This is a genomic window from Sulfobacillus thermosulfidooxidans DSM 9293, from assembly GCF_900176145.1.
Lineage (GTDB): Bacteria > Bacillota > Sulfobacillia > Sulfobacillales > Sulfobacillaceae > Sulfobacillus > Sulfobacillus thermosulfidooxidans.
Genome location: NZ_FWWY01000001.1, coordinates 1,372,736 through 1,430,406, shown reverse-complemented (window position 1 = coordinate 1,430,406; position 57,671 = coordinate 1,372,736). Strand labels below are relative to the sequence as shown.

Sequence of the window (57,671 nt, the reverse complement as noted above, 5' to 3'; positions counted from 1 at the left end):
TATCGCGTGACGTCCTGCTAACAAGTTAAACCAAAAATCATCGACGTTTAGTCCTAACGAGGAAATGATTCCCATTCCGGTAATAGCACATACTGACATCAACTTATCCTTCCATCCCGCCATGTGGCATGAATTGTCAGTAATTCACATCAGCTCACGACCCACGATCATTAGATGAACTGTTAGGGCTTTGGCTATCCTCAGAAGGAACACCAGCTGACAGAGTGTTTGAACCGTGCAATTCCTGTTGAAAGGCTTTAATCCCTTTGGCTAAATCCGATCCTAAATGGGGAAGCCTTTTCGGGCCGAAGACTAAAAGAGCCACAATCAATAATACGATAATGTGCATGGGAGCCAGTAAATCGTCCATAATGGGTCGCTTCCTTCCGGTTCTGATCAATGTCCCCGCGCTAATCTAACCCATTTCTTACCATCACAATTCCAAAACGTTTCCCCTAAACCATACATCTTGTTTTCTAAACTTATTATACCGCCGGTAGTTCCCCAGGGTTGCCCCCAACTTGATCCCTTATTGTCACCTTCGAGAAATGTCTTTCAAATATTGCTGGTGAGAGCAACCTCTGCCAACATCCAAGGACTGAATCTGCTCAGCAAATCCTTTACCAGCCTTGATTTTGTGTAATTTATGTCATTTCTGTTTTATCCGTTTTTTCCATTTATTTTCAATAGCATTTGTGTTGCCTGGAGGTTACAATCGTCATCGTTCGACAAATGTTGCGGATAAAAAATGTTTTCCGGTTACAACCTGGCCAGGCATCTAGTACCGATCATTTCCTTTCGCACCATCATTTCTTCATAGGAGGCCATGATATTTCAATGCATATTTCTTGGTCAGATTTTGCCTTGCGCGACTTAAAACAATTTGATGTGTTTGAAGCACAAGCATTACGCGTGCAATTAGAAGAAGTCCTTCAAACCTATCCATGTAATGAGGGAGAAAGCATCCGGATTCGTTATGACGATGAGTATGTGGTCATTTGTCACCGCTACGCATCGCCTAAGACCACGTCCATCTTGCGTATTCTCTACGAGCCGGTAGACGTAGACACCTTGTGATGGCGTTTTCTTGCCTGTATATCTTGTTATACGGGAACCACCGTGGCTCATCGTCTGGTGATGACACAACGCCAGATGCGTCATCTGGCGTTGTGAATTCATCCAGTATAATTTTGATGGCCTTATTGACGGTGACGCATCACCTCAAAACGGAAACGGTCCGTGACAAAATGATCCTGCGACCATAAAATGGGCAGCGATTTCTGATTGAAATGGGCTTGGCGCAAGCGCAAAAGGGGTGTGTCTTGAGCCACTTGTAAATGATGTGCCATGGTGCGTGAGGCTTGACTCACATCAATCTCGGTTTGCGCAAAAATGACCACTTGTCCCCATTTTCGCTCCAAATATTGAAAGAGCGATTCATCAAGCTGGCCAGGATTTTCAGGGGCAAAGACTTTCGGCATCACATCAACACAATAGAGTACAGGAACGCCATTCGCGGTCCGCACCCGGTGAATTTCCATGACCTCTTCCAGATCCCACGCCTGAAATAATGTGCGTTCGTTTGACGTCGGTACCCGCGCTTTCATGTCGATATAGCTTGTGCCAGCCTGATATCCATGCCGTTCAATCCACTCCGTAATACTGATTAACGATTCAAGACCACCCGATATCGCTTGTGCCTGGGCAACAAAAGTTCCAATTCCCCGTTTTTTAATTAAATAGCCTTGCACACTCAAAAGGGACACCGCTTCTCGAACGGTCGCGCGGCTCACCGCAAACAGCTTGGCCAATTCATCTTCTGAAGGAATTTGATCTCCCGGTTCCCATTCACGACTAATAATCCGGGAACGAATGGCTGAGGCCACTTGCCGGGGTAAGGGAAGCCGAGTGGGTAAGGCCTTGGCGCTATTCTCGCCCAAAGTATCAGGCGCCATGGATTTCTTGCTCCTCGCACTGCTGTGTAATCCTTGATTAGGGATTTTGTCCCCGGCACAAGACATCCGGTACCCTCCTCAACACTAAAGTAATGCTGTAGCAACCTGCCCTGAAAAAGCCCCAGGAAGATTCCACAAAGCAGTTAATGTGGCACCGATATCCCCAAGACCTACCCGGGCTTGACCCACAAAAGGCGTTAAGCGAGGGCCATAGGCCAACCATGGCACCATTTCCCGGGTATGATCGGTGCCAGTAAATGTCGGGTCACACCCATGATCCGCCGTAATCCATAACTGATCGTCACCCCTCAAGATCTCCCAAAAACGTGGAATAAACGCATCGAATTCTTGTAACAGGTTTTCCGCACCTAAATTTTTCCATTTAGTATTAATTATAGACGGAATGTTCTCGCAAAGGATTTGGCGGTCGCGTGTCGAATATTCTCTTTATGAAACTTGTCGAGTTGCCCAGTCGGGTTGTCGGCGCCGCGCCCGTAATTCGCGGGATCGCGGATGCTATCGGATTCGTGGATCTCTTAAATACCTTATTGGTTTGGGATGCGCAGCAATGTCGGACATCGCCGGGTGAACGCATTTTGGCGATGGTGCTCGACATTTTGACGGGCAAATCCCCTCTGTATCGCGTCCCGGATCGTCTCGCAGAAACGGATGTGCCCTTGTTGCTCGGGCGCGGCCGTACGGCCGCGGATTTTACCGATGATGCGCTGGGGCGGGCGTTGGATAAACTGTTTCAGGCCGGGCCCGCCGCGGTGTTTACGGCGGTAGCCGCGCAGGCTTATGCTCGAGAAGCGATTGAACTGCGTTCGGGGCATTGGGACAGTACCTCCCGATCGTTGCAGGGGGCCTATCGGTCCGCCGAAGACGACACAGAGCCCTGCGACCCCACGGCGGTCGACGATGCCGCCGTCCCTCCCCGTGCGATGCCCCGGCGCGGCCATTCGAAAGATCGGCGCCCCGATCTCAAACAAGTGCTCTTAACGGTGTTTGTGAATGGGGAAGGGGTCTTGCGCTTTGGGTCGGTGGCCTCGGGCAATACCTCGGACAAAACCCTCAATCGCCGGATGATTGAGGAGTTAGTGGCCGCCTTTTCGCCCCAAGAGCTTCACGATGTGATCTATGTCGCCGACTCGTCCTTAGTCACGAAGCCCAATCTCGCCGGCCTGCGTCAGGCCAACCTCCGCTTCATCTCGCGGTGTCCTTCGACATTTGCCGTGGCGCAGACCGCGAAAGAGACGGCGTGGGCTCAAGATGCCTGGACCTTCCTCGGGTCGGTCGCCGCCCGCCGCGACGCGGCGGAGTATTGGGCCTCCGAGCAACAGGCTATGATCGATGACGTGCCCTATCGGCTGGTCGTCTACCGATCTTCCCGGCTGGAGACCCACAAAGAAAAAACCCTGGATCAGCAAATCGCCAACGCCCGCAAAGCCTTGGCCGACGCCGCCCACGTCCTGTCCCAGACGCTCTATGACTGTCGCGAGGACGCCGCTCAGGCGGCCCGCCAGTGGCAAGCCCGCCGCGAAACTGCGTGGTTTGCGGTGGAGACGACCCTCCATGAAGAAGTGCAGCGCCTCCCCCGGTAGCCGCCGGGGCCGACCGCCGAAAACGGAGGAACCCCAGACCAAAATCGGGTGGCGCGTCACGGCCACCATCGGCGCGGTGAACGCCGCCCAACGGCAACGCGAATGGGAACGCCAGGCCACCTTCGTGTTGATCACCCCGTTAGATCGCCGCGACTGGGACGCGCGTGCCCTCTTGCAGGAATATAAAGGGCAAGTGCACTGTGAACGCCATTTCCACTTTTTGAAAGATCCGTTGTTTGTGGATGCCTTGTTTGTGAAAAAGCCCGAACGGGTGGAAGCGTTAGGCTATGTGCTCCTGATGGCGTGCTTGTTATATAGTGTGATGGAGCGGCGCGCGCGCCGCAGTGCCGTGTCCATTCCCTCGCCGGCGCGGCGGGTGCTCACGCACCCGACGGGCCACGAAATCATCCGACACCTCCATTCCGTCCAGGTGATTCCGTTGCCGTCAGGGGCGCGGCAAGTCGCCGTACCGCAACGCTTTCAGGCGACATTTTTGGCCATTTTGGAGGCCTTAGCGTTACCCGAGACCGTGTATACGGAGCCCCCCAACCCTCCGAAACGGGAATAAAAAAAATGCCCAAACCACGTACCAAAGGGTGCGAAATACGTGTTGTAATGCCTGAGCATATCCCAACACGTCGCGTCGGTGCCCAAAATGGGAGTCAAACTCCACCAAATTTGTGAAAATGAATTCATTGCCATCTGGGTCCCGGTCTAAAGCGCTTAACGTCTTTTCCAACCCATCGCGGTTCGAGTTCGTCACAATATGCCGGCGAAATCCCTGGCCTGAAAAAATATCGCCAATTTTCCCGATGGCTGTCGTCTCAATGCCGTGTTGGGCCAGATGGTCAATAACCGTAGGTCCTGGCGGCCTCACAGTAAAATCGTGACGCCTGGGTGTCCGGACAAAGTGTTCCGGTGTTCCGGTAAACGGGCGGGCAATAACCCGTCCGATGCGGTAATGCTCCTCATCGAGGACCTGTCGCAAGGTGTTACACCAATGATATAACAATTGTGGCGGAATAATCTCTTCATGCGTCGCAATTTGCAATACGCTGTCGGCTGAGGTATAGACAATCGGGTATCCTGTCTGTAAATGTTTCTCGCCAAGCCGAGCAATAATTTCCGTACCCGAGGCGACTTCATTCCCTAAAATGGGACGGCCGATGACCCGTTCTAAGAGGCTCAGAATAGGATCAGGAAATCCTTGGGGAAATGTCTGAAAAGGTTCACCAATGGTAATACCCATCATTTCCCAATGCCCCGCGAGCGTATCTTTACCATTGGCTAGGGGGATCATAGGAAAGGCCACACCTTGTAATGGCACACTGTCATCGCCGGGTAAGGCGACCAATCTATTTAATCCCATGGCAGCCATATGCGGCAAGGAAAATTGTGGCGTGTTTTGCGCGACATGGCCTATGGTATTGGCGCCCTGATCCCCAAAGCGGTCAGCATCTGGCGCGGCGCCAATGCCTCCTGAATCAATGACAAGCAGTACAATGCGCAAAAGCTGTCTCCCCTTATCCTCATGATGATCGTCTCATTCCCGAGCCCCAAGAGATGAACCCTCTCTAATGAATGCGGTCTAAAACTAAGGGTTGGGGCACTAAAGGACCATCTCCCCATGTCATGGCCTTTTGCAAATCTCTAAGAGCTCTATCCCCTTCAGTCTCATTGTCAGCAAACACGGTGGCAACGATCTCCCCGGGTTCAAAATGGCGCCCAATTTTGGCATAACAGAGAAGGCCGACATGAGGATTGACCGCATCATCCAATCTCTTTCGCCCTGCCCCCAAATTTAGCGCCACTTCACCAATAGCCCGGGTATCGATAGCGCTTATCGTTCCGGCTTTCTCTGCCCGCCACTCTTTTTTGATGGGCGCTAAGGGCAAGCCCTCTTCGACGGCGTTAAACTGGCCCCCTTGCGCCCGAATCCAACGTCCGAAATGTTCCCAAGCCTGCCCGCTATCGATCACTTGCCTGATGCGTTCTTCCGCTTGGGTTAACGGCTCGTGTGTCACAAGATGCACAAGCTCCCTGGCTAAGAGAATGACTTCTTCCCGGAGGTCTAATGGTCCTTGCCCTTTGAGACATAAAGCCGCCTCATTCACTTCAATGGCATTGCCCACGGCAAAGCCAAGTGGCTGATTCATCGTCGTTAACAAGGCGCTGACGCGACGATCATGGTGATGGCCAATTTTCACCATCAGGCGGGCTAATAGCCGGGCATCATCAATCTGGGCCATAAAGGCCCCGTTTCCCACCTTAACATCCAACACCAAGTGTTTGGTGCCTCCCGCCAATTTTTTTGACATCACTGAGGCTGCAATCAAAGGAATCGAATCGACGGTTGCCGTCACGTCCCGTAAGGCATAAAGCCGTTTATCGGCCGGTGCCAACTCTTTGGATTGGGCTATTACCGCCACGCCAATGGTATCCATTTGTTGGCGCAGTTCTTGGGTGGTGAGTTCTGTACGAAATCCCGGGATACTTTCGAGTTTATCGAGTGTCCCGCCCGTATGCCCGAGTCCCCGTCCCGACATTTTGGCCATAGGCAGGCCTAAAGCGGCCATAACCGGGGCTAACACTAACGTCGTCTTATCTCCCACTCCGCCGGTTGAGTGCTTATCCACAATTCCTAAGGGTTCTAAAGGAGGCGCCCCGGTAAAGGCCATAGCCCCTGTCAATGCAAACACTTCGTCTTCACTTAAACCCCGGCAATATACCGCCATGAGCCATGCCGCAAGCTGATAATCGGGCCAAAGGCCCGTGACAGTGCCTTGGACCAGTTCATCAATTTCTTCATGCGACAACGGCTTTCCATCCCGTGTTTTGGCGATCAATGAAATCATGATGACCCTCCTGGCTTACTGATTGTGTGACTGTAAGATTTCTTGCGTATGACTCGCCCCAATACGGCTTGCTCCCGCCATAATCATGGCCATGGCGTCTTCCCTCCGGTGAATCCCGCCGGCCGCTTTCACGCCAATATCTCGTCCCACGACCTCCCGAAGCAAGCGCACATCCTCCCGAGTCGCCCCACCCCGGTCAAATCCGGTAGAAGTTTTGACAAAATCCGCTCCCGCCGCCACACTGCATAATGCACCGATAATCTTTTCCTCTGAGGTTAAGACCGCTGTTTCTAAAATGACTTTGAGAATAACAGGTGGCGGTGCTTGTTCTCTAACGGCCCGGATATCATCGATGACAAGCCGCCAAGCGCCTGCTTTTAACGCGCCGCGGTTGATCACCATATCAATTTCATCTGCGCCCTGATCGGTAACCCAACCACTTTCATAGGCTTTCACTGAAGACGCATTAGCGCCCAGCGGAAAACCGACTACGGCAGCAATTTTTACGGGACTTCCCTGTAAAATATTCTGAGCCGTGGGTACAAGCCAGGAATTGATACAAACAGCATACGTTTGCCAATTCACGGCTTCTTCACAGAGCTGAATAATATCGCGAGGGGTTGCAGCCGGATTTAACAAGGTATGATCAATAAATGCCGCCAAATTCCCTTGGGCAGGTAAAGATGTCAAGGGCTCGCGATGAATATGGGCCAGCCGTTCTTTTTCATCCTCTTTTAAGATGGGCTCTAATCTCATCGTTGCTTCTGTAATCTGAGACTTCATGAATGGATATCCTCACTTTCTTGTTGCCCCATTGCCAAAGGGTGGTGGATGACGGCTATGAACACCGGGATTAAATTCTTGGGACACGCGATAGCATTCGACCATCCGTGTCAGAGCAGAAAGTCCAGATTCGCTCTCCTATCGGCACGGATTTAACACTACTCATTTCACTGGCTACCCAAAAAACAAAAAATATCAAGGACACCACGTTGTTCGTATTCTATTGTTACGTTTGTTGCCGTCCGTCTTTCTCTTTCTTTAAAGGTTCCGACCGTTCACGTCTTATTCTCCCGAAGCCGACTCGATACTGGCCCCTTTACCGGTTTCATTGCCCTTAAACGCCCAGAGCAAAGCGCCACTGAGGCCAATGGCCCAAATAATGAGATTGAACAACATATATTGATGCAAACTATAAGATTAGCTCATGTAAATCGTGACAATATAGAGGCCGATACTGATAAAACGGACAATGGCGGTATAGGTCCCACGCCTTTTCGTGGGCCACACTTCAGCTTTTAACGTATCTTCGGTCAGATAACTGATATTGACAAACAGGTTCAATACGACCAGTAAAAACCAAAACAAGGCAATGGTTTTGGTCCACTGATTAACCGTCAAATAAATGATGACGGTAATCACAAAGGTTCCCCCGTAACCCCAAAGCAGCATGCTTTTACGACTCCACTTGTCGGCCAAAAGGCCCAAGAATCCGGAAAAGAATCCGACCCCGGTAGCAACCAATAGAATCATCGCCGTATAATGCTTAAAGTAACTAGGTCCTAACACATAAGTCATTAATCCAAATCCCGCCGTTCCCGCAAATGCAATAGCAATCGTCGCATATAAGCGCACCGCTAAAGAGACTTGAGCCACTGGCTTACCCTCATTTTGTTGGCGGATAGCTTGACGCACTTGGTACTCGTCTTCCCCATAATACTTGGCGGCTTCTTGTTGCGCGCGTTCCATTAAACCCCGTTGTTCCAGCCACCGAATTGATTCGGGGGTGTGATTTCGAGCCAGAAATAACACAAATAAAACGACTAAAATGGTGATAGCAATCATACCGCGTTGAAAGGCTACCGAGTTGTAGGCACTCACCAAAGAAACCAGGGCCAATAAAAAGCCGCCTAAATTGATAAAATTGAGTTCCATCATCATGGTTTTGCCGCGGTGCTTACTCGGCATCATTTCATGGGATGCCGCCATAATCGTATTCATTTCACCGCCCGCAGCAAACAATAACACCGCCAAAAACAAGAGAATCAATTCATATGAATAGCTGAAGACAATACCCACCGCACCTAATCCATATAATGCCATGGTCAAATAAAAGGTGTTTTTGCGGCCCACTTTATCCGATAAGGGTCCTGCCACAGCAATACCAATAATCAACCACAACGGCGCCCATGACAGTAGTAACGATCGCAAATTGGGCGGCATGTGAACCCATCCTGTGGCGATCGTCGCCATGCCAAAAATATAAGCTTCCAGCAACATCCCGAGCCCGAAGGCCCAAAACGACCAGGTATCGGTGGCAGTCCACCGTTCTTCGCGCAATGCCGTTCGTGTTTCTGACATTATGTTTCCTCCCCATCTGAAATCAATGGAAGTCTGCCCATGTACAGGAGAAAATGCTCTTATTCGATTGAATGTTCCGACACTTGACAGTATCGTCAGACATCTGATGTCTGAATTTATCATACTGCGAAGTGTAGGTTGACACAACTCACAGGGTTTTAAATCGTTCAGACACATATGATGGACCTTAGCATAGCCTGCCCACGTGCTCACAAATCATCCCAGTGACCACTAAGTGAGTTTAAAAGTACTGCGATATCGAAACATCAATCAGTAGGCACAAAGGATGAAGGGTCAACATGGTCTGTGGGAAAGCACGCGGAACAAATTGAAACCTCATCTTAAAACCTTCATCGATTGTGATTAGGCTTAAGTAATTTCGCCTAAAGAATCGAACAATGGCGAGAGGACGTACCGTCAAGGAACACCATTGCCAGGTGTCATAGGTGATGTTCGTCGGAACGACCTGACTGCACAATTAGGATGATGGAAATCCCCCACTTTTCCGTTTCAATATTTCTTGTTGCAAGGTTCCCACCAAATCTGTCCCATGACCCGCAAGCAACGTTGTCACTTCAGCAGGGACAACATGATCAAATACACGGAAAGCGGCTTCAACTTTTTGACTGTCTGCAGGATGATTAAAGCCTTCAGGGCAGACCCATAAATGCCGCTCCAAAGAGCCCATGGCAATATCTCCACAAACAACCGCCTGGCATGGCAAGATCAAAGCCATTTCATCCAAATATGGTGCATCGTCTGCTTGCCACATGGGTTGCGGTACTTGACACCGTAGCGCGTGAATACCCCCAGGCAATCTAGTTCCTTCCGCATAAAAGTGCACATGCTCGAGCCCAGCTCGACGCAGTGTTTCCGCTCTGGCCTGCTCAGGAACATAAACAGGACACTGAAAATATTCCGCTAAATACCTGGCTCCCCGAGTGTGATCGTGCGTGGTGAGAATAATCGCCTCGATCCCTCCCAAAACCCGCAGATCGGTGGGCAAGTTCGGTGTCATGGGCGGATCGATGATGATTACCCGGTGCTCTTCCTGGATTAAGTGCCCAACCATAATCCAATCATCTTTCGGATCCGGTGTTTCCCAGCGCCAAATTTTTGGCAATACGGGTCGAAACATGGTATTTTATTCTCCCTTTTTGTCCTTGGACGGGTCCGTTGTTATACGAGTCAAAGGTCTCCTGCTTCACGTCTTGGTTTATAGCCCTATTTTCTCAAACATTCAGTCCATTTGATAGGGTGAATTTCGCGTCCTGGCGGGTTAAAAACGAGCCACCGTTTCCATCCCGAATACAAGGCAGATCCTGGCTTGGTGTTAATCGTGATGATTCCTCTCGCCACAGAATAGCTCCCATCGCAAGATGTCACAGCATAGAGCAATACCGGGATTAAGCCTCAATGGCTGCACACCGTAAACAGCACGGATCATTGCTTAAGCAGCCTTTCTCAGTTTATACGGGAAAGTAATAACATCATCGCGAATGGCAAAATTAGATCATGAATGCTGGGTGAAGCCAAGTTAGGTAACGCCATGCATCGTGAGTGACACCAACTTTACCGTCATCGGTAAACCACCAGGCATACAGACGGCGTTTATGGGCAAAATCCGCTATGCCTGTAGCGCCCTGTAAAAACAATGCCTTGCTCCAAACTTCTGCCCAGGTCGGCCTGTGGTGCGCAACAGTTACGCTAAGAATCCCCTCCCCACCGGGTTCATGGGTCAAGGGATTAATGAGATGGTGAACTCTTTTTCCGTGGTGTGACCACTGATGAATGCGAATGGATGAAGTACAAACCGCCATGGAAACGGGAAAGGTTAAGACCATCCCTATCTGATTGGGGACCACCGGATGCTCAACCCCTACCTGCCATCCCATAGGTTCTGGAACAGAGGCTCCTAGCATTTGCATGTCGCCTCCCGCATTGAGGAGCATAGGAGGAACAGGCTGGTGGATTGCCATAAAATAGCGGGTAATGAGTCGGGCTCCCCAATATACGGCTAAACTTTTGCCAATGCCGCCAAAATCCACTGGGGCATTTAACCGGACTTGGCGTGACCGAGGTCTGCGTTCAAGCCACTGGGCTTTTGCATAGGCTCCCTGGGGAATCTCGACCCCCACATATCCTAAGCGTTCGAGATCGGTAATGATCCGGGGATCAAACAGTCCCCCGGTGAGGCGCCATGCACGATGACTCAGTGCTAAAGCCGCATACAGCACGTCCGACACGCTCATCCATTGCCCCAAATTCCGGTTGAGCCAAACGGCTTCACTGTCCTCCTGAAATCGCGACAGTCGGCGTTCAACTGTCTCAAACAATGCCCGCAAGTCCTTTTCCAGTCGTTCGATGCCCTCGAAGGTGTCCGCATCAATAAGCCACTGAACCGGAGAAGCCATTTGTCGCCAGCATCTTTCAATCAGAACAGACTCCTTCTCTCTGCTTGGATTATCCGGGTCGTCTTAAGGATTTACGGTTTGCCGGAAGCTCCGGTTACCGTATGGATGACCGGTGGTGTAGTGGGCATTGCTGGCAGGGTCATGGGAGTCAGAGCGCTAGAAGACAACGCCGGGGAAAGCGGCAGTAAATTGGTGACGGGAGTGCCTGTCAAATGATCCATTTGTGCCACAGTGTGATTAATAGCTTTTTCGGTGGCAATAATTTGATCAGTGGTCTGGGTTAAAGCCTTCGCGGTCGCGTCATGTTGAGCCTTCTCAGCGCGACCTTTCGCCAATAACTGCGTCAATTGCTGGCGCAATTGCTCAGTCTGGTGGGCATCGACCTCCCACGCCGCACGAATATTTCGCACGTGGCGGTCTTGTAGAGCAATTTGGGCAGACACTTTCTGTCCCACCCAAATAAGGGGAACGGCTACACTGGTCATGGTAATGACCGTCATAGCCATGACCGTTTTCCATGTTGTTTTATGACCCGAATACGGGCCGGATAGTTTAGTCGTCGGTTCCACCATTGCTGTCATCGCCCCCGCCATTATCATCACTGGGCTTCCCCGATGCCCCGGTTACAGTATGCACAACAGGAGGTTGGGACACGGTCTGTGCTGCCTGAATGGCCGCTTTCACAGCACTTAACCGGGTTCGATCCGTGCTTTCAAGGGCTTGCAATTGGGCTAAAGTCTTCTGCGCCTGGTTTAATTCGGCTTGCAAAGATGCGGTGCTGGCCGTTATCTCCGCATCACTTTGAGATGCCTGGCGCACCGCTGATTGTAACGCCGTGTCTTCTTGCCGGGTTGTGACTTCGGCATTGGCATACACCCTGGCAGACGGTAAGGCAGGAGAAAGAGGTGGCGGCGCCGCACTTGCTGCCCAGTGAATTCCGAGCAGTGAAGCGACCGTACCAAGACCCGTTAATCCTCTTTTGCTCCAGATATTCATACTGATCTCTCCTTAAGCGTAAACTTAAAACGTAAAATTTCTTTAAATGTCCTTCTTTTTCTCCTGGATTTGCCGGTCCCCAGGGTACTCGATCACAGTCTTAGCCCGGGTAACCCGTTCCATGCCATAACGCAATATCACGGCCATTCCCACAAGCCCTGCCGATGCTTCATAAAATAATGCGAGTGCCCTGGTGTCCGAACCGCTCCATAACCCATGGATAAGCACTAACACCCACATCAATAAGGCTCCCCGGTGAACCGTCATCCATTTGAGACGCCCAAAATTTTGAGCGAGATAGGCTGAGAGGGAAACTAAGACAAGCCCTTCCGCTGCAATCACGCCAAAGGCTACTCCATAGGGACGGTAATGGGAAAAACCCGGCACCAAAAGACCCGTCCAACCCACGTGGGCATACCTATCTAATGCCAAGGACAAACCATGTAAGGCAATTAAAGCGAGAACACTTAAGGCCAGTCCCCGGTGCCAAACAAAAAACCGACGGTTAAGGTGGCGTTTCCATACCGGATGGCTCATCCCTATACCCATGATCACAACGATAGTTAACAGGCTATACGCCCCAATCCCTGTGGCCCGTGCGAGCAACCACGTCCATAAGGGACGTAAAGTGGGATGCAGCACAATCCAGCGATAGGCCAAAAATCCCAAAAACCCCGCTAGCAGTTCCAACCAAAGAATGGGGCCCCACAATTTCGTTACTGATTTCATGTCTTCTCCTCGCTACCGCCTTTGATGTGCTGGTCCATTTCTTGTTCGTCAAAACAACAGTTTCCCGGGGAATAGAAGAAAGCATTACACAGTTATGTTACGGGTTCATTACCAAGAAGGCATCATATTGGCTTTTAGTATAATGAGGAAACCCAAACAAAGCCAATATTAATTGGCTTATTCTCTATCATGGATTTATTCCTGGCATGTCAAAAGAGTACAAGGTTCTAAAGGAGGAAAATCATTTGAACAAAGGGGGGGTTAATCCATTCCATAAGGCTTTGTGGATTCATCGTCATCACGATTCCGTCTTAAAAAAACTCGAAATAGGATGGTGACGATGATCAAGAACTTCTTTTTAAAATCCGGTAACCGCTAGACACAGTTGAGGTCCTATTACACAATATGGCGAGCTGCAAGAGCCTTATTGATTTCACTCTTACACCTCGCCCGCTACTCGTTATTGATCCGTTTCTTGCCCAGGGACTGCCGCCTGATTGTCAGGCCCGCCCCCTACACTTTGAACATTCGACTGCACATTAAGGCCTGACTCTACATCGGGACCAGACTGGACATCCGCACCGCTTTGGTCATTCACTCCGTGATCGATGCCGTTGGTCTGATTCGTACTCGCTGTCACCAGCACCTTATGCACTGGCACGACTTGAGACGGCAAGGAGTGAGCACTCGCGATAGCGGTTGCAGCCCCAACCAGTCCTGCAGTGGCGATAAGCCCTATCATAGGCTTGACATACCATATAGCCATGAGTTGCCCTCCTAATGATGATGGCGGGAAACCTTTCGGATCCCACATCCCCAGCTTATCTTTCCTGGTTAACACGGAAGTGAAGGGAACATGACAATGACATGACAAAGTTAGAACAAGTGCCTGAACAAACAGAAGATTAACTTCCCATCCGCCTTATGACGCCAATTGGGGCAAGACAATAGTAATCTGAGCTCCACCATAGGGACTATTGGTGGCAAAAATGCGACCGCCATGACGCTCCACGATGGTCCGAGCCAATGCCAAACCCAAACCCGACCCTGGGCTTTCGGTATGCTTCACAAAGGGGTGAAAAAGATGTGGCAATAGATCGACAGGAAATCCCGGGCCATTGTCTGTCAGCGTCAATATAACCCTAGACATCTTGATATCTAACTCCCACTGAATTCGCAGTTGCGGGCTCAATCCGCCATATCGCCGGGCATTTTCGCAAAAGATATTCAACAGTTCGGCAAACATGTCCGGGTGAAAATTGACCGTCACGTGAGGCTCTCCATCCAACTCCACAGGGATCGTCTGCGAGATAACCCACGTCGCCAGGTAAGGCCCGAGAACAATCGCCTCCCTCTTCAGGTCCTTGGCATCTTCGGCCTCCGCCAATTTGAGAACGGCCTCAATCGTCCTGTGAAGCCGTTCGAGTTGTTCATGAATGACTTCGAGCCCTTCTGCGACTAAGTCCGGTTCCGTTTGTCCCCAATTTCTTAACATATTGGCATAGCCAATGGCTGTCGCAATAGGAGTGCGCAATTGGTGAGAGGCGTGGGCGACGACAAGTCGCTGGCGCTGAAAACTCTCGTCTAATTGATTCACCATATGATTAAAGGCTTTAGCCAGGTCATATACTTCATCATGGGGTCCCACAACGATAAGACGTTGGGCCAAATCATTGCCAGACCGAATTTGAGCCACCGCGTTTTTGAGCCACCGCACCCGAGCATAGGACCGGTAGACCAACAACGCACTCACCAAAGAAGCCAAAACTAATGCCGTGATGCCGACCCCCAACAAGCCTTGTCCCACGGTTTGAATCGCATTTAATGTCCCTTGGAGTGAGACCGCCGCCTCGATTTCCCCAATTTTTTGACCTTGTTGCCATATCGGAGCCCAAGCAAGGACAGCCGGCCCCTGGGGGAGCGTGATAAGAGGAGCGGACGATCCCCAAAGCGGTATCTGTCCCCAGTGCAATAGCCGGGGCGAGAGGGGCTGAAGGGGAAGTGTCGCGGTGCTCAAATTGCTGGAACGTTGAACGATGTTTTTACCCTGGGATACTTGCAAATAGAGCGTGGACCGGCCTTCGGCAGCGGCAACCATCCCCGGATCATTAAGGGAAAGATGTTGGCCCTTAACCCCACTGTCTGACGCTAAGCGGGCGGATTGACGGGCTGTGGTTTGTGCTTCATCTAAGGCCTGAAGCACCAAATGATGGCTGAGATTTAACACGAGGCTGCCGCCCAACAAAACAAAAACAACTAATAGGGCGGCAATAAGGGAGACGGTTAGACGGCCAGCTAATCCCATATCTTTTTACTCGTCTCGCAAGACATAGCCCACACCTCGAATGGTTTCAATGTCCACATCACTGCCAGCTTGGCGTAATTTTCGGCGCAAGCGGCCGACACTCACATCAACCATGTTGCTTTCTCCCCGGAAATCGATACCCCAAACATGTTCCAGTAGGGCCTCTCGACTCTGAACCAACTTTTGATTCCGGACAAAATGTTCCAGTAGCCGAAATTCGAGTGCGCTTAGAGACAAGGGCTTGCCCGCCACCTCAGCCCGGAATTCATCAATAATCAGGCACAGGTTCTGAATTGCCAGTTTCCCGGCATCATGCTCCCTGGTCTGGTTTCGGCGAGTCACGGCGCGAATTCGGGCTGTCAATTCTTCGAAATTCACGGGCTTGACGATATAGTCGTCGCCACCGAGTTCGAGTCCTGCCACAATATCAGGCGTCTGTCCCCGCGCTGTCACCATAAGAATGGGAACGGATGCCTGAAGTCGGATCCGTCGGCAAATCTCAAAACCACTCAAATCGGGCAGCATGACATCCAACAAAATACAGTCATAATGATGTTCCGCAAAATAACGCAGGGCATCATGACCACTATGCACAACATCGACCGAAAATCCCGCGTGCTCTAGTTCCAGATGCATTAAACGCGCAAGCGAGTGTTCATCTTCGACCACCAAAAGTTTCACCACTGTCCCCCTATGACGCGTCACTTGGACTTCTTCATCCATCATACCGGAACACGTCAAGCCGTCATGAAATCTCAGGTGTCTTAAGTCCCTTTCTTTGCAGACGCTATAAATACTTTGCCAGTCCACCGTCGACATCGACAATGGTCCCGGTCACATACGACGCCCGTTGTGAGAGGAGAAAGGCAACGACGGCGGCCACTTCCCTAGGCTCGCCAAACCGTCTTAAGGGCACATCAAACGCCTCGCATAATTCTGCAAAGAATTCCGGGGTTTTCCCCTCCCATTGCCCGGAATAGGCAAAGCCAATATTGACCGCATTCACCCGGATAAGGCGGGGCGCCAATTCTTTGGCTAAGGTTTTTGTGAACGACAAACACGAAGCTCGGTTGACGCTGGAGGCAAAAAACCTCGGATCGGGTTGCTTGCCAAACACTGCTGACATATTGATAATGCGTCCACCATCTGGCATGACTGGCAAGACCCGGCGTGCCATCCGCACCTGTGCCATCAGTTTCACATTGATATCGCGCTGCCAATCGTCATCACTTAAGGTGGCAAAGGATCCTGGATAGGCCTTGCCCGCGTTGTTGACAAGCATATCGACTTTCCCAAATCGCTCTGTGACTTCGGTAACAAAAGCATCAATGCTGGCGGGATCGGTGACATCCAGGTCACGGATCATCACGTTTGTGGAATCCACGAGGTCGCGCTCAAAATCCTCAGGATGGCGGCTTCCCGTTGCAACCTTAACCCCTTCATCCAACAGTTCTTGCACAATGGCTTGACCGACGCCGCGTGATCCGCCACTTACAATCGCCACTTGACCATGAAGTCCTAAATCCACGTCATCTCGCTCCTTAAAAATAATGTCCACACTGAGTGGTCAATCTTCTCGCCTTCGCCTAGATACAATATCGTGGGCTTAATCAAAGGTCATCACTTTATGCGTGGCTTCAAGCATTTCTCGGTATCCCGAGCGGGGCGGTGCAAAGATATCTAAAGCCAGGCACGCTTTATCATGAGTCCTGGCGCCATGGGGTACCCCAGGAGGCACGATGTACACATCCCCTTTGCCAATCAATTTCCTCACGCCATTTAACTCAAATTCGTATTCTCCCTCTAACACGAGCCCAATTTGCTCTTCTGGGTGACTATGTAATGCCGCCACCGAATGAGGCTTCATGTAGACAAAAGACAACATCAGATTGTGCCCAAATACCCCTTTAAGGCCAACGCCCTCTGATACTAAGGAAATCGGTAATTGATCGATGTTGATATATTGGGGCAGAAAATCTTCAGAAACCTCGACCACACGGTTTTCTGGTTGGACAAAATATCCCTGTTCTTGTGGGGACGTGTCATTGGCCATGTTACGTTTCTCCTCCTTCATGGGTTTGCAGTAATTGGGAAATCCGTTCTCCCGCCGCTTTTAACAGCGGCGCATATTGAAAGGCTTGTTCACGGGAAAAGCGCACCGTGGGACCTGAAATGGATACACCCCCAATGGCTTCCCCACGTTGATCAAAAACCGGCACAGCCACACAAAACACCCCATCAAAATATTCCTCGTTATCAAGCGTAAAGCCCCGGTGTCTGGCCACTTCGAGTTCGGCCTTGAGCTCAACCAGATCCGTAATGGAATGAGAAGTTCTCTGTTTTAGGCTTATATGGGCAAGAAGATCGGGCTGATAAGCCAGGACCGCCTTTCCCAGCGCGCTACAATTTAGGGGAACGCGCTGGCCGACAGATACCACAAAAGACAAGGCATGATCAGATACCGCTCGCTCGACATACTCCATTTCATCTTGCACGAGCATGGCCAGGTTGACGGTTTCCCCGGTTTTCTTCTGCAAATCTTCTAGGACATGACGAAGGCTTTCACGCACTCCCGTTAACCAAAAGCCTTTCAGCCCTAGCTTATAGAATCCATGCTGGGTCCCTGTCACGTAGCCATGGCGTTCTAAAGCCTGTAATAAGCGGTGCGTGGTTGATGGTGGCAAAGAGGTTTCTTCCGCAATTTTATGCAAGCGAGCTTCTTTCACCCGGATGAGGTAGTCTAATAATTGAAGACCTCGTTCTAGGGCCCGGAGTGATGGTATGTGAGATTCTTCTTGCTGAGGTTCCATGACATCTCCCTTCTTCATTCCCCCTGACAATTTAAGACCAATTCGGTAAAATGAAAAGTATATTCCATTTCTTAAAATAACTTCGTCATCTCAACAAAAATTCCTTCTTGACCTGGATAGATTGCCAAAAATTCTTTGAAATTCCCAAACAGGCAGGAAACCTGAAGAAACTCAACGAATTCACTGTGTCAAAATTGAACGTATAGGAGGACCATCATGTGTGAAATGTTAGCCGTTTCATCCCCCGATTTTGTCAATATGTCAGAACTCTTGGCGTGGGCCAGGAATCTTGAGGAACTGGGCGTTGCTGGCTATGGCTGGGGCTTAGCCTGGATCGATGAAACGGGCCTTCACCGTTACCGCTCCCTTTATGGCTTACGCAAGGATCCCTATGCGAATGATGCCTTAAGGGACGTGCGGACCCGTCGTGCGTTTATTCACCTTAGACGGCCAAGCCTCATGACGACACAAAGTCCCCGCAATGCCCAGCCCTATTGCGATCCTCTGAGAACCTATGCATTTGCCCATAATGGATTCTTAAGTCGCCACAAGGCCTACCGAAGCGAATTTGCCGAGCAGTTGGAAGGAACGTCCGACAGTGAAGTCGGCTATTATTACTGGCTTGAACAATTGAAACGCGGGCGCACCATCACAGAAGCCCTGGTCGACACGCATCAGCATTTAGAAGGACGGGCGAATTTCATGGCATTATCATCACACGGTACATTAGCCGTTTATGCTGGCAATGACGAGAATCCCTGTTATCTTTTCCGCATTGGCTCTATGCAACTAGTGACAACGAGCTTACATAGTCTTGACGATTACGTCTTCGAGGTGATTTTCCCGCAAGCGACATCCATCGAACAACTCGCCTACGCTCAGGCCATTGAAATCTCATAAGTCCTATATCTAGGGCCATCCGAATACGATGACAGAAGGGGCCACACTGGTGCTTTGCCCCTTCCGTGATCGAGTTTCATCGACTTAGTGCAATAGCTTCTGGCCATGAATGGAATATCCACGCATCATACAACATTGTGGGCTTTACCAAATTATCGTTCCCCGGAACTTAGGCTAGACGTTCAATGCGTCTTTGAGAAGAATCACGATTACCGAGTTACTGCCCCAGCTGAGGGAGACTCAGTAAATGTATCATGTTCTTGCCATTTTAATCCTGACGATAATCCCCAGTAATAAAATACTAACGCAACAATCCCTACCACTACCGTGTCCCATGGTGAAGGAATGAGGTTGTGACCGCCAAAATTCTTGCTTCCGATATAAGATAGTCCCATCAAGATAATCTGAAAAATAGGAAGCCATAAACCCCTTCGCCAGTCATCTTGAGTAATGCGGCTATGTTTGCGATAAAAGAACAGGAGCAATAAGCCAATAAACACAGACGGAATCAAAATGTGCACCGAGGCCCACCCTGACCAATAAATCATCAGCGTACTGATCACAAAAGCAAAAGGTGCGAGGATCTTATACGCTGGCAATACATAAGGTCTTGGTTCATGAGGATATTTTGTGCGAAAAATCGCCAAGCTCAAAGGGCCCGGGGCATATGACAACAATAAGGCACTCGCCACTAAGGGAAAAAGAGAAGAGAAAGATGGCAATAAGATGATGTATAACGACGACACCACCAACACTAATAGGACGGATGGCAACGGAATCCCATTTTTGGTCATGTTTGTAAAGACCTTGGGTAAATACCCGTCATAGTAACTCAGCGAATATCCCACCCGGCTCGCGCCCCCAAAATAGATATAACCATCTTTGAACGAAGCAATGAGCATGGTAATCATGGCTATGAGCCCGATAATTGGTAGACCGATACCATGACCAATAGAAACAAAGGGATAGGCCAAGCTAGACAATCCCGACCAATTTCCCGCTTGAACACCAATGCCTTTCCAGTTGATGGCGCCAAGATAAGAAAGGCTTTCGAGAAAATAGATTATTAGCGTAATGATCATGGTCAGAAAGACCGCTTTAGGAATGGTTTTTCCCGGGTCTTTCACTTCTTCGGCATAATCGATCGGCTGCCGAAATCCGCCATATCCATAAATCGTAGCCGAGATGGCAAGAAATAAACCCGAAGTCCCAAAAGGAACAAACCCGTGAAATTGGTGAAAGTTACTTGGATGCATATGAGTTAACAGCACCACACTGACCACAACAAGACCGACAATGGTTAATACCGTAAAAATGTTATTCAATTGGCCCATATACCGGATACGCAAAGTATTAATCCAAAAAATAACGACGGTCACAGCAATTGCGGAAACGATACCTGTAGTGGTTAAGGTCCCGCCTTTATATAAACCAGGAAACCAGTAACTCAAGTATTCCACGAAGGCCACGACAATCGACGGCACCGCTAAGGCATAGCCGACAAAGGAACCCCATGCATTCATCACCCCAACAATGGGCCCACTACTTTTTGCGGGGTAATAGGCCACTCCTCCTGCTTTGGGCCACATGGTTCCCAGTTCCACGTAAGCCATGGCAACTGCCATGATTAATAGAAAGGCAATAATCCATGATAAGATGCCCGATGGACCCGCCAAAGCCAGCACAGACACGGGAGTGAACCCGACAGCAGGTCCCAATATGCCTCCCGTGGCTAAAAACACGACTGTCCAAAACCCTAGTTCTTTTTTATACCCGCTTTGTTTAGAATCAGCAGCTTGATTGGCATAATCCAAATCAGACTTCACGGTGGGTAAGGCTCCTCTCTTGCATCATTATTCAAGAATCTTGATTAAAGCCGCCACAATTTTGTGCGGACCAAATAACCACGTGTCCAAATCAACGGGCTGGATCCTCTGAAGGTGATGAGAGTGATGGCCATTCAAAGGCAATCTTTAAAGCCGTCGACATGGCATTCGTCCCCGCAAAGAAGTCAATGACAGAAACCAGTTCAACCAATTCCTCATCAGTCATTCCCATCTTTCGCAACGCGAAAGAATGGCTGTCAATTCAGTAGCTGCACCCATTCACCATGCTGACCGCCAAAGCCAACATTTCCTTGGTCTTGGCGTCGATCTGGCCTTGCATCATGATTTTCTGGTAGCGCTGCCAGTTGACCTTAAGGTATTCGGGTTTTAGGGCCATCACTCGCCAAATGGCAGGAATGCGGTCCCATCCCCGAACCCGCTTCATTTCCTCATAAATCTCTTTAACCATCCCGACTGCCTGATCTTCAGCGACACCTTCGACTAAACTCATTCGTCTCTCCTCCTAAAAGAGTTCACGGTATTCTTTGACTTCCCAGTCGGACACATGATCGGTAAAGCGGTTGATTTCATGAGTTTTTAGTGCCGTAAAGGCTTGGACAAATTCAGGGCCTAACAGATTAACCAACACCTCATCCTGATTTAAGGCCTCAAGAGCTTCGCCAAGACTCTTCGGAAGGGACGATGCATCCGCTTTGGCGTAGGCATCTTCATTCTCCACTGGTGGAGGTACAGGTAATTGCCGTCTTATGCCGTCTAATCCCGCCGCATATATGGCAGCCATCATCAAATAGGGATTATTGTCCGCTCCCGGTAACCGGTTCTCGATGTGCGTCCCTTGTCCCCTGGCACCAGGAATGCGAATCATACACATCCGGTTTTCTAATCCCCACGTCACATTACTGGGCGCGAATGTATAAGGACGCAAGCGGTGATAGGAATTAATCGTCGGATTAGCCAAAGCAGAAATAGCCTTGGCATGATGCAATTGCCCAGCGATAAAATGTTTCGCCAAATCGCTCAGTCCGTAAGCATCTTCTGGGTCAAACAAGGCATTTTGGCCTGTGGCTTTGTGATAAAGCGAATGATGGAAGTGACTGCCGCTGCCACTTAACCCCGTTAACGGCTTGGTCATAAAGGTCGCCAAGAGTCCTTGTTGCGCCATCATTTCTTTAATCGCCGTCTTAAGGGTAAAGGCCACATCCGCTTGGGCAATACCCCATGCCGGATTAATTGACACTTCGAATTGTCCCGGACCGTATTCCGTATTAGCAGCCTCGACGTGAATATCCACAGCAGCTAGGCCGCTGACGATTTGATACAGGATTTCGTCAATTTCTCCCTGTTTGATTTCGGAGTAGCACTGAAGGCCTGTCCACGTCGGATCAAAACCATGTTCGTCATATTGCTTGAAAATGTAAAATTCGAGTTCAGCGGCGCCATAGGCCGCTAACCCTTCTTTATCTAATTCCTGAAGGACGCGCTGAAAGACCGATCGTGGTGCCACCGGAACGGGCACTTCTTCCAGGGTGTAGAGATCAGCAATGACCCGCGCGCTTTTTTTCGCCCACGGGATAATGCGAAAGGTTTCCGGATCGATTTTTAAGAGCCAGCTACCATATCCGCCAGCGAATCCTGCTCCTGCCGCTAAGACAAAGTTGGCGGATGTGTCGACCGATAACATGGCCGAAGGATATTGCACGCCTTTTTGCATGACGGTGTCCTGAAAATGTTTCACCGGAATGTTGCGTGCCCGTGAAACATTGGTGATGTCATTAAACACGACCCGAATCACTTCGATATCGTTGTCCGCAATCAACTGGTTAATGTCTTCATATGTCACGTATCATGCCTCCTGATCGTTTCTCGAACAAATACTTCTCAAGCCTGTGGTATGGAAAAATACGGTGAGATAAAATGATAAGAGAAATGGAATGTAGATTTCATTGTCAATTCGTGATAATCCGGCATTTTTCCTGCTAGATGTGCCACAATTCCCGAAATTTTTTGTCTATCCGGAGAATTTTTGGGCAGAATCCCAAATTTTCTTCTCCAAAAAGATCGTCATAATGAAATGAGCCAACCACAACTTTGCGGTTAGAAGGAGTGTTTTATGGAACTCGAAGACGTGCTGCAGAAAGTTCAAGAGCAAGATATTCGGTTTGTCCGTTTCTTATATTGTGATAATGGCGGCATTATTCGCGGCAAATCGGCTTATGCCCCCACGCTCCCAGCCAGACTATCAAGCGGCATTGGGCTCACCGTTGCCATGCAAGCCATGAACAGCCTGGATCAATTACAGGCAGTGGACGGCATGGGTCCCGTCGGGGAAGTGCGGCTCGTTCCCGATTTATCGACCTTTCAGGTCCTTCCCTATGCCCCTAACACCGCTGCGGTCTTAACCGTCATGACAACGCTTGATGGTCATCCCTGGGACGCCTGCCCCCGCAGTTTTCTTGCGCGTATGGATCAAAAAGCCAAGGCGATGGGAATCACCATTCAGGCCAGTATCGAAAATGAGTTTAGCCTCGTTCAAGACGACAAGCCGTGGGATGAGACCTTATGTTTTTCGTCACAAGGAATGCTAATCTCTCAAGACTTTATTGATGATCTCGCAAAGAGCCTCGAACAACAAGGCATCATTTTGGAGCAATATTATCCGGAGCTGGCCCATGGTCAACACGAAATCTCCGTCCGCCACCGCCCCGTTATGGAGGCCGCCAGTCAACAACTGTATATCAGAGAAACCATCCGCGCCGTAGCCAAACGTCACGGACTTCAGGTGTCCTTTGCCCCTAAGCCCTGGCTCGATCAGGCGGGAAACGGAGGGCACATCCACTTCAGCGCACGGGATGATGAAGGGAACAACCTGTTTTATGATCCGCGTGATCCCTACCGCTTAAGCATAATGGGTTACCAGTTCATGGCCGGCATCCTCTTTCATCTTCCCGCTTTACTGGCCCTCACGACACCGACTGTTAATTCATACCAGCGTTTGGTCCCCAATGCCTGGAGTTCCAGCTACGCCTGTTGGGGACCGGATAACCGGGAAGCGCCCTTACGCATCGCGTCTCCGATCAAAACGCAAGAACAACAAAGTGTGAATGTGGAGTTTAAGCCCGCAGACTTAACGAGTAACCCCTACTTAGCCTTAGGCGCGCTTATCGCCGCCGGGCTTGATGGCATAGCTCACAAGCTTGATCCTAAAGAACCTGTGCTCAGTAATCCTGATGATATTCCCGCTTCCGAAAGGGAAGCGCGAGGCATTATCCGCTTACCGGGATCCTTAGATCAAGCGCTGGATCACTTGGCGCAAGATGCCGTATTGCAAGAGGCCATGGGCGAGATGCTGGTGCAAAGCTATTTAGCCGTCAAACGCTCTGAAGTTGCGTTCTACCAGAACAAGTCGCCCGAAGAGATTGCAGCATGGCACAGATTTCGGTATTAAAGTTGATAAACGCGGCGACAATTTTCCCAAGCAATCAGATTCACCCAGCGTTCGGCCACCTGCGGCAAAATATAATGGTCTTGGGTGATATGATCGCAATAGGCTTCTAAGCCTTGTTTCCATAGGGTTGCCGCTAAATAGAAACTTTCCGGACGGGTGTGGGAATCGGAAGCAAATAACAGACGACTGGCCGGAGCCAATTCCAAGGCTTCGGCCACAATGCGCTTAGCCCCGCTTGCTGCCAATGGCAGGGCTAAAGATACATCAAAATAGACACGAGGATAAACAGACGCCAAATACCCCGCTTCCCGGTGATATGGGTAGGTATGAAGCAGTGTCACCTGAAGTCCTTGGGGAATAAAAGTCTCAAGAAACTCCCGCAGTAATAAAGGATTTCCCTTATACAGGTTGGTATCGGGATCGCCATGGCCCGTATGAAACTGAAGGGGTAACGCTTCGGAGATGAAAACCGGGGTCACTTCCCACAAGAGGTAGTTCAAAAGTCTAGGATCCGTCAAGCGGGTTTGGCCTTGCTTTTGCATCTCGGCAAACGCCGCCTGCGCATCGATTGTCTTCACCGGATAAACTTCTAATCCGGAGCGGTAGGCCACAATCGATTTCATCCCCACATAACCCTGGCTGCGAGCATTTTTGACACGGTCCTTCACCGCTAAAATCCAGTCTCTCACATCGGCAAATTGATACAAAAGCTCTTGGGCCGTGGTTTCTAACCGTAAAATCTTTAGAATCGGCACTCCCAAAACGGTTTCTAACTCGGGTAAGGCCCAGCCTCCTTGGGGGGTAAAGCCGGTATCAATCAACAGGCGCTTGTATCCCGCTTGTTGAAATAAAGAACGGGAATAGGCTCCAAAATCCCTTTGCCGCAAGGCTTCTGCTACCCCCTGATCGTCAATCTCACAACCGAGTTCCTTGGCCGCAACGGCTAAGGCTTGCCAATAGGTCACCGTCTCTTGAATATCGCTCAGGGGATAAGAACGTGGGGCCTCTGTGAGCGCATAAGCAAAAACCTCCATATCCCCAGCCAAACTCGGGCCAATTAAGGCGTGACAATGGTGATCCCATAAGGGGACCCCGTCCATCCAGCTCATGAAAAAATTCCTCCTTAAACTTTAGATAAAATTGCGATGGACTTGCCAAGGTACGAAAGTCGTAATGGTTATATGGCCTTGTCCGGTATGATGAGATTATTGCTTCTAATTTCGCAGGGAAAGTAATGCTTGTATGGTAGCATTATTTCTGAAAAATGTGGGAGCAAATTGGCATGAAAGAATGGTTAGTCCATGAACTTTAATGAATTGCCGCCTGAGACGCAGCAAAGACTGCAATACTGGCAAGAGCAGATTGAACCCATCCAAGGATGGTGCTCTCCTGTTGCTGGCATAACCTTATATCATTTAGTCCAGAACAAAATTCCCGTACCTGTCGTCGTGGAATTAGGATCATGGAAAGGTCGATCCACCGCCTGGATGGCAGCCGCTTTAGCTGATCAAAACTCGGCTGGGAAAATCATTTGTGTAGATACTTGGCGTGGTACCCCGAGCGAAAAAGAGCATGCACAGCTGCTCGCCAATTACCATCCTGATCAACTTTTTGAAGAATTTTTGCACAACATGGGCCATTTAGGACTTCGAGACTGGATTGTCCCACTACGGATGACAACAACTGAAGGGGCCAAAGCATGGCCATCTGAGCAACCTATCGGACTATTATTTATCGATGCGGATCATGACTATTATGCCGTGCGCCGAGATTTTGAATTGTGGAGTGGTTATGTGAAAGAAGGCGGCTTAATTGTCTTTGATGACGTTCCAAACTGGCCCGGACCGACTCGATTGATTTCTGAGTTACCCTCATGGTGGAAACATATTGGGTATTCAGATAATCAATGGATTGTCATTAAAACCGCCTAGACCCTAAATTCATATTTATAACGGGAACAGCGTTTTTCCTCTTACGCGGCGGTTCTGACGCGTGGAAAAGGCCTACCCTGGTTCGCCTCACCATTTCCACGGAAGAGGCGTGGTAGGCTCTATTAGTAGCATTTTAACTAAATAACAGTGTTCGGCCTATAGGGATATGAAACAAATATTATGACCATTAGGTGCCCGCCATAATGGGCTTCTACCGTTCCCGTGATCGCTTTCACCAAAGAATTCTCATATTGGAATGCTCATCGAGACCATCATTCATCCGCAATAATACTACCAACCCGTTTTGACAGGTCCGGTATTTGTCGCCGCCGGATTACCGCGTAAATGGCCCCAACAACTAAAACCGCTAGCACAATGCCGGGAAAAAGATTAAACGGGGCGGGTTGTCCTGGTTGAATAAGTCCCCATAAGGGTAACAACAGAGCTAAAGTTCCTAAAACCGGCACCACTAAATGCTTCCACCACGAAAACAAATCTCGGTGATGAGTCAGGTAATAAACTGGTAAAGCAAGATTCAGCACCAGATAAACGAGGGCAATGGGAATGGTTCCTAATGTGCCGATAACCCCGGCTTCCGTAAGAGCAGACCCTTGACTGCCCCAAATCAGGGTAATCATTAAGGCAAGGCCACTATAGAGCAGTAACGCTACCCAAGGAGTGCCATAACGGCTCACTTTGCCTAAGCCATAGGGTAATAAACCTTCCCGTCCGGCACTAAATATCATCCGAATTTGGGCATTGGTAGCACCAATTAACGACGCAAACGTGCTGGTTAACCCGGCAAGATACACTAAAATTGCCAAGGGTCCCAAAGACTTACTCGCTCCCGTGACAAAGGGAACCGCTAAATGGGCAATAATCCCGGCATGATCATGAAATGCGATAGACGTTGACCATGCCATCATGACATACAAAATACTCACAAAGATGGTCGCCGCATAAATGGCGATAGGAACGGTCTGCCTGGCATTACGTGTTTCTTCGACCATGGCACCCGGATTTCCCACCCCAATAAACATAAATAAAGCCAGGGGAAAAGCCATGCCGATGCCTTGTAGCCCATGTTTAACGATCTTGCGCCAGAAGTCTCCCGCCTCTTAGGCGGCGAGATGAATGGCGTGTTTTTCCTTCTCGTGTTATCCTATCAGTAGTAATAGCAAAGAAGGTTATTTGTCAATGGAACTTGATGGCAATAATCATTCAGTGTTCTTGATGCACTATCACCTGATTCTGGTGATCAAGTACCGACGCAAGGTGATAGATGATGTCATTTCCGCCCGTTTGCGCGAGATTTTTGAGTCCATCCAGCCAAAGTACCACATCACCCTTCAGGAATGGAACCCTGATGGCGATCATGTCCATATTTTGTTCAAGGCGCATCCCAATTCCGCACTCTCTCGGTTTATCAACGCATACAAAAGCGCATCGTCAAGGCTCATCAAAAAAGAATTTCCGCTCATACGACAATCGCTTTGGAAAGAGTATTTCTGGTCACGCAGTTTCTGCTTGCTCACGACAGGAGGAGCCTCGATTGAGACCATTAAAACGTACATCGAAAACCAAGGAGAATGAAATCGTTGGCGTGTTGCGCTTTCGCTTAAAACCCACCAAAGAACAGGAACAAAAGCTCTTTTACACCTTCTATTTGTGTCGAAAACTCTACAACCAGGCGCTGGAGGAACGCATCACCTATTACCGAGAAAAGGGCATCTCCATTCGCTACACCGATCAACAAAACCAACTCCCCACATGGAAACAGGAACATCCCGAGTACAAGGAAGTCCATTCGCAAGTGCTGCAAAACGTCTTGCAACGGTTGGATCAGGCTTTTGTGAACTTCTTTGAGAAACGGGCACGGTTCCCGAAATTCAAAAACAAATTCATGTTTCGTTCGATCACCTACCCCCAAGCCAGAGCCCGTTATTTTCATGAAAACCAGGTGTATCTGCCGAAAATTGGATGGGTTAGAATGATGGCCCATCAGCCCTTCGATGCGGCGTCCGTCAAAATAATCAATGTCAAGTTCCATGATGGCAGATGGGACGTAAACCTGACCTATGGGACAGAAGCCGTGGTGTCACGTACAGAGATTCAAAACGCGGTGGGCATTGATCTGGGGGTCCTTTCGCTGATTGCCACCTCAGAAGGAGAATTCTTCGAAAATCCGCAGTGGCTACAGAAGAGTGAAGGGCGCTTGAAGCGCAAGCAACGGCAGCTTTCTCGCAAAAAGAAAGGGAGCAAGAACCGCGAGAAAGCGAAACAAAAATTACAATGTCTACACGATCATGTGGCGAACCAGCGCAAGGACCATCTGCACAAGATCAGCCGATCATTGGTAGACCGTTACGATCTCATCTGCATGGAGGATTTGCCCGTGACAGGGATGATGAAAAATGATCGACTGGCAAAATCCATTGCGAATGCTAGCTGGGGTAAACTCGCTACCTACCTGGAATACAAAGCGAAAAACGCTGGAAAGCACCTGATCACAGTGCCCCCGCATTATACGTCACAACGTTGCAGTGGCGGGTGTGGAACCATCGTCAAGAAAAACTTGTCTGTGCGTCTCCATCAATGCCCGACGTGTGGGTTAGAAATTGATCGTGACGTCAACGCCGCGATCAACATTCTCCATCGAGGGCTAGAAATCCGACATCAAGCGAGCTAACGTGTCTGCTCAACTAGGCATGGAATGGGCCGAAGTCACGCTTGTGGAGATCATGTAAGACCTGCTATAGCAGGCGATGGCCGATGAAGCAAGAAGCTCTCCGCCTCTAAGCGAAGTGAAGGCGGGAGCAGTTCACTATTGTGAGGATTTAAACTCGCCAAGTTGAGATGGGCTCTACTAGTCACAATCATCGCAATCATACTGACGAGAATCAGAAGCAGTTCAAAACCAAACGTGATAACAGCCCATTTGGTAGAAATCCTGACACCCCGGTAGACGAGATATGTGACGAAAAGGACAAACAGCACGGTTATCGGTTGCCAAGGCACCTGAAGATGAATAAATTTAGCCAGCATGAGCGAGGACCACGCGCCCATAACCGTCATCACATAGCCGACAGCCACGATATATCCAAAGCCTAGTGCCCATGCGGTCATCACCCCAGGCACTGCACCAAACGTTTTCCCGATATACGAAATGTACGATCCCGTGCTGGGTGTTACCCGGGTAAACTCAACCAAACTATTAATTTTGAGCAAGACAGCGATGGCAGCCACAACAATGGCGAGAGGACTGGCAAGACCAGCAGCCGCGGCGATAACTGCAAAGGAGAAGAAGAAACTCATGGCTGGAGCGGTATTCGCTAAAGATACCCCTAAAATATCGCCTGTGCTCAAAGAATTTCTGGTTAGTCGATTCGTTGATGATACGGGTCGTTCTGTCCCTAGCACAACCATTCACCTCACTTTCGTTTTGTCACAATTCCCCATCAAAAATGGCTCCTTGTTTCGTCCAAATTTATCTTGCTGCCTTTAGTCCTGCTAAGGTTTCATGAAGGGCAAAGATGATCTCATCAATCTCCTGCCGCGTAATAATAAGTGGCGGCGATAAGGTCAGTACATCGCCCACAGGTCGAACAATGACGCCCTGAGCTTTCATGTGTTCACTCACTTTCTCTCCCTGGATACCGGCTGCTTGCCCTTCGTGCGGGTGAAGTTCCACCCGTCCCAGTAAGCCCTCGCACTGGGCATCAACAATGTCCTCAGAGAATTCCCGCACCAACTTTTGTAACTGTTCATTCAAATAGCGACCTTGTTCCTGTGCCCGCGACAACAGATCTTCCTTTTCAATAAGGTCGATATTGGCCAAAGCCGCCGCACAGGCCAAAGGATGGCCACTGTAGGTATTGCCATGACGAAATTCGGGACCCCTATCCTGTGAATTTTGAAGAAACACTTCGAAGATCGGCGCAGAAACGGCTGTGGCTCCAAGCGGTAAGTATCCCGAAGTAATTCCCTTAGCAAAAGTCATCATATCCGGTTGGATATGATAGTACCTAGAACCACTCCATTCCCCTAAGCGGCCAAATCCAGTAACCACTTCGTCCGCAATGAAAAGCACATCATACTGCTGGCAAATTGAGCGGACTTGTGCTAAATAATCGGCCGGGGGAAAAATCACTCCACCCGCGGCTTGTACCGGTTCCGCAATAAAGGCCGCGACGGTATCAGGGCCTTCAAATTGGATAATCCGTTCTAATTCCCTCGCACACGCCATCGTGCACTGAGAATCCCCAGGATGAAACGTACAATGATTGCGGTAAGGAGCCGGGGCATGACGTGCGTCGGCTAAAAGCGGCTCAAATAACCGGCGGTTCGGTGTAATCCCAGCCACTGACAAGGCTCCCATAGTGACCCCATGATAGGCATATTGCCGTCCGATCAGCTTGGTTTTACCCGGTTTTCCCATGAGTTTCCAGTATTCCCGGCTTAACTTCAATGCCGTTTCAACCGCTTCTGAGCCGTCATTGCTAAAAAATACGGTAGCCATATTCTCTGGCGCAAATAACGCCTGCAAGCGCTCCGCCAAATCCAATGAAGGTCGATTGGCAAACCCACCAAAAGAGGAAAACCAGCTCAATTTCTCCGCTTGTTTGCCAATGGCTTCATGAATCTCGGCTCTCCCGTAGCCCACATTAGCCAGCCAAAGTCCGGCATGCGCATCAAGATACTTTTTGCCGCTTTCATCCCATACATAAACACCCTGGGCATGATCTATCACAATCGGCCCAGAACTGGTCATCATCCGCATATTGGTATAAGGTCCCCACCGCGAAAGCATCCTGTTCGTCTCCCTCTCTAAACGAAATTCTTATCCTATTCGCACAAATATTTCGGCATATCGGGAGGGAATCCCTTGACACATTTGACTAATCTGAAAATAATTTGTTGTGCAGATTGCACGGGTAGGAGGATTTTATGCTCACCGTTGAACAGTGTCTTCACTTCGACGTGCTACAAAAAGCTCAGGTTATCGCAGGTTCTCATGGACTCGGTCGGCCGGTGCAATTTGCTCATGTGATCGAGGAACCCGATATCGAATCATGGATTCGGCCCGGGCTCGCCATTTTAACCACTGGACATCCCTTCCGCGATGACAGCATCCATGAAACATGGTTTCGTGAGTTAAATACCCACGGTGCGGCTTGTGTCATGGTCGCCTGTGGGCGTTATTTGGCAACGATTCCCCCGCCAATGATAGCTCTAGCAGATGATTATGCAATTCCCGTCATCCAATTACCTTGGGACGTGCCCTTTGTGAACATTACCGCCGCCATCCACCAATATCTTGTGAATGAACATGTTAAAGACTGGACGCGGCTAACCCAGTGGCAGACGCAATTAACTCACGCCGCGTTAACAGCGCGTTCATTGGACGAATTAATGCATAAATTTAGCCTAATCACACGAGGCCTGGTACGAATTGTGCCCCGTTCTGTAAAAACCACGGGGCGATCTTTCATCATTCCTCAAGACGACTTGAGCGATATGAAGCTGTCATTCCAAATGGATACGAAAACTCTCGCCTATTCCGACCAGTTTACGGACCAATTAGGAAGGCATATGGCTACAGTCACCGGATTATTTCTGCTCCGAGACCAAGTGCACCGTCAAAGACAACGGGATGCACGTTCGCGCTTTATTGCCCAATTTTTACGTGGTCAATCCTCATGGCCCAGTATCATTGGTGACGATATTGACCCGGGGTCATTTGACTTAGAACATCAATATTTTGTGATTGTCCTGTCATTAGATGACAAACTAACTGATTCCAAAATATCTCATGTTAACGAGCGTATTTGGACGGCGTTTGAGAAAATTCACGGGTTCCTTACCCCTGTCCCCATGCATAACACCGTGGTCGCGGTATTTGATTCCCATCACACTTCTGAAACAGCTATTCACACCCAATTCGAAACGGTCACGACAAAAATCCCCCAACTTATAGGCATCATGTCTGAACCAGTGGATGTCACTGACATCGCAACCACCTACCAGCACTTACTGCGACTCCTGACTCACGCCACCCCCGGATCATTAATCCCTTCCCGATCTCTTATCTACCCCGACATTGTTGCAAAACTGCCTGCGGATAGTATGAAACGGCTCCTTGAGATGACGTGGAACCAAATCACAGACGCCGACCTCCGTCAAACTCTCGTAGTTTGGCTGGAAGAAGCGGGTAATACCGCAGCAATTCTTCAGCGACTACAAATCCACCGCAACACGTTAAGAAACCGACTAAACCGGATTCAACGCCTGCTGGGAACCCCATTAACTTCTGAAGTGGCGTATCACCTCCGCTTAGCTTGGGACTGGCAGCAGGTACAGGGTCCTCTTCTGGCTAAACACCCTGCTCAATAACGCCAGATGTGATGACATTTTCATAGGGCTTATAAACTCTCTCGCATGTTTAGCAGATATCTTACTCTTTGCTTTTAGTTGGTGTTTCTGGTTCCTTTAATGGTTTGCGGCGAATTCCAAATTCAATCAGTCCAAAAAGTGCGGCTGATAGCATAATGAGTACGGGATAACAGCAAATAGCGTCAAGCTAAAAGCCGATGCGGCGATCCCTATAGTGATTAGTTTATGCGGGACATCTTTCCACAAGGTCCACACCACATCCACCAACAGTCCGACCACAGCAACTTCCATCCCCGAAAGCGCCCCCGTCACCCAAGGGTTATGGATTACTGCCGTAAGTTTTGCTAAGACCAGCATTAAGACAAAGGATGGCCATAAGACCGCAATACTCCCTACGATCACTCCCCGCCACCCCAAAATTCGGTAGGCAATGGCCGCCAGCACGTTCGTCGTCGTCGGTCCGGGAGCAAAGGCCGACATTTCGACGACATGGTCGAATTGGGCATGAGTCAGCCAATGCTCACGGTCCACGATTTCCGTACGGATAAATGCTAAAACGGCAAATCCTCCTCCAAACCCTAATAGTCCAATTTTGGTATACGTTATGATTAAAGCTTTCAGGGTTGCTGAAGCCAGTGGGCTTTTCTCATTCATTACAAACCGCAATCCTTTCATGAGCCCTGTATCTCTACGGTCTAAAAAAGATAGCGCCTAACGTACCGGCGCCTAAAATCAAAGCCCAATAGGGAATTTTTTTGACACGCAAGGCTAAAAACGCGATGATACCAGCTAAGATTCCAGCCTCCCAATCATGAATCAAGGAGAGACCTAATGTCACTGAAACTCCTGCAATGAGACCGACGACAGCAGCGAGACTAATATAGAGCAGGTTTTGTACCACCATGAGCTTCTTAAAACGCTCATACCAGTGGCTCAGAATCACGATCACCACTTGTGATGGCGTAAACACCGAAATGGTGGCGACAACAGCGCCCAAGGGTCCTAAGACGCGCTCACCAATAAAGGTCGCGCTAATAGCCACAGGGCCAGGGGTCACTTGACCCATGGCAATGGCCTGATCAAAAACAGCCAAAGACACCCAGTGATTATCTAAAGTCATCGTTTTCATGAGCGGGATCATGCCAAAACCGCCGCCAAATCCCAAGGCCCCGACCCACAGAAAATTGATAAACAAGCTGAAGATTGTACCCATTTACCGTTTCCATCCTCCAAATATTTTCTCATGACCTTGATTGGATATAGAAGCCTAACCGGCGAATAGGTCTCGGTACTTGGGATGGTAACCGGTTCTCCTCATTGTAATCGAAAAGCGTTATGCACAAGATCGCCACCCTGTACGATTTATTGGCAGACAATCTTCATCTCGTAGGAAAAATCCCGTACCCGACTAGAGTAAGACCTGTTCTTGGCAAGTATTCGCTGCTTAGAATTAATGGGTCTTGTAGGGAGAAGAGGGGCGGCTGACAATAATTCCGGCGACATAAATCACGGCCAATAATCCCCATGCTGGCCGGTAGGAATGCGTAAAACGAATGAGAAAGCCAAAGACCGGCAAAAAGAGTACAATTCCAATAAAGCCCGTCAAGCCAATTAACCCAAGTCCTATTCCCCGTTCATCATCGGAAGTCACATTGGCAATCCAAGCGGTTAATAAGGCATTCCACCCATCTAAACCTGCCCCCAGGGCTAAAAAAAGGAATAATAGGGCAACAAGTGGTGTACTTCTGGGAATGAACGCCCAAAGTCCCAGCGATACGGCCCCAGTGCCAGCCGTGAGACGAATCAGTTTGGGAACCGGAACTCCCCTATCTGATAAATGGCCCATCCAGATGCGGGCAATAAATCCTCCTAACAAAGCGAGGGCAATCACCGGACCCGCATAGGTCAGGTGGATATGCCAGCGATCATGCAAGTCTAAGATCGCATAGGTTAACAGGGCATATTGACCTGGGGATAATAAGAAACTAACCCATAGCGGCATTTTCAGTTTTTTGATTTGGTGCCACAGATATTGAATACGGAATGATGACGCAGGTGAGGGGTGAGTTTTTAGAGGAGCCTGGTGTAAGATGGTGCCAAACAGCATAGTCCATCCCCCCACATTCACGGCAATCAGCAATAACACCGTTTTCAGGGTCCAGGTTTTTACCAGCAGGGGAAACAAGCTGGCGGCAATAATCCCTCCAAGCGGGGTCGCAGCTTGGCGAAAGCCAATGGCCATGCCCTCATGGCGCGATCCATCAAAGACCGTGGTCACCGCGGCAGCACCGGTGAGAGAAAGAGCGGGGAGAAAGAATCCCACGAAGCCTAATAAGACCATGAGAGGGATGAAATGGGTGGGAAGCCACAGGGCTAATACGCCCATGACGATAAAGATCGCGGCACCTGATAGCCATGCCACCAATTTGGGGCCAAAACGGTCCAAGATAATCCCAGCAGGAATCATGCCAATAATGGCACCTAGGGCGACCGTCGAAAATAATATGCCCATCTGAGCCACACCCAGGTGAGCATAATTTTTGAAATCCACACTTAAGATCGATAGGCCTTGCTGCGACATGGTAATCGCCACTTGATCGACAAAGGCAAGGATTAAGACGTTTCGATATTTAATCCGAATCAGACCTTCCCCTCTCCTGTAACACATAATCCATGTTTTCACCCAGGGAGCTTCGATCTTCTGACTCTTTTCTCTCCCTGGCTGGCAGTATTAGTATTCCCCAGTTGATGACTGACCGTTAGCCCCCCGAAAACCACGAAGGATAAAAGAGTTCTTTTTCTGATTTTTGCTAGCAAGTCGCTTGGGTAGATGGGCCTCCCGTAAAAGGGGAGGAAAACGTTCCAAACTTATGGCAGTTTCTTTGATATGACTAACAATGGTCCATTAAAATTTGTACACAAAGGCCAAAACACAGTACATTTATGCAGGGCTACATAATCGACTGGTACTTCCACAAGTTTTACCTATGGCCACGCACTACAATCCCATATCGAGACGGTTGTTGTGGCTCTGAAATTTAGGTTAGGAAGGGAGTTCAAAATACCATGGATCCATTGAATATGAAAGATCGGCGCGGTGAGCCGTTTATTGTCCGACAAGCCACGCCAGATGATACGGAAAGCATTCTAGTCCAAATGGATATCGTAGGACGAGAACAAACCTACATGCTACATGATACGGTAACTCGGAGCGTTGAAAATCAAAAACAAACCATACGGCATATGGGAGAGAACTATTTACTTTTAGTAGCAGAAGTACCAGCTATCGGGGTTGTTGGATCGTTAGAAATAGTACGCGGCACGTTCCGAAAAAGCCAATTCACAGCAACTTTCGGAATGGCCCTTCTTCCCGCATGGCGCGGCCGAGGAATTGGACAGCCCTTGGTTGAAAGTGCCGAGCATTGGGCGCGTATTCAAGGAATTCGAAAAATTAGCATTGCTGTTCTGGGTATAAATGACAACGCTCTCCGATTTTATCATCGGTTAGGCTACACTGAGGAAGCTAGACTCCCCCGCCAGTACTGGCTTGACAATGAGCCGATCGACGAAATTTGGCTAGGCAAATTTCTTTAAGATCTTGTAGATTGCTATGGTTCAACTTCCTATGGGAGAACAGGAAGGTTCTCCCATCCGAGAGCAATTTCTTGATCAACCAAATCGCCAGGGAACCATGCCTGACTTCTCACTAATCCGGGAAGATCCGCTGCCACATTAGGAATAACTTGAGCAAATTCACGAGGCGTATAATTTCCAAAAATTTGACGAATCAGTAACCATAGAGGACGATATGCTGGATAGTGGCGATAAGCAACAAGGGCGGTTGCCGCTGCACGATCATTCTCTCCTCGCGCCCAATACGTGGATGCCAGTCCATGCCAAGCACGGTATGATCCAGTTCCTTGCTCATGCAAGGGGATGGGCGTTGTATCGCCAATAGTTAAGGCCTGTGAAAATGCCTGTTCAGCAGCCGCCCAAGCTCGGTTAGCGCGATGAACCTCGCCTCGATAAAACACCGCATCAGCAAACGGGTTTGGCAAAGCGGTTTGTTCGGCCCGTGCAAATGCCGCTGCCGCTACTGTCCATACGCCTTGGCCCGCTGCCCCCTTCCCTAAAGTCAACCAAGCCACCGGCACTAGAGAATCCGGAAGAGTGCCCGCATCCAAAGCCTTTTTGGTGGCTTCCTGCACCATGTTCCACTCTTCAAGCGAAATAGCACTCTGAGCTAGTTGCCACCAGAGATACCCATTGCCCGGTTCTTCTCGTACTGCTCTTTGAAGAAGATTATAATTTCGTTCGGCCTTGGCCTTTTCTGTCCATATGTCGCGTAAGTAACCAAAATGCCACAGTCGCGCATCCAACGACGCCAGTTGATAACCATGGCGGACAACGTTACTAGCGACCTGTTCATGAATTCGACCTTCGTAGCGAATACCAGGCAAGTTCCGAAAGAGTCGAGTAACCCGGGCCCAAGCTACATCTTGCGCATCGGACAGCAAAGATACTTGCCATAAATCATAGGCGTGAAACTTGTCAGTCTGCAATGCCATGCGGATGAGAGGGGCATCATCGGGGTGCAGCTGCTCGTCCGCATCCAAAACCAATACCCACGGCGTTTTCACGTAATCAAGTGAAACGTTGCGGGCTCGGGCAAAATCTTGGCGCCACGGTATCTCTATGACACGAGCTCCAAACTGCCGCGCAATTCTTGGCGTGTCATCACGAGAACCCGTATCCACCACGACCATTTCATCGACAATTCCTTTGACAGATTGCAGACACGAAGGGAGCCATCGGGCTTCATCACGAACAATCATAGCCAGGGTCAATTGCCCCATACCGCTCCTAGTACGCTCGTTCTGTTTCAGGTCTTTCATTTAAAAGAGTACGTCCTTTCGTCAGCGGTTCAAGAATATCCATCGTGGTTTGCATCAGACGTAACGCGTCGGCGTCATGCTCTACCGCGAGACGCAGTGCCAAACGCCATAGGCCAAAGTAAAGTCCTCGAAGAGTTTGGGCACCAGGAGCCTCGGAATTGACAGTATCATGCAATCCCGCCCACAGTTCTTGCAATGCGCTGGCGTGGTGTGCCAACGCATCCCATCGTTGGGCACTCAATGCTTCTTGAGCGCCCAAACACTGCCGCCGTCCATACCGCCATAACTCTTCGAGAATTCCCCCGGGACTCAAAGTTTGCAGATGCATATTGTAGTAGGGGTTTTCAGCCATTTTCATCCCAATTTCGCTCCTTACGTGGCAAATCCTCCTCCTGATGATGATGGCCCACCTAACACAACATTTTGGAAGTAATTATAAACTCCCAGAGCTCCAGTCATCGAGTTAGCCATGGCGAGATATTCCTGCCTGGCAGTTTTAGCAACGCTCTGAGCTTCTGCCACAAGATTTTGCTTTTGAAGGGTCAGGCTGTTTATCTCATTTTCCAATGAACTTTGCGCGGTTTGCGACACACTTGTTGATCCTTGCGCAAAAACCTGAAGAATAGGCATCAGTTTGTTTGATAAGGTTTGGAAATAAGATGCTACGGAATGCGGGTGTGTCGTCAACAACGTGCTGAGATTGGCAGAGATTTGACTTGAACCATTAGGATCCCATGATAATGTACCATCTTGTGCGCTATAGTTCCATTGCAATCCCACATCTGCCATAGTTAACGGTCCGGCAGCCGTTTGCGCGACAGTTTCTCCAAGAACCGACTGAGCCTGCTGCACGAACGCTAAGGGCTGGGGCGAAGAAATCACCTGATGCGAGTTTGATTTATAGGATGACGAGGAGCTCGAACTGGATGACGAAGACTCAGGAGGGCCAGCATTTACAGGGAGTGTCAGCGTATTGACATCTTGAACCAATTGATTCCAATCCTTTTGGAACTTTGTTATCGATGATTCCATTTGGGAAACGTTTGGCCCCACAGTAATGGTAGTCGTCCCAACGCTTAGGAGTTGCGCCGTAACGCCAGGGACAATGTTGGAGATCGTATTACTGTTGGCTTGCAAGGTAGTGTTGCCGAGTGTGTATTCCGCTGGCTGGGCTACAGCCTCCGTATTGTTATTACTTGTGCCGCTGCTAATAACAGTACCTCCAGACGACGCATTTACAAGACCTAGTTCTCCGCTTCCATTGTTAAGAATAGAGGTACTGCTACTTTCTCCGTAATAAATGAACTGATTCGGTTGATTGGCTTGAACGACCAGCTGATAGCCGTTTGCGGTATCCTGCACGGCAGCCTTCACGTACTGTCCGGCTGATGAATTTATAGCGGACGCTATTTGTTCTAAGGTCATACCAGACGTTATCGTTACCGACGCGCTGGTGGTAGTCGGCGATGTGCCGGACGTTGGTCCTAGTGCAATGGTGAACGTTCCGCTGATATTGGCAGCTTGTGTCGCTGAACTGAACACCGCGCTATGGTCGACCTCAGCTTGAGCCAATTGGTTCACCGTCAACCCGAAACTGCCCGATGCAGCCTCAGAGCTAGCGGCAGCAGTAGCCACACTTGGTGAACTACTACTAGCACTTTGAGCGTCAAACGGCAAACCACTACTTAATGTCGTCAACTGGCTCATGACAGCACTTGCGTCCGCCTGAAGTTGGCTCCATGCGCTACTAGCCGCCTGCACTTGGGAGAGAGTCTGGTTAAGTTGCTTTTCTTGTAGAGATATCGGGGCCAAAGCTAGACTTTCGATGACATTCGGCGAATATGTCAGCATCAGGGAACTTATGGGGTTGTTGGCTTGATTACCCCAAATTTGACTCGGACTCAAGGTCAATAAGGGATTCGTACTCATCAGACGCATGCCTCCTAATCTAAAGTTATCTAGCATTGGAAAGTAAGGCACAGCCTCTTAAAGGCCATGCCTTACTCAATTCACATTATCCAAGTAATTTTAAGATCAGGGACGGCAACTGATTAGCACTTTGAAGTGCTGCCAGGTTCGATTGCAACAAGGTCTGTTCCTTCACGAACTCCGAAGAGACAGCTGGCATGTTGGCATCCATAATCGTTGCCCTAGACTGCGTAAGATTCGTATTTTCCGACTGCAGGTTGCTGGCAGTATATTGGAACTGATTGAGCAAGGAACCCGTGTAACCTTGTAATGCCGACAAGGAAGATATAGCGTGTTGCACCTGAGTAATGGCATATTGAGCTTGCGTAGAAGTAGTAACGTTGAGGTTTCCAATACCTAAAGAATTCGCATCTACTGCTGCGAAATTGGCGTTTACGATGTCAGCACTGCTTTGAGATGGTCCCACTTGGAACGACAGAGTACTTTTATCTGTTGGTGGGTTGATAGTAACCGTGCCAGACGTGGCGGTAGTGGATACCGATGCCTGGTTGACGGTCATAATCATTGAAAATGGAGCGACGGATACTGATCCATTGCTTCCTGACAGGTTATTGAATTGGATATCCACGGTACCACTAGTTGCACCAGTAGTAACGGTCACTGTAGTGGGCTGGATCGTAACAGTTACGCCGTTAACCACCATAGTACCCTGAATGGTGGCCTGATCTTCTCCTGTAGTCGTATTAAGTGCCTGCACTGAAACAGTAAATTGTGCATTCTTGACATTCTGCGTAAACGCGCTTCCAGAGTCTGCTCCAAGATAGACCGCACTAATAGTAGCGCCGCTTCCGACTCCTGTTCCATTTGTCACAGAAGCTCCGTAGTCGCCGCTAAGTACTTTAAGGTTATTATAATTGGTAGTTTGAGCGCTCTGGTTTACAACGTTGACAAGTGAATTTATTTCTTGCTGAATAGCCTGCAACTGAGATGATGAATTCGTGTTTTGAGCCGCCTGTGTGGCTAGGGACTGCAATTGTTGAAGAATTTGCATGTCGTTGTTAACGCCACCCACAGCAGTTTGCACCAAATTGGTTGCTTGAGACACGTTTGCTGAGGCCTGAGTGAGTCCATTCAGCTCTCCCTGCATAATATTAGCAATGGCTAACCCTGCAGGATTGTCTGCTGGCGAATTAATCTGAAGCCCCGTAGACATTTCATTAGAAAGTTGGTTCACTTTAGCAAGCGTGTTCGAATAGGCGTTTTCAGCAAACAACGCGGTAATATTAGTGTTGACGTACATTGAAGGTTTCCTCCTTGAAGGTTAAGTATTGACCTCTCTCATCCTGAGTTGAGATCGGGCGGATTTTCCGCCCTATCAGTGTCATGCCCAGAAGGACTCTAACACTGACAAAAGTGCTGATGCCACACGGTCGGGATGATAATCCTCAGCTGTACGCCGAGCCTCATTCCGCAGGGCATCTAAACTTTGATAATGACCAAAAACCCAGCGTAATTTCTCAATAAGATCCTCGAGAGATGGCTTCGCCCACTGTTGACCGCGAAATAATGAAAAGGGTTCAGAATCAGGAACGCGTTCAAGCCCGTCTATGGCTAAGGGTAAACTGTTTTTGCGATTCATAAACACAGAGGACCCCGACCAATCAGTTGCAATGACTGGCAGACCACTCGCCATAGCTTCTAAAATGGGCAATCCCCATCCTTCTCCCCGTGTGGGTAGTACAAACGCGTGAACCGAACGGTACAACGCAGCCATCTCAGCCGTTGAGACTACAGAATCTAAAAGTACAATGGGAGCCGTATTTGACAGATCTTTTCGCATGGCTCTCCACTGCTCTTGTTGTGCTTGGGAGGCTGTAGAAATTTTGGTAACCTTTAGAATGAGAACGACAGGATCGGTAGACCGAAAAGCTTGTGCCCACGCCCGAAGCAATATATCCCATCCCTTTCGCGTTTGCCAATCGAAAACGCTTAAGAAACGAAATCGATGGTCCATTGGCCAGAGTTTCGGTCCATCGGGATGGAACTTATCAGTGTCTAGAGGCAGGGGAACAACGCTTAAACGATCCGACGCAACGCCCATTCGGAGAGCCTTTTCATAGTCCCATGTCGATGGCACAATCACATGGTCTGCCTGCTCCAATTGCAATTTCCAACTGTGCGGCCATTCGTCGGTCTCCCACATCGTATATACAATATTTGGACCATGATAGTCGGATTGCAGAGCAAAACCAGGAGTAAATTGCACTGCTGGCGTACCAGAGGGCACGGCAACGTCCTCCCATGCAGCCACATCAATGCCTTCGTGCCGTGCATACACGACGGGATCATCAATGTCAAGCAATCGGACAGCAACACCGTGATGTTGAAAAGCCTTAAGCCATAACCGCGTCGCTTGTCCGTACCCGGACGGGCTTCGACCCGGGGCACGCCACAAAACGGCTTTCTCAGGATAGACCTTCGTCGTCCCTTCTCGTGGCATAACTTCGCTCTTCAAAATGGCCGCAAGTTCTTCCGCTGCGTGGTCCCATGACCATGATTGGCTCCATTCCGCACCCGAATGAACGACAGGTAACCTTTCAGTGGCCTGTCTTAGCAGAGTTACCAAGTGGTCCTCATTAGGTTCGAAATACCAGCCTGGTCCTTGGCTTTCATACGATTCAGGTGTAAAGTACCGAACGTTTCCTGATATCCACAAAGCATTCTCACGCGGCACGAATTCCCTAGCCGGGCCGAAATCGCTAACGATAATTGGAATACCGCAAGCCATAGCTTCCAAGAGTGGGAGACCAAATCCTTCTCCGCGGTATGGGTGGACCAAAACGGATGCCGACCGATATAACGAGGCCATTGCCTCTTCAGTCAAGTTATCAGTGATCCAATCAATAGCCGGGTTTTTCGGATCGGAACGAAAGGCCTCCAGGGCATCTAGAATAGAGGCATCATCGTAGGCAAATTGACTTCCCACTGCTTTAATAATTAAAATGACCGAGTGATCTGCGTCAAAAGCTTTTTGGTAAGCACTCAACAAAATATCTATACCTTTACGCGAGATTAATCCACCAACGAACAGAAAGCGCGTTGCATAACGATCCCACCGTTCGCATCGCGGACCACCCGCATAGAAATGATGGGGATTGATACCTAAGGGAATAACGCTTATCATCTCGGCCGGGATGCCTCCCGCAACAAACATGTCACGAACAGCCTCACTGACAACTAAAACGCGACGAACATACCGGCGAATCGGATTGATCCAGCTTTTGGGAACAGCACCGGCTTCCCAATGTTGCAATAGAAAAAAAGGACCCATTCGAGAAGAAAAGGTTGGTGGCCATCCATGGCGGACATGCGCGTCTGCCGTTTTAAATCCGGCTCGGTGCGCTAAAAACCATTTCCAATCTTCTGGAACTGGATTGGGCACCGCGTCCCATGCATGAACAACCACATTAATATTACGAGCGGCCAGGGACCGAGATAACGCGCGATTCACGTGATCAAAACTTGCCGCACGAAAAAATGGTCCATCCCAAAAGACATCCATGTCGGTCGCCTACTTCCTCGCTTTAAGTCTATTCCCTTAGACTAGAGAACTAAAGGTATAATGCCACCTTTATTCTCAAAACCAATATAAGCATGCGAAATTACCGATTGCAAATTATAGTCGTGAATTATGATTATAAATTACGCGTAGATCATTCGAGCAGAGTCAGTAGTTAAAAGAACTTAAAGAGTTTACAAGCCATGGGAAGTCCCTTGGTAAATTTGAAAGAGACAACCCAATTCCCACGATGGCTATGAACGGAAAACCGTCTTCACTTGAAAGACTTAGGAGTTCCACTGGATGGCCTGGGTGGTGTCCGATGACCAACCATTGCGGCCTCGCCCAGTCCGTAGCCGAGCAGTTCCATGACACGGGCTGGCAACAGTGTCAAACCCACATAATCCGCAAGTTTATGCCAAGATAGCCTTATTGCATCAGTTGAAATTTTCAATTTTAATTAGAACGTGGCATATTTAGACAAAATTTCTTATAATCTTAGTAGGAATTATATCAACCAATGGAGACTTTACACATGAATAAGCCAATATTCGTGCATAGTGGATGGCGAACAGGCAGCACCTATATATGGAGTAAGTTTCGTTTGCATAGTGATTGCATGCCATTTTATGAACCGTTTAATGAAGTTTTGGTTCATATTACCCATGATATGTTACCGTCATTTCAGCCGTCCAATTGGGATTCGCACCATCCAAGGGTGGCAACCTCATATTTTTCTGAATATGGTTCTTTGATTTCCACTGGAGTGCAAGGGTTTCATCCAAATTTTACTATTAAGAATTTCTTTCGCAATGAGCAAGAGTGTCTTTGGGATCAAGCTGCTTATTTGGCAATGCTTATGCACCTCAGTTATCAGAGTCATCGACGTCCCGTTTTCAATTTTTGCCGATCACTCGGACGAATCCCGTGGTTACGACAAACCTTTCCCGGAATCCATATTTTGTTACTCCGTAATCCGATAGATCAATGGTTATCAGGTCGTGCTCAACTGCGCAAAGGAAACCCCTATTTCGAAATCATGCCATATCTAATAATGGGTCAGGACGAAGTTCCACCGATTATACGAACCATCGCCCAGTACTGGAAGCTGCCTCAATACACAAGCGACATAGCATTTTTTGATGCTTATCACCAGATTAGACCACTTGTAACAAGTTACTCAACAACGCAGTCGTTTGGAATCTTTTTGGATTTGTATTTATATTCCACGTTATTGGCGCTACCCTTTGTCGATATTGTTATTGACATGGATGAATTAGATCTTTCCCTTACATATAGGCAGGAAGTGTCGAATATTCTTCGTGAAACTTTGAACCTCTCCTTACCATTTGATGACGTGCACATAACGCACTATGGACCCGATAATCGACCGCCGCATTGGCAAAACGTGATTATCAACGCATTGCAACGCATGGAGAGTCAGTGGTTACCAGAAATGTACTGTTCAATTCCAGAGCTACAACCAGAACATGTTAATTACATAATTCACAAAGTTCGAGAAGTCCCTCTTTTGGAACCGCGAATCCGCTGGTAAAATATCTCACACTCTAGTGCTATTCATTTTTTACCGTTATCAACTCACTCTTCGACCATGAATAGGCACCATTGTGGACTATCACATTGGTTGCTACTAGACACTCCAAGCCGCACCATGGACCGCGTCGTTGGTCTACTAGTATAGGATCTTCTACCCTCGTGGCGGCCTTAGCCGGGCTAGTTAGCCATTTTTGACAAGTGTCTTTGACCCCTGAGTGCACGTTCGCTTTCATCATTGACTTAAACTGATTTGAATGACAACAGATTAATTGCTCAGAACGTTGTGTCCACGAGTATATCGTGCACAGTTCGATCCCATGGAATTAAAGGCTCCCAACCTGAAACCTCGCGATATCGATTCGCGTTACCGACAAGCACCATGCGTTCTTGGGGACGAAATCTATTCGGATCTTGAATGATTTGGATATTGTCTAAATGGGATTGCGCTATCAACGCATGCAAAATGTCTTCAACTCTACGGCCCCGCCCGGATGCTAAATTATATGTCCCAGGACGAACTGGTGGACTTAGTGCCATCACATACGCGCGGGCAATATCCCGAACATCTAAGAAATCGCGAATAACCGTTAAATTGCCTGCGGTGATTATAGGTGGACTTTGCTTTTTCAATATGCTATGGATTTGGGCGACGAGATCCGGAACAACAAATCCGGTTGATTGCCCCGGACCAACATGATTAAATGGACGAAAAATAATTAAGTCAAGGTTAGGCTTCCATAAAAGCGTAAGAAGGCGTTCTGCACTCCATTTTGACACGCCGTAAGGATTAATCGGATTTATCGGCGCATCTTCATCTAATGGTTCTCCGTCCTGACCAGCAAGGGGATCATAGATTTCTGCGGAACTCACAAAAATAAAGCGCTTCACGCCTGACGCCTGAGCTGCTTGAAAAAGTTTCACGGCACCGATAGTATTGACTCCAATGACCGAAGTCGGCATACGCCATGATTTAGAAACAGAACTGATCCCTGCTAGATGAAGCACGGCATAAGGTCGCACAGTTCGAAAGAACTCCTCAAAACGCTCGTCTTTACGTGTTAAGTCCACCGAATAAGAAGACGCCGAGGGGCTCGAAGCAGGCCCCCCAACTGGAATAACCTCGTACCCGTTCTCTTGTAGCATACGACACACATGACGTCCAACAAATCCGTTCGCACCAGTCACCACTATTTTTCGCATCACCCTTGCTCCCGTAAATGCGAAATAGCTTGCTGTGAGACCAGTTGTTCTCGCACCAACGCCCAGTCAGCTTCCACCATCAGACGAACAAGATCATCAAAACTTGTTGAGGGACGCCAGTTGAGTTGGGTACGAGCCTTAGTCGAATCACCAACTAGAAGGTCCACCTCAGCAGGACGGACAAGCCGGGGATCAATCGTCACGTAATCCTCCCAATTTAATCCAGCTATCCCAAAACTCTTCATTACCCATTCCTTCACTGAATGAGTTTCGCCAGTAGCAAGAACGTAATCATCGGGTCTATCTTGTTGTAACATTCGCCACATACCCTCAACATAATCTGGGGCGTATCCCCAGTCGCGTTTCGCATCCAGATTACCCAGCGCCAACTGCTGTTGGAGTCCAGCCTTAATCCGCGCAACCGCATGCGTTACTTTCCGAGTAACAAATTCCATTCCCCGACGTGGTGATTCATGATTAAATAAGATCCCGGAGCAAGCATATAAACCATAACTTTCGCGGTAATTCACAGTAATCCAATGCGCATAAAGTTTCGCCACACCATATGGACTACGAGGATAAAATGGGGTTAATTCCGTTTGCGGCACTTCCTGAACATTGCCAAACATTTCACTGGTAGAAGCCTGATAGAAGCGGATGTGACGATTAACGTCCAAGATAGCGTTTAACAACCGTGTAACGCCCAAGCCAGTAACCTCTCCCGTGAGAATCGCTTGGGACCAACTTTCAGGCACAAACGATTGTGCCGCCAAATTATACACCTCGTCTGGTTCACATTCTTCTAAAATATGCCGTAAGGATTTTTCATCTAGCAAATCTCCTGATACCAGACGAAGTTGGTCATGCAGATGATAAATACGTTCCGTTGGTACGGTACTAGTACGGCGAACAAGCCCATACACTGTATATCCTTTTTGTATGAGCAACTCAGCGAGATAAGATCCGTCTTGACCCGTGACACCAGTAATCAATGCAGTTTTCATACTACAACGCGGGCAAACTCTGTGAATTCATCGTTAAACATAGACATTACACTAGTTCCCGCTGCTCCTTTCTATGCTTAAAACGATTACGCCGGAATCAGTTCCATGCGCGATCGTATTGACTGTATTCATTCGACTCATCACAACAAAATCCTCTTATCGAAATCGATTTGTTTTGCCACTGAGATGATCCCTTCATGCATGTAACTCCTCCGACCACTCCCCTTGAATTAAATCGCTGACTTTGAAACGCAGATGCACAAAACTGGATTTTTTCACTTTGATCACCGAAAAGACCTATCGATAATCTATAAATTACGTGCTTCGCAACGCCAAAAAATGATGCCTGTCATCTTTTTGGAATCATCAATTACCGGTGCCCGTTCCCACATTCAACCGCGATAATAGTGTTTAAGAATTTCAGCGACTTCTGGTCGACTAAACTCCTTAGGCAAGTCCTCGCCCTTTCTAAGCATTGTTCTCACCTGAGTTCCAGATAGATAAACATGATGTTCTGGCGCATGTGGACAAGTTTTGCTGGTAGCCATCCCGTCACAGCGTCGGCAGTAGAAGGCTTGTTCAAAAAACAATGGTGTAACGCCAAGTTCTTTGGGTGAAAACCGATTGAAAATCTTATGGGCATCATAGGGACCGTAATAGTTACCCACACCAGCATGGTCTCGACCAACAATAAAGTGGGTACAGCCATAATTTTTTCGTACCAAAGCATGGAATACAGCTTCGCGCGGTCCCGCATAACGCATGGCTGCATAATACACGCTGAATAGCACGCGGTCTGGTGGATAATAATGCTCCAACAATACCTCATAGGTTTTAATACGAACCGATGATGGAACATCGTCGGCCTTAGTAGGGCCTACTAATGGGTGGATAAAGAGAGCATCAACTATTTCCAACGCACATTTTTGAATATATTCATGGGCCCGATGAATAGGATTGCGAGTTTGGAAACCAGCAACCGTTTGCCAACCACGCGATTTAATATGTGAACGGACTTGTGACGGTGTCATCACCCTCATGAAAGGCTGATCTATCAAAGGAAAACGTGGGATATGCAGTACATCCAAATCCCCGCCCAAATATACGGGCCCTCGCTGCAACAAGCGTTTCACCCCAGGATGATGAGGATCATGTGTTCCATAGACAAGGTCTGCCTCTTGCTCGCGATTAGGACGGTAAATAGACGTGAGATGAAGAATAGCATACAGTGTATGATCTATTCCCTTCAAAAGAATGTCCATTCCCTCTTTAAGGCAACAGGCATCGAGTTCCGAAACAGATAGAGTGACAGGAACGGGCCATATCAGACCGTTTGGAAGGCGCATTTCGTGGCAAACCATGTCATACGTAACTTCATCCATGAATCCAGTGAGCGGCGCGAATGCCCCAACTCCCAGAGCATAAATATCCGCGGTAGCAATTTCATCAACAACGAGTTGATGTGATGGCAGAGGGCGAGATATATCGTTAAATTTGTCACGAGGAAATAATGTAGTCATAGATTGATTAACTCCTAATTGCATAGTGAAATTGAATCCGTTTACAAATAACCAGCAGTTCGATGCGGCATTACTCTTACGAATAAGAGAAATCGCAGGAAACATCAATTTCAAAACGGATAACTGGGTACTTAAGAATGCTCCTGGTTCTTCTCCATCGTATTATGAAGTCTACTTGACATTTAAATTCTTTGGTTCCGTGCAAGCACCTTTTGCCAATATAATAACTTGTTCTACATAGTCCTACCTATTTCCTTTTTTGGGAGATAAAGAATGATGTCGGAAAAATTCGGGTGCAGCCATTTTGTCTGAATAGGACGGTTTCAGCGTGGGTCATGCGGACAGTAATAAAGCATGGGAAGACTTTTTACGCGATCTGGTCCGTAGAACTTGGAACTGCCCTTAACCGTCATATCTGCCGGGATCGACGTTACTTAAGCCATACAACGGCCGATGTTATACGCATTTAGGGTGGGGAAAATCTGCAACGTGCTGAGCCGGTTTCCGAAAGCGTTTCACGCGGATGTGACTCAGCTGCTGTATACAGTGGGAGATGAGATCAATAACCGTTCCGTGCCTTGGAAAACGAATTCGTCTAAGATGTTTCGAGGAAAAACCGACGTACGCAGAGGCTTCACCGGTTTTGGTACAAAAAAGTCTATTAAAATTCATCTTTGGTGTGGTCATTCGTGACACAAACTGTGGCGCATGAGGATTAAGGCGGATCAGCGGGTGACCAGTCATCAACTGTGGCAACAAGGTCCGCCAAAAGTCGCGGAAGATGACCGTGTCACGGCATAAGTACGAGTGAGTTCAACGCTTTTTATACCAGTTTTGGAGCATAATCCTCATCATGCCTGGGGTATTGTGAAGTATGTCCGGTTGGTTCATGGGTGGGTCTAACTGGTACTCATTGGTGGGTAGGTATTCGCGATTTGTTGTGATATGGTCATTGGCAACCATTGAACGGCCCTTTATCCTCACGGTTACGCTGCAAACGCTGGCTAACGTCCGCCACCTCCACGATTTGAATCACATTTTACTGGTCCCTACTATACGAACTATTCCCCATCGACTTGTATTTCTTCACAATAATTGCAGTTGGAGCAAAAGATATCCACAATTGTCCACAGACTTATCCCCAAAATTTTCACATGATGTGCCCAAGTTGTTCAAAACGTCCCCTTCGTGGTGAATTTTTTCGCATCTTGGCCTAGCAAGTGATAGAGCGAAGAATGCACATCTTGCAAAGCCGGGGCATGAGGTATCTGCACACTATCACATGCCGCATTATCCCTAATGACCCACTGTTTCCCGTTGCGAAAGTGCACAATTAAGGTGGCGCCCTGGCCAAAGTCGGCCGCACAGTGAAAAAGTTCGGGAGGCAATACCGGCAGGTGGTTTAGCAAATCCACAACCGGGGCAATGGTCTTAGGATTGTTAAGCGTAAAAGACTGAAGAGGACTCCCATAACGCCATGCCCTGTAGTGCACCGTGATTTCGCGAACCGCCGAAACTGGTGCCATGCGACTGCTCTGAGGTCTTGAAGGCACTGGCAGTTCGGCCACGATATATTGCATATTGGTCGTATGAGCATTCAGGGGAAGAAAATTGATGGCTACTTGCGTGGTCTCTTGCGGTCCCTGAGCAAATAACAGGCCGTAGGTTAAGGATTCACTATGCGCCAGGCTCGACATCGCCTGGCTTATGAGATGATATCCCTCTTTTTCCATCTCATGCATATACCAATTTTCCGCGTGGTCATAAGACGTGGGTAGTTGCCAAAGCTTGGAGAGATGATTCTCCGCCCCCAGCACGAGCGGGGCGGCAAACGGTGAAGAGATGGGGGGAGCTATCACCGCCACACTATGAGGATACCGGGGAACGGACTGATAGACTTTCGCCGTGACATTTTGCGTAGCCACTGGCGAGATGTTAAGATTAATGGTCCCCAAAGATGGTAGGGCTAATAGCCCACTTGATAGAATCACCGGTAATCCCCAATGCCCCATTTGCTTCCACATGTTCCGTCACCTTCCCAATGTGTCCCATCATACTATTCACAACGCTTTATTCTGGCAAATAGTCACCGAAATATGTAAATCAACCCAGAGAAAATTTCCCTGGGCCTTTTGACTTTTATCTCGCTCATAATTATTATGAGGATTGACTAACTTAAATTAAACCGCCGTAAAACCACCTGTTTTAACCACCGTCTCACTGGGCGCCGGATAAATCCCGGAACAATACGCGATACGGTAATAACGAGGCGCATGCCTTTGGAGTCTAATATGATGCGCCTTAACCATTCGCGGTGACTTTCCGTGGATCCTCCTTGGGCCGAGTTCCCCTGCAAGACCTCTTTATCCAGCACATAATAGGCTGGCAATCCTAAAAGCTCTTGATGTTTGGTCCACATTTGCTTCTGAATACGGTGCCGGTTCTGGGCTGAGGTCGTCCGCACCATCGAATTCGGACGAACCCGGTACTGGTAATGGGGGTAAGGCAGCACTTCACCGTGATCCCCCGATTTTGCCAGCCGTAATAATAGTTCCCAATCTTCCCACCCATAGCGGAAGGATTCGTCATAGCCCCCATGGGCAAAAAACCGGTCCCGGCGAATCACGATGCCGGCATGGGCTTGATTCTCCGCCAATAACGTAGGTGCATAGAGATCTTGGGGTCCCCAAAAGCCTTGGGCTCCCTCAAAATAATGAATAATAGGATAGACCAAGGAGAGGTCTTGATGCCGCATCAAGGCCTGTACACTGTGCCGTATGGTCATGGGAGCCAGCAGATCATCCGCATCACAAAAGGCCAAATATTCACCCTGCGCTCGTTTCGCCCCGTAATTGCGGGCCCCGGGGAGCCCACTATTAGTCTTATGAAAGACGCGAACCTGATTATGGGCTTGTCCTAAGCGGTCTAAGAGAGCAGCAAAGCCGGGTTCTGTGGACCCATCATCGACCAGAATAATCTCGATGTGGGGATAGTCCTGGTGTAATAAGCTCTCAAGAGTCTCCTCTATGGTCTCACTCGCGTTATAACAAGGGACAATAATACTAACGAGGGGTTCGTCTTGGGAGATGCTGTTCTCGAGTTTTGGCTCATTGATAAACCATGTCGGGAGTTCGGTGGGTGCTTGCGCCATTCTGTGCAGCGCGCTCCGGGCCTGTTCGCCGAAGATTTTGCGTTTCTCGGGATGGGCGATGAGTTCAGTCAAGGCCTCATCAAACGCGTCCGCATCAAAGGGATCAATCAACCAGCCCGCGCCCCCGTCTAACATTTCTCGCATGCCGCCAAAACGGCTGGCAATAATGGGCTTGCCAAAGGACATGGCCTCAAGACAGACATTAGGCCAATTTTCAAAACGGCTAGGAAAAACCACAATATCCGCGTTTAGGTACTCGCGTTGAAGATTTTCCCGGGTTACCGGACCCATAAATTCAAAGGCCTGCTGGTGGTGGGGGGGAATTAAGGATAAAAGATAAGACCGGTACGATCCCTCTTTCCACCACGTATCCCCCCCAACTAAGCGTAGCGACACGTTTTGTCCCCGGTCTAATTGTCGAATTATGGCCTCAACCAGCAAATCAACGCCTTTGCGGTGTTCTAAACGGCCCACATATAGCACCCGAACAGCAGAAGTGTCCTGAGAAGAATTAGGCCCTTTTTGATCTAAGAGGGGATGGGTAAAGGCCGGGATGGGATGGCGCATCGTATAATAATCCCGGGGAACGTCTTGCCCATAAACGGCCGCTAAATCTTGGCTGGGTACACTGACCACGTCGGCATAGCGTAAGCAATACTGCTCCATATTATAAATCGCTTGCCGGTATAATGACGGTGGTTCCTCATTTAAGGTGTCACACAGGTGAAGAGTCATGTGCCCATGGACCCACAGAATAACCTGGCCAAATTCGCCTAATAACCGCTTAGCTTTAATGCAAAAGTACCCTTCCCCATTGTAATCGGGAAACTCTACGATATCAAAAGGCTGGGTCTTTTGGAGTTCTTTGAGTGTCACATAAACGGCATACGAAAAATTATGTTCAGCGGTGCGAAATCCCTCGACAGCCCGAAGCGGGATGATCTGGTACGGGCGTTCGGGCGGTGGAGCAATTTCGTCACGGTCTTCGAGAAACTTGGCGGCTGTCAGGACCGTGACATGATATCCTTGGCTGCTCAAAGAGGCTGCGTGATGGTCTACATAGACGCCAATCCCTCCTGATAGATTATATCCAGCTAATTCACGGCTCGTAATCACGATGTGTTTCATGCAAGGCATCCTTTAATCACGTATAGTCACATAACGTCCAACAGTAATTTTATACTCAACGAGTATACCTGAACCGCTCCCATTGAGACAATATGTGGCCCTTTTCATCAAAATCTTGGAAAGATCGGCAGGACATTACTTATGATGACGAGAATTATGGGAAGAGAGGATGTTCTTTTGCAAAGTGAGGGATTAATGTTCCAATGATGATGAATACACGATCTATATGGTTTTCGGCTATTGCGGCTTTTGGATTAGTCACACTGACAGCGGCCATTCCCCATCGCACCTTAGCCACCACCCAAGCAGCTACCACGAAACCCGTAGCACTTTATGCGACCACTCCCCAGGCCCGCACCGGACAAAGTGTGACTTTGATGGCCGCCACCAATACCCCGTTATCGACAGGGGAATCCTTAGCCATCATGAATGCCACCACCGGACAAATTCTCAATCAGGTCACCTCAGGCACCACGGTGAGCACAACAATTATCCATCATTCTCCGCAAACTGATAAGTTCGTGGCGGTCCTTACCAAAGACAGTATGCCTTTGGCCGTGAGTTGGGTAGCACGCCCCATTGGAAACAATGCCGGTTATCAAAATGCCGCGGGACAGTCCGTGGCTTTAGTTGCTCCAACTACAGCCATTTCCGGCATCAATTTTACGGTGACGGCAGAACCCACTGGGTTTAAAGAACCCGTCTACCAATTCTGGTGGGCCATGCAAGGTGGGCAGTGGCATTCGAGTGGACCCTTTAGTTTCGCCAATTCGTATACGATCACCCCGCCCCGAAATGGCTTCCTGTCGGTCTTGGTCTATGCTCGGGAATTTAGTGCACCCCACAATGAGAATGCGGATCAACAAGCCATCTATGAGGCCAAATCGGATACCAGTGTGATTGATATTGGCGGCAATGCCGAGAACCCCGTGAATCCGATCAGCGCCAACAGTTTTGTCTCATTAAGTTTTGCCAACGAGGTGGCTGTAGGTAACAATATTACGTTAACCGCAAATGCCACGGGCATTACCAATCCCCTTTATCAATTTTGGTTTGAATCACCCACCAACGGCTGGCAAAGCAGTGGAGAGTACAAGGCGACAAATACCTTTGTGATTCCGGCGACGGTGCCTGGTCCTTGGCATGTGGTTGTCTATGCCAGACCCTTAAATGCCCCTTTAAATGAAACCTCAACCCAACGCTCCAGTCTCGAAGTGGCGAGCCCTGAATCAACCATTACCGTCCATAACTAACAGCTCATGTCATAGGGCGATTGTGCCACATAGCGATTGATCCCCCCATTTCTTTCTATTAATATTTTCTTCTTCACAACAACGAAGAGGACAGGCGTGTCCTGATAAGGGCCTGTCCTCTTCTGTCAAAATGGCGCATGTGTTATGGTTTTGAATCATGCTTAATGATGCTCCGGCATTAGAGAAAACCACTCGGTTCTGACAATATGAGGCTGTGGAAAGACATCACGGTATTGAATCACCACCCCGTGCCTTACGCCAAGTTGAGCAATTAAGGCGGACGACGGCATCTTGGTCGTCAAAATCACGGCGGTGGCCTTAGGGATTGTGACCGACGTCACAAGATCACCTGGCCATAACGGCACGACGTGGTAGTGAGCATGTCCTTGCGATAAGTCCTCTAACATATAGTGCGTGCCCAATTTGGCATTCCACACGGTGGTAATATGATCATGGTATGTATAGGTCCAGGGTGCAAATGTCCACGTAGAATTTTTGACGACGATAACTCCTTTTGTCACCTGGTGCTGCTGAAGCGTTTTGAGAACAACCTGCCCGATTTGGGCACTAAAGGCATTTGCCGCATCATAGGCGGCAATATCTTGACCTCGCAAGACAATCACCGTCACCAGAAATGCACTCAGCCCCACCATGGACATCATCCGGCCGATCCTATGAACATTAAATGGTCTCAGGATGACCAGAAGAGCTTCGGCCAAGAGACCAATGCCAATAGCCGCAACAGTGACCGACCTGTCCGCCACCCAGACATAATGCGTGAAGAGCCACGGCATATAGCTAAGCACAATCCAAATTATCCCGGCCCCCGCTAAAGCTAGAGGATGAACGCTCATCTCCCCTATCTCATGAGGTTTTGTATAATTCCACGAAACCACAAAAAGGGAAAATATGAGGCTCAATATTATTACCACGACGAGCCACATCGCTGGGACATGTGACCATCTTAATCCCTCACGCCATGCCGAAAATTGTTCAGTGGTCCAAATATATTGGATTTGAGGGACAATCGCCTGAAACGAATGGAGTACGGCCCCAAGGCTATGATTCGCTTCTTTGCCATTCGCGACCATGCCAGGGACATGCCGTTCATACCATGCTGCCGTTAACAATAAAGCCGATGCCGGACTTAAAACAACCGGCCAAAAGGCCTTGCGGTAATGCCACGCTATGATGAACACTAGCACAAATTGACTAAACCAATATTGTTCATAACATAAATCCGCTGCCAAAAAGGTCAAGAAGGCCAATATCCACACAACGACAGAATGCTTTTTTCGCGCAAAAAATTTGAGGGTAGTCAAACCGAGCCCCAACATGAAGAGTCCCAACACAATGCCCGTAGCAGCCGTAATCCAATATTGTCCTTCATCCGTTAACGGCCACCATAACAGCGCAAGGACAAATATCCAAAATGGGTAGCCCCATATCTTCTCGGAGGACAAATCGCCAGATCAGTGCAGTCGCTAACAGCGATAAAAGAAGAAAAAAGCAACGACCACTTCATGCGGCCAAAATCTTGACCAGAGTTCAATATCTATCAAAAACGACAGAGGGCGGTAGGCATCTAAGTGATGATCCAAATAGAATTGCCAGCGGTTGCCCCCGGCCCAAAAATTTGGAAACCCTAGGGTGAACCAATCATCACGAAAAGGATGGTACTGCCGTCTGGCCATAAATTCCGACAACATCCACAGGATCAAAAGAATACTAGCCAATGTGATATTTTTAACAACCCAAGACCTTCTTGTCACCAGCGTCCTCCGAAAAAACCTTAAACAGTGATGAATAAGACTATTAGTCCTCATCATAAACGATACGCGCATTATCGTCTTGGACAAGTCCTTATGGGTCTGCGCGTTTGGTTAGTGGACTTGGTGCTAAAGACCATGCCTCATCTCTAGGCATTTTTCATTCTCAATAACAGGGAGACTACGGTAGAGACAAGGTCTCATTGTTGGTCTCAAAGCCGGTCTCGACTTGTGTTCGGCCATTGCCGGGCCTTTGCCCCACCCTTATGATGGGAACCAAACATATCCCAATAGGGACCGATAAGACTATAAGACCAACAGTTGATCCCTTGTAATCCCCAGTGTTTTTTAGTCCACCGATACACCAGGTTGGGAATCTCATTGGGGAGCCATTGTCGTTCATGGTTAAGAAAATATTCACAGCATTCGTTGGCGCTTCATTATTGGTCTCACCAAAGGTGTAGGAACCGTATTCGCTATCAGCCAACGCCGCCACCCTTGGTGAATGGCTGGGTTCAAATTTCTTCGCCGGCCGAGCTCCTTTACGGAGGTGAAAATCCCTCACAATACTTAACAGCCAAAATCGAACTCACGGCTTCTATCGATCTCTCTGGAATTAGTTGACAGCCACTAGGCACAAAAAATACCCCTTTTAACGGAATGTTCAATGGACAGAATTATGCCATTAGCGATCTAAGCGTCACGGGTTCTGTAGAAGATAGCGAATTTTTTGGGGTCATTGGGAGTTCCGCGGTGATTGAATATGTTCCGATTTCTGGTTCGGTATCAGTCACTGGCTACTCGAGTGTTGACGCCGGAATCTTAGCGGGTCGATTGGAAGGTTCCGTCATTGGGGTGAGTACAGCTGGTACGGTTAGCGGTGCAGCTTCAGATGGAGGTCAGGTGGGAACTAATGCTGGTGGTTCCATCACGGATAGTGATTCCACGGCAACAGTAACCGGAAATGACGCCAACATCGGCGGACTCGTGGGTAATCAAAATTCAGGCACCGTGCAAAATGTCTATGCCACAGGAACTGTGAGCAATTCAGGTAGTGAGTATAGAGGCGGACTTATTGGCGATTTAGAGGGCGGCACGCTCGTGACGGGATATGCCGTGGGTAAGGTGAGTGGCGGTTACGCAGGAGCCATCTTGGGACTCTATGACTCATACAGCAGTCCCATGGTCTCAAGCGTCTATTTTGATCCGGTCCTATCGGGCACGTCCCACGCCGTGGGTTTTAACTCAGCGTCCGGTATTACCGCATCGACTAATTTAACCAGTGAATCAACCCTTTCCGGATGGAATTTCACGTCGGTATGGCATTTGTCACCCACTATGAATAACGGATTTCCGTATTTGCTTGCCACCCATGTCATCCGCATCTCTTCCCCATTATTATCAGTTTGGACTTTGCCTGTAATCACGACGGAACCCGTAACCATTGGCAAGAATACGAGCCAAGTTATCGGAAATATGGGATACAATGCGGTCCAGGCTATTACGGGGGGCTCAGCTCCTGGATATGAAGAGGAACGCGCGGCGATTCAAACCGGAGCTTCAGCCACCGGCGAGGGGGCGACTCCAGTTACTTGTCGGCCATTTTATCCGGTTCTGGTGTCGGACTTCAGCGGCATGTGTCAGCCCAAGAACAAGGTCAGTTTGCCGCTCTCTATCAGCACCTCAAAATCATCACGACATGGACGAATAATACAGTGACAACACAACAAGCGATTCAAGTTCTTTTGCTCCCACATTAGCTATGGAAAACTACCTCGTTCAGTTCGACGTCTTTTCTTAGGTACTAGCCGAAACATACGCAGGTTCTGAATGAACTCCTTGTTTATGGATAAGAAGTTGGGCGACTTCTTTCCTCTACGCGATCAAAATAGCTATTTGCCGCTGAGTACCCTAACAGAACAGAGGTGTGCTTTTAATAACCAATTGGGGATTAGTAAACATGCTCCTCGGGGAGATGGATCTGAAATATGGATACCTTGCGGGAGAAGATCGGTTTTTTTATCTCTGTAGTGTCATCGATGTCTCTGATCGATCCATCCCGGCTTATCACCTCGGGTCTCACTGGTCCCTCCGTTCAAGCCTTAGGCACCTTGCAAGGCGCCATGCGATCCCGTCAAGGCGACTGGGGTGACACCGACAACGG

Annotated in this window: 54 protein-coding genes and 1 pseudogene (2 of these 55 running past the window's edge); 13 read left to right on the top strand and 42 right to left on the bottom strand. The window is 48.8% G+C overall.

Translation table 11 applies throughout. The annotated features are described in order from the left end of the window. Together B8987_RS07315 and B8987_RS07310 are read right to left on the bottom strand one after the other, a co-directional pair. Positions 1-99 carry the 5' end (the start) of a beta-ketoacyl-[acyl-carrier-protein] synthase family protein gene (locus B8987_RS07315; protein ID WP_176213185.1) on the bottom strand. It extends 1,122 nt beyond the left edge of the window, so only the first 99 of its 1,221 coding nucleotides appear in the window; it begins with the start codon at positions 97-99; its stop codon lies off the left edge, out of view. Between the two features lie 55 nt (positions 100-154). Continuing rightward, complete coding sequence (locus tag B8987_RS07310) at positions 155-370, bottom strand: twin-arginine translocase TatA/TatE family subunit (protein WP_084661149.1); 216 nt, start codon at positions 368-370, stop codon at positions 155-157. A gap of 467 nt (positions 371-837) precedes the next feature. On the opposite strand from B8987_RS07310, the gene B8987_RS07305 reads away from it, so the two are divergent. Further along, positions 838-1,077, top strand: coding sequence for a hypothetical protein (locus B8987_RS07305; protein ID WP_084661148.1), 240 nt, complete (start codon positions 838-840; stop codon positions 1,075-1,077). A 122-nt stretch (positions 1,078-1,199) separates the two neighbouring features. On the opposite strand, the gene B8987_RS07300 is transcribed toward B8987_RS07305, so the two are convergent. Then, positions 1,200-1,955, bottom strand: coding sequence for a GntR family transcriptional regulator (locus B8987_RS07300; RefSeq protein ID WP_084661901.1), 756 nt, complete (start codon positions 1,953-1,955; stop codon positions 1,200-1,202). Between the two features lie 84 nt (positions 1,956-2,039). Beyond that, positions 2,040-2,312 (bottom strand): hypothetical protein, encoded by a 273-nt coding sequence (locus B8987_RS07295; protein ID WP_423242303.1) that lies wholly within the window; start codon positions 2,310-2,312, stop codon positions 2,040-2,042. A gap of 74 nt (positions 2,313-2,386) precedes the next feature. Here B8987_RS07295 and B8987_RS19970 point away from each other — a divergent pair. After that, positions 2,387-4,124: pseudogene (locus B8987_RS19970) on the top strand (IS1634 family transposase). On the opposite strand, the gene B8987_RS07285 reads toward B8987_RS19970, so the two are convergent. The 16 genes from B8987_RS07285 to B8987_RS07215 all read right to left on the bottom strand — a co-directional run bounded on the left by B8987_RS07285 (position 4,074) and on the right by B8987_RS07215 (position 18,026). Beyond that, on the bottom strand, positions 4,074-5,066 hold the full coding sequence (locus B8987_RS07285; RefSeq protein ID WP_242940640.1) for a phosphopentomutase: 993 nt from the start codon (positions 5,064-5,066) through the stop codon (positions 4,074-4,076). The pseudogene B8987_RS19970 and the gene B8987_RS07285 overlap by 51 nt on opposite strands. Before the next feature lie 64 nt (positions 5,067-5,130). Beyond that, positions 5,131-6,411 carry a thymidine phosphorylase gene (locus B8987_RS07280; RefSeq protein ID WP_084661146.1) on the bottom strand — a complete coding sequence of 427 codons (1,281 nt, stop codon included), beginning with the start codon at positions 6,409-6,411 and terminating at the stop codon, positions 5,131-5,133. 15 nt (positions 6,412-6,426) lie between these two features. Further along, positions 6,427-7,194, bottom strand: a complete 768-nt coding sequence (gene deoC, locus B8987_RS07275) for a deoxyribose-phosphate aldolase (RefSeq protein ID WP_084661145.1) — start codon at positions 7,192-7,194, stop codon at positions 6,427-6,429. Positions 7,195-7,476: 282 nt separating this feature from the next. After that, a complete protein-coding gene (locus B8987_RS20130) occupies positions 7,477-7,602 on the bottom strand; it encodes a hypothetical protein (RefSeq protein ID WP_278281271.1) in 126 nt (41 codons plus the stop codon). A gap of 9 nt (positions 7,603-7,611) precedes the next feature. Next, positions 7,612-8,772 carry an MFS transporter gene (locus B8987_RS07270; RefSeq protein WP_242940639.1) on the bottom strand — a complete coding sequence of 387 codons (1,161 nt, stop codon included), beginning with the start codon at positions 8,770-8,772 and terminating at the stop codon, positions 7,612-7,614. A gap of 478 nt (positions 8,773-9,250) precedes the next feature. Beyond that, positions 9,251-9,910, bottom strand: coding sequence for an MBL fold metallo-hydrolase (locus tag B8987_RS07265; RefSeq protein ID WP_084661144.1), 660 nt, complete (start codon positions 9,908-9,910; stop codon positions 9,251-9,253). A gap of 370 nt (positions 9,911-10,280) precedes the next feature. Continuing rightward, on the bottom strand, positions 10,281-11,186 hold the full coding sequence (locus B8987_RS07260) for an FAD:protein FMN transferase (RefSeq protein WP_084661143.1): 906 nt from the start codon (positions 11,184-11,186) through the stop codon (positions 10,281-10,283). Between the two features lie 71 nt (positions 11,187-11,257). Beyond that, a complete protein-coding gene (locus tag B8987_RS07255) occupies positions 11,258-11,785 on the bottom strand; it encodes a hypothetical protein (protein WP_139793491.1) in 528 nt (175 codons plus the stop codon). Then, complete coding sequence (locus B8987_RS07250; protein ID WP_084661141.1) at positions 11,739-12,182, bottom strand: hypothetical protein; 444 nt, start codon at positions 12,180-12,182, stop codon at positions 11,739-11,741. The genes B8987_RS07255 and B8987_RS07250 overlap by 47 nt, the downstream gene beginning before the upstream one ends. 42 nt (positions 12,183-12,224) lie before the next feature. Then, a complete protein-coding gene (locus B8987_RS07245; protein ID WP_084661140.1) occupies positions 12,225-12,911 on the bottom strand; it encodes a hypothetical protein in 687 nt (228 codons plus the stop codon). Between the two features lie 460 nt (positions 12,912-13,371). Then, positions 13,372-13,677 carry a hypothetical protein gene (locus B8987_RS07240; protein ID WP_084661139.1) on the bottom strand — a complete coding sequence of 102 codons (306 nt, stop codon included), beginning with the start codon at positions 13,675-13,677 and terminating at the stop codon, positions 13,372-13,374. Between the two features lie 156 nt (positions 13,678-13,833). Then, positions 13,834-15,216 (bottom strand): sensor histidine kinase, encoded by a 1,383-nt coding sequence (locus tag B8987_RS07235; RefSeq protein WP_084661138.1) that lies wholly within the window; start codon positions 15,214-15,216, stop codon positions 13,834-13,836. A 6-nt stretch (positions 15,217-15,222) separates the two neighbouring features. After that, positions 15,223-15,897: a response regulator transcription factor gene (locus B8987_RS07230; protein WP_176213183.1), complete on the bottom strand. Its 675-nt coding sequence runs from the start codon at positions 15,895-15,897 to the stop codon at positions 15,223-15,225. A 106-nt stretch (positions 15,898-16,003) separates the two neighbouring features. Further along, complete coding sequence (locus tag B8987_RS07225; protein WP_176213182.1) at positions 16,004-16,744, bottom strand: SDR family NAD(P)-dependent oxidoreductase; 741 nt, start codon at positions 16,742-16,744, stop codon at positions 16,004-16,006. A gap of 78 nt (positions 16,745-16,822) precedes the next feature. Further along, positions 16,823-17,269, bottom strand: a complete 447-nt coding sequence (locus B8987_RS07220; RefSeq protein ID WP_020375394.1) for a cupin domain-containing protein — start codon at positions 17,267-17,269, stop codon at positions 16,823-16,825. A 1-nt stretch (position 17,270) separates the two neighbouring features. After that, the gene (locus tag B8987_RS07215) at positions 17,271-18,026 is read right to left on the bottom strand and encodes an IclR family transcriptional regulator (RefSeq protein WP_176213181.1); all 756 of its coding nucleotides are present in this window, start codon (positions 18,024-18,026) and stop codon (positions 17,271-17,273) included. Positions 18,027-18,242: 216 nt separating this feature from the next. Between B8987_RS07215 and B8987_RS07210 the strand changes: the two genes are divergently transcribed. Then, entirely contained in the window at positions 18,243-18,926 is a 684-nt protein-coding gene (locus B8987_RS07210; protein ID WP_084661134.1) for a class II glutamine amidotransferase, read from the top strand. 209 nt (positions 18,927-19,135) lie between these two features. Here the strand turns inward: B8987_RS07210 and B8987_RS07205 are convergent, their stop codons facing one another. The 3 genes from B8987_RS07205 to B8987_RS07190 all read right to left on the bottom strand — a co-directional run bounded on the left by B8987_RS07205 (position 19,136) and on the right by B8987_RS07190 (position 22,613). Continuing rightward, positions 19,136-20,752: an APC family permease gene (locus B8987_RS07205; protein WP_084661133.1), complete on the bottom strand. Its 1,617-nt coding sequence runs from the start codon at positions 20,750-20,752 to the stop codon at positions 19,136-19,138. 91 nt (positions 20,753-20,843) lie between these two features. After that, entirely contained in the window at positions 20,844-21,149 is a 306-nt protein-coding gene (locus B8987_RS19960; protein ID WP_278281297.1) for a carboxymuconolactone decarboxylase family protein, read from the bottom strand. Positions 21,150-21,275: 126 nt separating this feature from the next. Next, positions 21,276-22,613 carry a glutamine synthetase family protein gene (locus B8987_RS07190; RefSeq protein ID WP_084661130.1) on the bottom strand — a complete coding sequence of 446 codons (1,338 nt, stop codon included), beginning with the start codon at positions 22,611-22,613 and terminating at the stop codon, positions 21,276-21,278. A 270-nt stretch (positions 22,614-22,883) separates the two neighbouring features. Here B8987_RS07190 and B8987_RS07185 point away from each other — a divergent pair, with 270 nt between their 5' ends. Further along, positions 22,884-24,218, top strand: coding sequence for a glutamine synthetase family protein (locus tag B8987_RS07185; protein WP_084661129.1), 1,335 nt, complete (start codon positions 22,884-22,886; stop codon positions 24,216-24,218). Here the strand turns inward: B8987_RS07185 and B8987_RS07180 are convergent. Beyond that, complete coding sequence (locus tag B8987_RS07180) at positions 24,215-25,327, bottom strand: amidohydrolase family protein (RefSeq protein WP_084661128.1); 1,113 nt, start codon at positions 25,325-25,327, stop codon at positions 24,215-24,217. The genes B8987_RS07185 and B8987_RS07180 overlap by 4 nt on opposite strands. Positions 25,328-25,519: 192 nt before the next feature. On the opposite strand from B8987_RS07180, the gene B8987_RS07175 reads away from it, so the two are divergent. Further along, a complete protein-coding gene (locus tag B8987_RS07175) occupies positions 25,520-26,149 on the top strand; it encodes a class I SAM-dependent methyltransferase (RefSeq protein WP_084661127.1) in 630 nt (209 codons plus the stop codon). Positions 26,150-26,421: 272 nt separating this feature from the next. Here the strand turns inward: B8987_RS07175 and B8987_RS07170 are convergent, their stop codons facing one another. Continuing rightward, complete coding sequence (locus tag B8987_RS07170) at positions 26,422-27,243, bottom strand: APC family permease (protein ID WP_278281296.1); 822 nt, start codon at positions 27,241-27,243, stop codon at positions 26,422-26,424. A 103-nt stretch (positions 27,244-27,346) separates the two neighbouring features. On the opposite strand from B8987_RS07170, the gene tnpA reads away from it, so the two are divergent. Both tnpA and B8987_RS07160 read left to right on the top strand, forming a co-directional pair. Further along, positions 27,347-27,742: an IS200/IS605 family transposase gene (gene tnpA / locus B8987_RS07165; protein WP_139793490.1), complete on the top strand. Its 396-nt coding sequence runs from the start codon at positions 27,347-27,349 to the stop codon at positions 27,740-27,742. After that, positions 27,702-28,838, top strand: a complete 1,137-nt coding sequence (locus tag B8987_RS07160; RefSeq protein WP_242940638.1) for an RNA-guided endonuclease InsQ/TnpB family protein — start codon at positions 27,702-27,704, stop codon at positions 28,836-28,838. The genes tnpA and B8987_RS07160 overlap by 41 nt, the downstream gene beginning before the upstream one ends. Before the next feature lie 50 nt (positions 28,839-28,888). Here B8987_RS07160 and B8987_RS07155 read toward each other — a convergent pair whose 3' ends face one another. Next, complete coding sequence (locus tag B8987_RS07155) at positions 28,889-29,569, bottom strand: amino acid permease (RefSeq protein WP_084661124.1); 681 nt, start codon at positions 29,567-29,569, stop codon at positions 28,889-28,891. Positions 29,570-29,636: 67 nt separating this feature from the next. After that, positions 29,637-30,959 carry an aminotransferase family protein gene (locus B8987_RS07150; protein WP_084661123.1) on the bottom strand — a complete coding sequence of 441 codons (1,323 nt, stop codon included), beginning with the start codon at positions 30,957-30,959 and terminating at the stop codon, positions 29,637-29,639. Positions 30,960-31,096: 137 nt separating this feature from the next. Between B8987_RS07150 and B8987_RS07145 the strand changes: the two genes are divergently transcribed. Then, the gene (locus B8987_RS07145) at positions 31,097-32,542 is read left to right on the top strand and encodes a PucR family transcriptional regulator (protein WP_084661122.1); all 1,446 of its coding nucleotides are present in this window, start codon (positions 31,097-31,099) and stop codon (positions 32,540-32,542) included. A gap of 126 nt (positions 32,543-32,668) precedes the next feature. Here B8987_RS07145 and B8987_RS07140 read toward each other — a convergent pair whose 3' ends face one another. The 3 genes from B8987_RS07140 to B8987_RS07130 form a co-directional block, all read right to left on the bottom strand. After that, complete coding sequence (locus tag B8987_RS07140; RefSeq protein WP_139793488.1) at positions 32,669-33,196, bottom strand: chromate transporter; 528 nt, start codon at positions 33,194-33,196, stop codon at positions 32,669-32,671. A gap of 34 nt (positions 33,197-33,230) precedes the next feature. Beyond that, a complete protein-coding gene (locus B8987_RS07135) occupies positions 33,231-33,755 on the bottom strand; it encodes a chromate transporter (RefSeq protein ID WP_084661121.1) in 525 nt (174 codons plus the stop codon). Positions 33,756-33,992: 237 nt separating this feature from the next. Continuing rightward, positions 33,993-35,210, bottom strand: a complete 1,218-nt coding sequence (locus B8987_RS07130; RefSeq protein WP_139793487.1) for an MFS transporter — start codon at positions 35,208-35,210, stop codon at positions 33,993-33,995. 398 nt (positions 35,211-35,608) lie between these two features. Here B8987_RS07130 and B8987_RS07125 point away from each other — a divergent pair, with 398 nt between their 5' ends. Further along, positions 35,609-36,136 (top strand): GNAT family N-acetyltransferase, encoded by a 528-nt coding sequence (locus B8987_RS07125; protein WP_084661119.1) that lies wholly within the window; start codon positions 35,609-35,611, stop codon positions 36,134-36,136. A gap of 29 nt (positions 36,137-36,165) precedes the next feature. Here B8987_RS07125 and B8987_RS07120 read toward each other — a convergent pair whose 3' ends face one another. The 5 genes from B8987_RS07120 to B8987_RS07100 form a co-directional block, all read right to left on the bottom strand. Next, on the bottom strand, positions 36,166-37,398 hold the full coding sequence (locus tag B8987_RS07120) for a glycosyltransferase family 2 protein (protein ID WP_176213179.1): 1,233 nt from the start codon (positions 37,396-37,398) through the stop codon (positions 36,166-36,168). A 7-nt stretch (positions 37,399-37,405) separates the two neighbouring features. Then, positions 37,406-37,795 (bottom strand): flagellar protein FliS, encoded by a 390-nt coding sequence (locus B8987_RS07115; protein WP_084661117.1) that lies wholly within the window; start codon positions 37,793-37,795, stop codon positions 37,406-37,408. Positions 37,796-37,809: 14 nt separating this feature from the next. Next, entirely contained in the window at positions 37,810-39,366 is a 1,557-nt protein-coding gene (gene fliD, locus B8987_RS07110) for a flagellar filament capping protein FliD (RefSeq protein WP_176213178.1), read from the bottom strand. 85 nt (positions 39,367-39,451) lie between these two features. After that, positions 39,452-40,666 carry a flagellin N-terminal helical domain-containing protein gene (locus B8987_RS07105; protein WP_084661115.1) on the bottom strand — a complete coding sequence of 405 codons (1,215 nt, stop codon included), beginning with the start codon at positions 40,664-40,666 and terminating at the stop codon, positions 39,452-39,454. Positions 40,667-40,747: 81 nt separating this feature from the next. Next, positions 40,748-42,928: a glycosyltransferase gene (locus B8987_RS07100; RefSeq protein ID WP_084661114.1), complete on the bottom strand. Its 2,181-nt coding sequence runs from the start codon at positions 42,926-42,928 to the stop codon at positions 40,748-40,750. 532 nt (positions 42,929-43,460) lie between these two features. Between B8987_RS07100 and B8987_RS07095 the strand changes: the two genes are divergently transcribed. Further along, positions 43,461-44,480 carry a hypothetical protein gene (locus tag B8987_RS07095; RefSeq protein WP_084661113.1) on the top strand — a complete coding sequence of 340 codons (1,020 nt, stop codon included), beginning with the start codon at positions 43,461-43,463 and terminating at the stop codon, positions 44,478-44,480. Between the two features lie 275 nt (positions 44,481-44,755). Here B8987_RS07095 and B8987_RS07090 read toward each other — a convergent pair whose 3' ends face one another. The 5 genes from B8987_RS07090 to B8987_RS07070 form a co-directional block, all read right to left on the bottom strand. Beyond that, a complete protein-coding gene (locus B8987_RS07090; RefSeq protein WP_084661112.1) occupies positions 44,756-45,682 on the bottom strand; it encodes an NAD-dependent epimerase/dehydratase family protein in 927 nt (308 codons plus the stop codon). Further along, positions 45,682-46,686, bottom strand: coding sequence for a GDP-mannose 4,6-dehydratase (gmd, locus tag B8987_RS07085; RefSeq protein ID WP_084661111.1), 1,005 nt, complete (start codon positions 46,684-46,686; stop codon positions 45,682-45,684). The genes B8987_RS07090 and gmd overlap by 1 nt, the downstream gene beginning before the upstream one ends. 392 nt (positions 46,687-47,078) lie before the next feature. Next, on the bottom strand, positions 47,079-48,206 hold the full coding sequence (gene sat, locus B8987_RS07080) for a sulfate adenylyltransferase (protein WP_207651509.1): 1,128 nt from the start codon (positions 48,204-48,206) through the stop codon (positions 47,079-47,081). A gap of 1,172 nt (positions 48,207-49,378) precedes the next feature. Next, a complete protein-coding gene (locus tag B8987_RS07075) occupies positions 49,379-50,230 on the bottom strand; it encodes a hypothetical protein (RefSeq protein ID WP_084661110.1) in 852 nt (283 codons plus the stop codon). Positions 50,231-50,376: 146 nt separating this feature from the next. Next, positions 50,377-52,485 (bottom strand): glycosyltransferase, encoded by a 2,109-nt coding sequence (locus tag B8987_RS07070; protein WP_176213177.1) that lies wholly within the window; start codon positions 52,483-52,485, stop codon positions 50,377-50,379. Positions 52,486-52,688: 203 nt separating this feature from the next. On the opposite strand from B8987_RS07070, the gene B8987_RS07065 reads away from it, so the two are divergent. Continuing rightward, positions 52,689-53,738 (top strand): hypothetical protein, encoded by a 1,050-nt coding sequence (locus B8987_RS07065; protein ID WP_084661108.1) that lies wholly within the window; start codon positions 52,689-52,691, stop codon positions 53,736-53,738. 161 nt (positions 53,739-53,899) lie between these two features. Here B8987_RS07065 and B8987_RS07060 read toward each other — a convergent pair whose 3' ends face one another. Both B8987_RS07060 and B8987_RS07055 read right to left on the bottom strand, forming a co-directional pair. Then, positions 53,900-55,201 (bottom strand): hypothetical protein, encoded by a 1,302-nt coding sequence (locus tag B8987_RS07060; RefSeq protein WP_084661107.1) that lies wholly within the window; start codon positions 55,199-55,201, stop codon positions 53,900-53,902. A 21-nt stretch (positions 55,202-55,222) separates the two neighbouring features. Next, positions 55,223-55,510 (bottom strand): hypothetical protein, encoded by a 288-nt coding sequence (locus B8987_RS07055; protein ID WP_084661106.1) that lies wholly within the window; start codon positions 55,508-55,510, stop codon positions 55,223-55,225. Between the two features lie 750 nt (positions 55,511-56,260). On the opposite strand from B8987_RS07055, the gene B8987_RS07045 reads away from it, so the two are divergent. Then, positions 56,261-57,226: a hypothetical protein gene (locus tag B8987_RS07045; protein WP_139793484.1), complete on the top strand. Its 966-nt coding sequence runs from the start codon at positions 56,261-56,263 to the stop codon at positions 57,224-57,226. A gap of 269 nt (positions 57,227-57,495) precedes the next feature. Further along, on the top strand, positions 57,496-57,671 hold the 5' end (the start) of the coding sequence (locus tag B8987_RS07040; RefSeq protein WP_084661103.1) for an integrase core domain-containing protein. The gene runs 256 nt beyond the window's last position; the window shows 176 of its 432 coding nt (coding positions 1-176); it begins with the start codon at positions 57,496-57,498; its stop codon lies beyond the right edge, outside the window.

What these genes read in the sequence shown, in the direction of transcription:
- B8987_RS07310 (WP_084661149.1), bottom strand. Translation starts at nt 370, where the DNA reads ATGGACGATTTACTGGCTCCCATGCACATTATCGTATTATTGATTGTG.
- B8987_RS07305 (WP_084661148.1), top strand. Translation starts at nt 838, where the DNA reads ATGCATATTTCTTGGTCAGATTTTGCCTTGCGCGACTTAAAACAATTT.
- B8987_RS07300 (WP_084661901.1), bottom strand. Translation starts at nt 1,955, where the DNA reads ATGGCGCCTGATACTTTGGGCGAGAATAGCGCCAAGGCCTTACCCACT.
- B8987_RS07280 (WP_084661146.1), bottom strand. Translation starts at nt 6,411, where the DNA reads ATGATTTCATTGATCGCCAAAACACGGGATGGAAAGCCGTTGTCGCAT.
- deoC (WP_084661145.1), bottom strand. Translation starts at nt 7,194, where the DNA reads ATGAAGTCTCAGATTACAGAAGCAACGATGAGATTAGAGCCCATCTTA.
- B8987_RS07270 (WP_242940639.1), bottom strand. Translation starts at nt 8,772, where the DNA reads ATGTCAGAAACACGAACGGCATTGCGCGAAGAACGGTGGACTGCCACC.
- B8987_RS07265 (WP_084661144.1), bottom strand. Translation starts at nt 9,910, where the DNA reads ATGTTTCGACCCGTATTGCCAAAAATTTGGCGCTGGGAAACACCGGAT.
- B8987_RS07260 (WP_084661143.1), bottom strand. Translation starts at nt 11,186, where the DNA reads ATGGCTTCTCCGGTTCAGTGGCTTATTGATGCGGACACCTTCGAGGGC.
- B8987_RS07255 (WP_139793491.1), bottom strand. Translation starts at nt 11,785, where the DNA reads ATGATAATGGCGGGGGCGATGACAGCAATGGTGGAACCGACGACTAAA.
- B8987_RS07250 (WP_084661141.1), bottom strand. Translation starts at nt 12,182, where the DNA reads ATGAATATCTGGAGCAAAAGAGGATTAACGGGTCTTGGTACGGTCGCT.
- B8987_RS07245 (WP_084661140.1), bottom strand. Translation starts at nt 12,911, where the DNA reads ATGAAATCAGTAACGAAATTGTGGGGCCCCATTCTTTGGTTGGAACTG.
- B8987_RS07240 (WP_084661139.1), bottom strand. Translation starts at nt 13,677, where the DNA reads ATGGCTATATGGTATGTCAAGCCTATGATAGGGCTTATCGCCACTGCA.
- B8987_RS07235 (WP_084661138.1), bottom strand. Translation starts at nt 15,216, where the DNA reads ATGGGATTAGCTGGCCGTCTAACCGTCTCCCTTATTGCCGCCCTATTA.
- B8987_RS07220 (WP_020375394.1), bottom strand. Translation starts at nt 17,269, where the DNA reads ATGGCCAATGACACGTCCCCACAAGAACAGGGATATTTTGTCCAACCA.
- B8987_RS07215 (WP_176213181.1), bottom strand. Translation starts at nt 18,026, where the DNA reads ATGGAACCTCAGCAAGAAGAATCTCACATACCATCACTCCGGGCCCTA.
- B8987_RS07210 (WP_084661134.1), top strand. Translation starts at nt 18,243, where the DNA reads ATGTGTGAAATGTTAGCCGTTTCATCCCCCGATTTTGTCAATATGTCA.
- B8987_RS07185 (WP_084661129.1), top strand. Translation starts at nt 22,884, where the DNA reads ATGGAACTCGAAGACGTGCTGCAGAAAGTTCAAGAGCAAGATATTCGG.
- B8987_RS07180 (WP_084661128.1), bottom strand. Translation starts at nt 25,327, where the DNA reads ATGAGCTGGATGGACGGGGTCCCCTTATGGGATCACCATTGTCACGCC.
- B8987_RS07175 (WP_084661127.1), top strand. Translation starts at nt 25,520, where the DNA reads ATGAACTTTAATGAATTGCCGCCTGAGACGCAGCAAAGACTGCAATAC.
- tnpA (WP_139793490.1), top strand. Translation starts at nt 27,347, where the DNA reads ATGGAACTTGATGGCAATAATCATTCAGTGTTCTTGATGCACTATCAC.
- B8987_RS07150 (WP_084661123.1), bottom strand. Translation starts at nt 30,959, where the DNA reads ATGCTTTCGCGGTGGGGACCTTATACCAATATGCGGATGATGACCAGT.
- B8987_RS07145 (WP_084661122.1), top strand. Translation starts at nt 31,097, where the DNA reads ATGCTCACCGTTGAACAGTGTCTTCACTTCGACGTGCTACAAAAAGCT.
- B8987_RS07140 (WP_139793488.1), bottom strand. Translation starts at nt 33,196, where the DNA reads ATGAATGAGAAAAGCCCACTGGCTTCAGCAACCCTGAAAGCTTTAATC.
- B8987_RS07135 (WP_084661121.1), bottom strand. Translation starts at nt 33,755, where the DNA reads ATGGGTACAATCTTCAGCTTGTTTATCAATTTTCTGTGGGTCGGGGCC.
- B8987_RS07130 (WP_139793487.1), bottom strand. Translation starts at nt 35,210, where the DNA reads ATGTGTTACAGGAGAGGGGAAGGTCTGATTCGGATTAAATATCGAAAC.
- B8987_RS07125 (WP_084661119.1), top strand. Translation starts at nt 35,609, where the DNA reads ATGGATCCATTGAATATGAAAGATCGGCGCGGTGAGCCGTTTATTGTC.
- B8987_RS07120 (WP_176213179.1), bottom strand. Translation starts at nt 37,398, where the DNA reads ATGGGGCAATTGACCCTGGCTATGATTGTTCGTGATGAAGCCCGATGG.
- B8987_RS07115 (WP_084661117.1), bottom strand. Translation starts at nt 37,795, where the DNA reads ATGAAAATGGCTGAAAACCCCTACTACAATATGCATCTGCAAACTTTG.
- fliD (WP_176213178.1), bottom strand. Translation starts at nt 39,366, where the DNA reads ATGAGTACGAATCCCTTATTGACCTTGAGTCCGAGTCAAATTTGGGGT.
- B8987_RS07105 (WP_084661115.1), bottom strand. Translation starts at nt 40,666, where the DNA reads ATGTACGTCAACACTAATATTACCGCGTTGTTTGCTGAAAACGCCTAT.
- B8987_RS07100 (WP_084661114.1), bottom strand. Translation starts at nt 42,928, where the DNA reads ATGGATGTCTTTTGGGATGGACCATTTTTTCGTGCGGCAAGTTTTGAT.
- B8987_RS07095 (WP_084661113.1), top strand. Translation starts at nt 43,461, where the DNA reads ATGAATAAGCCAATATTCGTGCATAGTGGATGGCGAACAGGCAGCACC.
- B8987_RS07090 (WP_084661112.1), bottom strand. Translation starts at nt 45,682, where the DNA reads ATGCGAAAAATAGTGGTGACTGGTGCGAACGGATTTGTTGGACGTCAT.
- gmd (WP_084661111.1), bottom strand. Translation starts at nt 46,686, where the DNA reads ATGAAAACTGCATTGATTACTGGTGTCACGGGTCAAGACGGATCTTAT.
- sat (WP_207651509.1), bottom strand. Translation starts at nt 48,206, where the DNA reads ATGACTACATTATTTCCTCGTGACAAATTTAACGATATATCTCGCCCT.
- B8987_RS07075 (WP_084661110.1), bottom strand. Translation starts at nt 50,230, where the DNA reads ATGTGGAAGCAAATGGGGCATTGGGGATTACCGGTGATTCTATCAAGT.
- B8987_RS07070 (WP_176213177.1), bottom strand. Translation starts at nt 52,485, where the DNA reads ATGAAACACATCGTGATTACGAGCCGTGAATTAGCTGGATATAATCTA.
- B8987_RS07065 (WP_084661108.1), top strand. Translation starts at nt 52,689, where the DNA reads ATGATGATGAATACACGATCTATATGGTTTTCGGCTATTGCGGCTTTT.